Raw genomic sequence first — 56995 nt, 5'->3', positions numbered from 1 at the left:
GGCAGAAGTTGTTATAAGAATAATTAATAATACATCTAAAAATAAATATTTATTTTTAGATGTAAAAAATCTAGGTGTTTTTTACCAAAGTAAAATGACATTTACTAATATTAATTCTTCAAAAATGTATTTAGATTTTTTAGAATTGAATGGAAATAAATCTTTCATACCTGTATCGACATTTAATAACTATAATTCTAGTATTAAAAACGTAGAGGACTTTAAATCTGAAATAAAAAATAATACTATTCTGTTTTTACCAAATCAAGAAAGGCAATTTGTAATTAATCTTTATAAACAAGATGAGTCTGATTATTTGAAGATGTATAAAGTTTTGCCCTCAAAATATTATAAAGTTTCATTGAAAATATGTGGAAATAAAATAAAAGAAAAAATAAAAAACACAAATATCAAAAAACAAGAATTTAGAAATATCATTTCAAAGTACGATTTTAATGATTATCAGTCGAATGAATTTATGATAAAAATTAAAGCGATAAAGAGTCCATCACCTCCGCCTTTACAACCAAGCAAAAAATATAGTAAATATACTTTCAAAGAACTTATGATGATGAAGTAATTTGCGAAAATAATTGGAGTATTAACGGGCTTGATGGTTAGTGGGTTGAATCACGCGATGCATAAAATGCAGGAAAGACAGTCTTTTAAAGAACAACTAAAAGCGAAAGGAATAAATCCTAACGGAAAATTTGGGTTTACTGATCAAGAGTTCATAGATAATATAAATGCTGTAGATGAATTGCGCAGTGTGTTCAAACAAGCATTAAGTAAATTAGGAGATTTGGAAGTGGCTGAAAGTTTGTATAATGAATACGGGCAAGAGGCTTCGGGAACAACAGAAATGAATTCTAATGGTAAATACACAATATCATTATCATCAAGTAGAATAAAAACGAATTTAGATTTTGTTTATATATATGGTGCGGAATTATCACACGTAGTTTATAATTGTGATATGAATTATCAAACTTGGTCTAGCCAATCAAGACTACAAAGAAATCAAGAAGAGTATAGTGTTCATTATTCTTGGAATTTTAAATATGGTGCTCCAGATGGTGTGGGTCAAGTGAATTACTGGAGAAATCAATTAAATAAATAGAAATTATGAGAGCTATACTTTTAATATTTTTTTTAAGTTTTTTCAATTTTAATTATTGTCAGGATGTTAAAATCGAACTGCTAAATGCGAAAACAACAACTGATAATAAAGTAATTTTAACTTTAAAAATCAATAATAATTCGAATGAAAATTATGTGATTAATAAAAATTTTACTTTTGAGGATAAGGCTCCCGATTTTTCTTCCAGCTCTTACACAAAAGTTAATGTATTTGAAAATGATTCTGTTGTAACAAGAATATCAGCAGTTAAATTTGAAAAATTGACAGAGCGAAATAAGAATATTAAAAAATATGATGTTTTTTTTATCAAAAGAAATACTAGTGAAATAATTAGTTTTTGTTTAGACGATTTCTTGACAGAAGGAGAAAAGATAGGACTAAAAATGAAAATGATTTCACTTAGTAATTTAAGTATTAGTTTAGATTTATATCAATCAGGGTTTTTAAACATCAAGAAAAAGAAGATTCTTAATAGAATACGTAAAGAAAATTACATGATTTTTAGAGGACAAATAAGTACTAATAAAGTCCTCTTGCTGGCGCAAGCCTCCCGCTCGTGAATGCATATAAAGTTAGTTCCTGAAATTGAAAAAATAAATATGTATAAATATGAGGAGTTGATGATTCTAAAAGAGAATGTTGATTTTGATGTTTTGTCCGCGAATGGGACACTCGCTCCAGTGAAGGAGGCAGCGACCTTGTGGTCGCTAATTTAATAGTGGGCTTAACTCAGTATAATACCACGGTGTCCTATCCTGGAAACGGATATAATCCTTCGATTAAATCTGAGCGTACCAGTTTTACAGCCGCGATTATTGGAGGTGCGATGATTATCGCTTCCATTCCTATTAAAATTGGATATCCCAAAAAAATCAAATCCGCCATTGCGAAATACAATGACGGTTTGGTAGAAAATCATAAATCGGTTCCCAAAACGACTTTAGTAGCAAGTACTAATCAAATAGGGCTTAGAATTGAATTTTAAATTAACTGATTTTAAAAGAGTGAATAATCAGTTTCTCGTTTAGTTTCTATTAGTAAAATGGTTCAACTATATAAAATGTAAAAAGCGAGATTTTATGTCTCGCTTTTTTTAAATCATTTTTGAAGGAAATAATTGTTGTTTTGCCTTTAATTTTTATGCTTTTCGATGTTTTTTAGGAAGAGAATTTTTAGTATCATAAAGAGAATTAATTAAAATAAAAAAATTTGTATGAATAATTTATTTAAGATTGTTTGCATTTGTTTATTTGTCAGTACGAGGATAAATGCACAGGGGTCTATAAGTATCAATAGCGGTTTGTATAATGTTTTACCGAGACCTGTAATTTCGGCAGGAACTATGGAATATGGAGAAATTAGAGGTTATAGTTTACACGGTAATCTTATGGATGACGGTTTTCTAAGACTGTCTGCAGGTGCTGGAACGACTCCATGGACTAAATCATATATTGACATGTCAGGATATTCTACTGTTCCTGATATGGATCGTAATATTGTTTTTGGGACTTCTGGTACAGAACGTATGCGGATTAATCAGTATGGAAATGTTGGTATTGGAACTTTAACGCCTGGAACTAAGCTAAGTGTATTAGGGGTAATATCTAAATTGACAGAAACGGGAATTGACGGTACTTTTGATAACCTAATAAAGTATGGGCATAAATCAGATTTAGAAAGTGGTACAAGTTATGCTAATCGTTGGCATGGTATTGATGCTACAATTACTGCAGGTACAGCAGAGCAGAATAAATTAAAGTTTAAGCTATATAGTGGTGGGACTGGGAATTTAGTACCTGTTGATGTGATGACTTTGCTTGGTAATGGCAGAGTTGGAATAGGGACAGTCAACCCAGATTCAAAACTTACCGTCGCCGGAAATATTCATGCGCAAGAAGTAAAAGTAACGGCTAGGGCGGGCGAAGTTCCCGATTATGTTTTTGCGAATGATTACAAATTAAAATCATTAGAAGAAGTGGAGAGGTATATCAAACAAAATAGCCATTTACCGGAAATACCATCAGCAAAAGAAATAGAGAAGAATGGTTTGATGCTGGCAGAAATGAATTTGAGCTTATTAAAGAAGATGGAGGAAATGACGCTTTATATGATTGAAATGAAGAAAGAAAATTTAGAAATGACAGCTAAACAGAAACAGCTAGAAAATACAGTTCAGGAATTAAAAAATATAATAAAACAATGAAAATAATAAGTGTTTCTATCTGTTGTTTGCTTTTTTACATAAATGTTAGCGCGCAAGTTTCTAGCTCTTTGTCTGTTCTTGATACTAGAGATAATAATGATCTGCCAAATTTTTCATCAAGGGATTTTAGAGTTGATTTTAAAACAAGAAGCACTATAGGAGTACCTGGTTCGGGTTTTTACTCTACAAATTTAACAATATCGCCTTGGGCAAATAATGAAAATAGTGGAGATAAAAATCATCAGCTAAATTTTAATAATGGTGGTATTTTTTATCGAAATGCATATCCTTTAGATGTCCAATGGAGTGAGTGGGGGAAGATTTTAATGTCAGATCAAGATGGGAATGTAGATTTAACAGGAAGGTTAGCTGTTTTAAGAACCGCTAATCGGCCTGGTAAAGCACATATTCTTTTTGGAAATGGTTCAGCTTTGTCCGGTCAGCCTTCCGCTATGCTCAGCTTTGCTGGATATGGAATTCAACATTCAGGATTTACATGGGTTCCCAACACTTCTATGGATGAAGGTAAGCTATTTCTTTCGTTTGGAGGTGCTGAGGATGGAATTGCTAATCCAATAAAAGTGACTTTTCAATCTAATGGGAATGTAGGTATTGGTACAAAAAATCCAGATTCAAAACTTACCGTTGCCGGAAATATTCATGCTCAGGAAGTAAAAGTGACGGCTAGGGCGGGCGAAGTTCCCGATTATGTTTTTGCGAATGATTACAAATTAAAATCATTAGAAGAAGTGGAGAGTTATATCAAACAAAATAGCCATTTACCCGAGATACCATCAGCGAAAGAAATAGAGAAGAATGGTTTGATGCTGGCAGAAATGAACATGAATCTGTTGAAGAAGATGGAAGAAATGACGCTTTATATGATAGAACAAAATAAGAGAATTAAAGATTTAGAAAAACAAATCGAAGAAATAAAAAGAAAGTAGGAATAATTGTAAAATTACATTACTGTTAAAAAGCGAGATTTTTGGTCTCGCTTTTTTTGTATTGCCAGATTTTTTTTCTGCATATGGTATTTTTAGTAAATCCTCAAAATTTCCCTATAAAATAATATGTATGCATAGTAATTGAATTGTTGAAGGTTTAATATTTGATTTTAATTTAATAAAACAGATTGATGAATAGTTAAAATATTGTGTAAAAATATGGTAAATACTGATTTTTTTTAACATTTTTTTATACATATTAAAATTATTTGTATTTTGGTAGTATAAACTAAACAAAAACTAACCAAAAACTAACCAAATGAGAGTCTATTTATTAATTATGTTGTTTTTCAGCGGAATATCTTTTGCGCAGAATTCAATTACCGGTTCTGTTACAGACAGCAGCACTAAACAAGCTATTCCCGGAGCCAATGTTGTCGTAGTTGGAAGTTCAAACGGTACTTCTACGGATTTTGATGGTACATTTAAGTTAAGTACTTCGGCTAAGCTGCCTTTTTCAATTAAGGTTTCAGCTGTAGGTTTCGAGTCTAAGACGATTAATGTTACTGCTGCAAATCAAAAAATTAATGTAATTTTAAAAGATGAGGAAACTAAATTGAATGAAATTGTGGTTTCTGCTTCCAGAACTCCTGAGAGAGTGCTTGAATCTCCGGTAACTATTGAAAGAATGGGAATCGTTGATATTAAGAGAACCGCTTCTCCTTCTTTTTACGATGGTCTGGAAAATTTAAAAGAGGTACAGATGAATACCAGTAGTATGTCTTTTAAATCAATCAATACCAGAGGTTTTGCAACGGTAGCCAATACTCGTTTTATGCAGTTGGTTGACGGTATGGATAACTCTTCTCCGCTTTTGAACTTTGTACTGGGTAACATGATTGGTATTTCGGAAATAGATGTTCAGAGTGTGGAGCTTTTGCCGGGTGCATCTTCTGCTTTGTACGGAGCAAATGCTTTTAACGGAATTATGTTCATGAACAGCAAAAGTCCATTTACATATCAGGGGGCATCGGCTTATTTTAAATATGGAATGACTTCGCAGGAAGCTGCCGGTACGAATAATTACTACGATTTTGGAATGCGATTTGCGCATGCGTTTAATAAATATTTTGCGGCCAAAGCAAACTTTACTTATATGGAGGCTACCGATTGGTATGCTACAAATTATAACGACAAAACAATTCCCGGAATTGACAGAAGCAATATCAACTATGACGGTATTAATGTTTATGGTGATGAAGTTTCTACTAATTTAAAAGGTGTTGGACAGTCACTGGCGGCTTTAGGAATTATTCCAGCTTCGGCAGTAAATTTATTGCCTAGTAAAAATGTCAGCAGAACGGGTTATAATGAAGTCGATCTTACTAATAATAAAGCTGGAAATACTAAAATAGACTTCTCTTTTCATGGAAGACCTTTTGGTGATGAGCGTTTGGAAATTATCTGGCAAAGTAAATTTGGTTTCGGAAATGCCGTTTATCAGGGTGCCAACAGATATTACCTGAATGACTTTTTTATGCAACAGCACAAAATTGAATTTAAAGGGAAGAATTTCTTTGTGAGAGGATATACTACAACAGAGGATGGTGGTAATTCTTATGATATGGGCTTTACGGGTATTAATATCAACAGAAAGTGGAAAGACGATAAAACCTGGTTTGGTCAGTATGCAGGAGCTTATGTTCAGGCTACTTTAGGTGGAGCAACCCCTGAGCAGGCGCATGCAGCGGGTAGGACTACGGCAGATACAGGTCGTTTCTTACCAGGCACAGCAGCATTTAAGAACGCATTTACTCAGGTAATTGCTGATGAAAGCGTACTTACAGGTTCAAAACTGGTAGATAATTCAAAGATTTATCATTCAGATGCCAACTACAACTTTAAAGACTTGATAAAATTTGCCGAAATCCAGGTAGGTGGATCATTCAGATTGTACGAGTTGAATTCTCACGGAAGAATTTATACCGATGGAAATAGTGGTATCAATTATACAGAATATGGTGCTTATACACAATTGGTAAAGAAATTCATGGAAGACAGATTGAAATTTACAGGATCTATTCGTTATGATAAATCAAAAAATTTCGATGGTAATTTTTCGCCAAGAGTATCTTTTGTGTATTCCGGAGGGGAGAAAAAGAATCATAATTTCAGAGCCTCGTTCCAAACCGGTTTTAGAAATCCGTCTACACAGGATCAATATATAGGTTTTAATATAGGGAATGCGGTGTTAATCGGTTCTGCTCCGGATAACTTATTGCGTTATACAGAGACATTACCTGTTTCTACAACGGCAGGTCAGGCTTTTGCCGGAGGTCCGACTGTTGTAATGACGGGAGTGAATGCTTATAATAATTCTTATACGGCAAGTTCTGTAGGTGCTTTTAGTGCTTTGGCAGGAACTAATCCTGTAGCTGCAGCTGCTCTTTTAAGAAAAACAAATATAAATTATGTAAGACCGGAAGAGGTTAAGGCATTTGAGTTGGGATATCGTTCTTTTATTAATGATGTTTCGGTAGATCTTAATGCTTATTACAATATTTACAATCATTTTATTGGAAATTTAAATGTTGTGGCTCCTTTTTATGGTACGGCACAAGATGCTCCAAACCCTTTATTAGGACCTACAGATCCTGGATTCCAGACGCTTCATGCGCTTCAGAATGGAAACATCAGAGCGTACCAGTTGTATACCAATACAGATGTTGAAATTAAATCGTTCGGATTTGGAGTTGGTCTTTCTAAAAAAGTGATTGCTAATTTTGAATTGGGAGTAAATTATAATTATGCTCAGTTTGATTTTGATCAGGCAAAAGATCCAAGTTTTGAAGCCGGGTTCAATACACCAAAACACAGAGTTAAAGTGTCACTTGGAAATGACAAGTTATTTGAGAACTTCGGATTCAATGTAAGCGGAAGATGGAATAGTGAATACAAATGGGAATCGACTTTTGCAGATGGTATAATTAAGGCGGCAACTGTAATTGATGCGCAGATTAATTATGGACTTCCGAAATTAAAATCACTTTTCAAATTAGGAGCTTCAAATATTGGAGGAAAAGAATATGCTCAGGTGCTTGGTGCAGGATATATCGGTCAGCAATATTTCATTTCCTGGACGATCAATCCGTAATTTGGGATAATAGACAAAACAAAACTTTTATTCGCTTTTCCGGATACAACGTTCAGAAAAGGATAATTATAAAATATAGTAGATCATGGTAAAAAATTTAAAATGGCTGTTTTTGGTTTCAGTAACCTTTATGGCTTGTAATAGTGATGATGCGGTAACGGTGTCAGATTCGTCTGATGGACAGCCGTTAACTTCGGGACAGGCGAATTTTTCAAAATATGTTGCGTTGGGAGATTCTTTCGCGGCAGGTTTTTCAGATAATGCTTTGTTTAAGGCCGGTCAGACCAATGCATACCCTAATATTTTGGCACAGCAATTTGCATTGGTAGGTGGCGGTACTTTTACAACTCCTTTTATGACCGATAACATTGGAGGATTTTCCTCCGGTGGTGTTCAGGTGCCTAGTTTGGGAGTTAGATTGTATTTAGATGTAGCAACAAGTACTCCGGTTCCGGTAAGCGGTGTTTCGGGTACCGATATTAGTGCACGTTTAACGGGAGCTTTCAATAATATGGGGATTCCGGGAGCAAAAGCAACACATTTGGCCCTGGCTGGTTATGCGAGTGCTAATCCTTACTTTGGCAGGATTGCTTCTTCACCTTCGGCAACAGTTTTAGGAGATGCTTTGGCACAGAATCCTACTTTTTTCTCTTTGTGGATTGGGGGTAACGACGTTTTAGGTTACGCTACATCGGGAGGAGACGGATCAAACCCGATTACAGATCCGGCTACTTTTGATGCAGTTTATAAAAACCTGGCAACAGAATTGTCTAAGAATGGAAGAAAAGGTGTTGTGGCTAATTTGCCGGACATCAGTACCTTGCCACACTTTACAACAGTTCCTTACAATCCGTTAACAGTTTCGCTTTTAGGTAATGGAAGTACAGCTGTTGGAACAGCAACGATCAATGCACTTAATGCACAATTATACGGTCCGTTGAAAAGCGCCTTAAATTATCTTGGAGTTACAGACAGAATTGATTTACTATCGTTAACAGCAGCAAATCCTTTGTTGATAAAAGACGAAACGCTTACCAACTTATCTACTCAGCTTACTGCAGTGCTTACGCCATCCGTAGGAGCACAGACTGCGGCGTTTTATGGTACCGTTTTTGGTCAGGCGCGTCAGGCTAAAGCTGCCGATTTGGTGCTTTTGAGCACAAGAGCAGCTATTGGAACGGCACCTACAGCTGCAAACTCAGGAATCGGAATGGCGCCTCCTGCACCGTTGGATAAATTCGGGATTACGTATCCGTTACAAGATAAATATGTATTAATTCCGTCAGAGATAACAGAGATTAAAAATGCTACTGCGGCCTATAATTTAACCATTAAAGCAGCTCAGGAAGCAAACGGTCTGGCATTAGTAGATGCAGACGGATTGATGAAACAGTTGTCTACTGCAAACGGGATCTCTGTAAATGGCTATACTTTGACAAGCGCATTTGTTTTCGGAGGAGTGTTTTCTCTGGATGGTGTTCATCCTTCAGCCAGAGGTTATGCATTTATTGCTAATAAATTTATAGAATCGATTGATGCGAAATACGGTTCAAATCTAAAAGGAGTAGATGTGGGGAATTACCAGACACTTTATCCTAAAGTTATAAATTAAATTTAATTTTTTCATAAAAACAGCCACTTGCTTTCAGAATGCAGTGGCTTTTTTTATGCCCTTAAAAAATACTATTTTCGGTATTTGAGGGCTGACTTTTAAGAATCAAACAAAATCGTAGTATTTTTTATAAAAAAAATATTGATTTTATATTTTAAAAATTTATCTTTGCGCTCTGAAAAAAGAGGTATTTTCGATAAACCTAAATAGCTATTTAATAAATACATAAGTAATGTCAAAAGTAATAGGAAAAGTTGCTCAAATCATTGGACCAGTAGTTGACGTAGTTTTCAACGGTAAGGATGTTGAACTTCCAAAAATTTATGATTCACTAGAAGTCACAAAAAAAGACGGAACATTGTTAGTTCTGGAAGTACAATCTCACATTGGTGAAAATACGGTTCGTACCATTTCTATGGACTCTACAGACGGTTTGAGTAGAGGATATGAAGTAGTTGGAACTGGAAATCCAATCCAAATGCCAATCGGTCCGGATGTATACGGAAGATTATTTAATGTTGTTGGAGATGCGATTGATGGTTTAGGTGAATTGCCTAAAACAGGTGAAAACGGTTTGCCGATTCACAGACAAGCACCAAAATTTGAAGATTTGTCAACTTCATCAGAAGTTTTATTCACAGGTATCAAAGTAATCGATTTGATTGAGCCTTATGCAAAAGGAGGTAAAATTGGATTGTTCGGTGGAGCAGGTGTTGGTAAAACAGTATTGATCCAGGAGTTGATTAACAATATCGCAAAAGGTCACGGTGGACTTTCAGTATTCGCAGGAGTAGGAGAAAGAACACGTGAAGGAAATGACTTACTTCGTGAGATGTTAGAGTCAGGAATTATTAAATACGGTGATGATTTCATGCACTCTATGGAAAATGGAGGATGGGATTTATCTAAAGTAGATATGCCAGGAATGAGAGAGTCTAAAGCTACTTTCGTTTTCGGACAAATGAATGAGCCACCTGGAGCTCGTGCACGTGTAGCACTTTCAGGATTATCTATCGCTGAGTATTTCCGTGATGGAGCAGGAACTGATCAAGGAAAAGACGTATTGTTCTTCGTTGATAACATCTTCCGTTTTACACAAGCAGGTTCTGAGGTATCAGCACTTTTAGGACGTATGCCTTCTGCAGTAGGATACCAACCAACTTTGGCAACAGAGATGGGAGCTATGCAAGAGCGTATTACTTCTACAAACAAAGGATCTATTACATCTGTACAGGCGGTTTACGTTCCTGCGGATGACTTAACTGACCCGGCACCAGCAACAACGTTTGCTCACTTAGATGCAACAACGGTATTGTCTCGTAAAATTGCTGAGTTAGGTATTTATCCTGCGGTTGACCCGTTAGATTCTACTTCAAGAATTTTGACTCCTCAAATCTTAGGAAATGAGCATTATGACTGTGCACAAAGAGTAAAAGAAATTCTTCAAAAATACAAACAATTGCAAGATATCATCGCGATCTTAGGTATGGAAGAATTATCTGAAGAAGATAAGTTATCAGTATCCAGAGCACGTCGTGTTCAGCGTTTCTTATCTCAGCCATTCCACGTAGCGGAGCAATTTACAGGTATTCCTGGAGTATTGGTTGATATTAAAGATACTATCAAAGGATTCAACATGATTATCGACGGTGAGTTAGATCATCTTCCAGAAGCAGCTTTCAACTTGAAAGGTTCTATTCAGGATGCTATCGAAGCTGGAGAAAAAATGTTAGCTGAAGCATAATCAAGCATAGCTTGATAAACATCAAAAAATAAAAATTCCAAATTCCAAGATTGGGATTTGGAATTTTATAATTTGGAATTTAAAAAAAAGTTATGATTTTAGATATAGTATCACCAGAAGCAAAATTATTTTCAGGAGAAGTAACATCAGTAACATTGCCTGGAGTTGACGGAAGCTTCCAAATATTGAATAATCACGCTCCTATTGTCTCTATTTTAGAAAAAGGAACTGTTAAAATTGCTTCTGCAAAGTTTAATTTTTCTAAAGATGTAGCGAGTAAATTCACGAAAGTAAACGAGCAAACTTATACATTAGAGATTGCATCAGGTACTGTTGAAATGAAAGATAATAGAGTAATTGTTTTAGTTGACTAAAGCAGTTTCGGAATAAATACAAAAAGACTTCAAGTAATTGGAGTCTTTTTTTTATGCTCTAATTTTTGCTTTTTGATTGCCGGAAGATATTGTATTCAGAGAGTATCATTTAAATGATTATCTCTGATCGGGCTTATGGAAGCAAAGCAGTAGTTTATTTTACAATCAATTTTATAACTTTGCTTTTATGAAATTACCGGAGAACCTGAATCAGAAATTAGAGATACGAAAGCAAAACAATTCGCTTAGAAAATTACCGGTTTTTAGTAACCGAATAGATTTTTCGTCTAACGATTATATAGGTTTTTCAAAATCAGAATCTATTTTTAAGCATACTCATGCTTATTTGCTGGAAAACGAAATTTTTCAAAATGGCGCAACCGGATCGCGATTGATTTCAGGGAATCATTCTTTATATCAAATTACAGAAACGTTTATTGCGGAATTTCATGATGCTGAATCAGCATTAATCTTTAATTCGGGTTACGATGCCAATGTTGGTTTTTTTAGTGCTGTACCGCAACGAAATGATGTTATATTGTATGATGAATTAAGTCATGCTTCTATTCGGGACGGAATTACAATGTCTAATGCAAAATCGTATAAATTCAATCACAATGATTTTGAAGATCTGGAACGTCTTATTCAAAAATTTCCGGATACTACGGTTTATATTGTTACCGAAACGGTTTTTTCTATGGATGGGGATAGTCCGAATTTAGAAGAATTAGTAAACTTGTCTGAGAAGTACAATTGTTATCTGGTAGTTGATGAAGCGCATACTTTAGGCGTATTTGGAGAAAAAGGAGAAGGTTTGATACAATATTTAAAATTACACCATAGAATTTTTGCCCGAATTATGACTTTCGGAAAGGGTTTAGGATGTCATGGTGCTGTGGTTTTGGGAAGTACAGCTCTTAAAGAATATCTGGTCAATTTTGCCAGAAGCTTCATTTATACTACAGGTTTATCACCTCATTCTGTTGCGACAATTCTTATAGCGTACAAACAATTGGAAGCAGAGAAAGCAACCATTGAAAAGTTACGCAATAATATTGTGTTTTTCAATCAGCACAAAAACTTATTAGGGCTAAAGCCAATGTTTGTTCGCAGTAAGTCGGCAATACAATCGGCTATTGTTCCGGGAAACGAAAATGTAAAACGCCTCGCAGAACAACTTCAGGGTAAAGGATTCGATGTAAAACCGATACTTTCTCCAACCGTTCCGGAAGGTCAGGAACGTTTGCGTTTTTGTATTCATAGTTACAATTCAGAAAAAGAGATTAACGAAGTTTTAGAATTGCTGGGGAACTTCGTGTTTTAGGATACTATGTTTCACAGAGATTCACCAAGTTATCACAGAGCTTCGCAAAGTTATTTTGTGAGGCTCTTTTTTCTTTGTGAATCTCTGCGTGAAAAAAATATTTCCGTCAGCCCTTTGTTTATGGGCTTGTATAAAAAAGTTTAAAAATTTTTGTAACGTTTTGAATGTTTGATTACTTACGAGTCGTAATCAAATAAACCAAAACAATTATGAAAACAAACTCAACATCAGTTACAGAAAAAGTATTCCATTTCGTATTTGTCTTTGTTGCTTCTGCAGGACTTGGATATGCGTTAGTAAATCAATTTATTTTAGACAAACCAAATATGGGATTGCTTTCAGTTATGATTTGTCTCTTTGTAGCTTCAATGGCTTCCTGGCAAAGAAAAAAACATACTAAATCATAGTACTCATTCAATCATCAGTCAAAACAATCAATCAAATCATCATCAATCATTAAATCAATCAACAAAATGAAAAAATTAGTTACATCAACAATTGCAGTAATTGCATTAGTTTTTAGTGGAACGACACAGGCACAGAAAAAATCTCCAAAACTTGAAAATTCGCTTTTATGGGAAGTTACAGGAAACGGATTATCGAAACCGTCTTATTTGTACGGTACAATTCATGCAATTTGTTCAGGAGATTATTTTCTGTCTGATAAGACAAAAAAAGCATTTGAAGCCTCAAACGAATTAGTGTTGGAAATTGATTTAGCAGACCCGAAAGAAATGGCAGATATGCAGCAATTGGTATTGGGGAAAGAACCTTTAAGTAAGAGACTGAGTCCGGAACAATTGTCAAAATTGGATTTGATTCTGCAAAAAACAATCGGAATGACGGTTAAACAGGTAGATGCTTATAGCCTGACCGCAGTAATGAGCATGGTTTCGATTAAAAGTTTTGGCTGTAAAGATCTTAAGTTTTATGAAATGGAATTTATTGAGAACGCAAAGAAAAGAAATATTGAAATTGGTGGTCTGGAAACGGTAAAATCTCAAGAAAAAATGTTGGAAAAGGCTTATAACAATGATGAAATGTTAATGATGCTGGAGGAGCTAAATGACTCCGTAATGTCTCAATCAGTATCCTTTTATAAAAATGAAAATATCAATGGATTGTATGATGTTATAACAGATGAAAAAATGGGGAGTGAAAAGACAAATAAAGTTATCTTAGACCAGCGAAACATGAATTGGGTAAAAACGATGCCGGAAATGATGAAAAAGCGGAGCGTGTTTTTTGCTGTAGGATCGGGACATTTGGGGGGAGAGTATGGAGTGATTAGTTTATTAAAGAAAGCAGGTTATAAGGTCAAACCAGTAATGCAATAAAATATTTTGAAAGAGAAAGAACAGGAATTTTTAAATCGGATCGAAAGTCACAAAGGAATACTGTACAAAGTTTCTAAAATGTACATGGATAATTCTGACGATCAACAGGATTTGTTTCAGGAAATCGTTTGTCAGCTTTGGAAATCGTATGATTCTTTTAGAAATGAAAGTCAGTTTTCGACCTGGATGTATCGTGTAGCGGTGAATACAGCCATTGTTTTTCTGAAAAAGGAAAAGCGAAAGGTAGACAAGTACGAAATCGCTTCGGAGAATATTAAGGATGATGAAGGAGATTCACACATCAAAGAAAATCAGATCGATCATTTTTATAAGGCTGTTCAAAAACTCGAAAAAATAGATAAAGCGATCATTTTTTATCAGCTGGAAGGTTTCTCTCATAAGGAAATTGGAGAGAATTTAGGAATTTCAGAAGGAAATGCCAGGGTGAAATTAAACAGAGCAAAAGAAAAATTAAAAGAAATAATTAAAAATCAGGGATATGGATTTTAACGATATACAAAACGCATGGAACAATGATAAATCGGATAACATTGTTCTTCCGGATAATCTGGAAAAAATACAATCGGCCAATACGCCGTTAGACAGAATCAAAAAGAATTTAAAAAGTGAGCTGATTGTACAGGTAATTTCCGTTGTGTTAATAGGGCTTACTCCTTATATTTTTCATTTTGAAGAGAAATATATCATGCCTTTTTTCTTGCTTTTCAGTATGTTTACGGCTGTTTCAATTTATTATCTGACAAAGCTTTATTTTTTCTACAAACGACTAAACAATACAGCTCTAAAAACAAAGGACAATTTGTATGAAACTTATTTCGATATCCGTTTGAACATGGAATTGTATAAGACTTTCGGATTTGCTCTGACACCTTTTCTGGTAGTATTTCTAATCGTTTTTATCTACGATCAGACTTCTAAAGCGGTTGATTTTACAATGCTTGAATTTAGTAACACAGAAATGCTCAGTATTTTTTCAGTCATTCTCTTTTCAATTCTTTTTATGGGACTGAGTCTAGAATGGTGGGTTCAGTTTTATTACGGAAAATATGCTAAAGAAATAAAGAAAGTGATAGACGAATTAAAAGAAGAGTAAGTTAAATAGAACCCATCATACGTGATGGGTTTGTTTTTATTGGTATTTTTGCATCGATTATTAAGCAGGTATTCACCGAGAAAAGATTATTTGATACCAGAAGGTCTAATTGTTTTTTGTGAATATTTGCGAAACAAAAGAAGCATGAAAATATTTATAACCGGAATTTCAACAGATGTTGGTAAAACCGTTGCTTCGGCAATCGTTGTTGAAGCTTTAGAGGCCGATTACTGGAAACCTGTTCAGGCCGGAGATTTGGATTTTAGTGATACGCACAAGGTAAAATCTCAAATTTCAAATTCGAAATCTCAATTTTTCCCGAATGCATACGAGTTAAATACACCCGCAAGTCCGCATCTGGCTGCAGAAATTGATGGGCTTACAATCGATTTGAAGAAGATTGTGGAACCTCGAACCAATAATCATTTGGTTGTAGAAGGGGCAGGAGGAATTTTTGTTCCGCTGAATGAAACAGATTCTATTATTGATCTAATTCAAACCGATTATAAAGTAATTGTGGTTTCAAGACATTATCTGGGGAGTATCAATCACACCTTGTTAACTGTAGAAGCGATTCAGAATCGTGGTTTTAAAGTTGCAGGAATTATTTTCAGCGGAAGCGAAAACAAATCGACTGAAAGTTTAATTCTCAACAAAACCGGAATAAAATGTATCGGAAGAATTGATGAAGAACCTTATTTTGATCAGAATGTAATCCGGGAATACGCCGATTTGTTTAGAGAGAACTTACTTAATTTATAGAGAAAAGAAGACAGAATAAAGAAAATAGACTTTCTTATCTTTGTCAAAATTGTAGAGTTTAGTCTATTTTCTATACTCTAATATCCATATTCTAAACAAGATGACATTAACAGAAAAAGACAGCCAATACCTTTGGCATCCTTATACACAGCATAAAACAGCACAGGCGCCAATTGCAATTTCCAGAGGTGAAGGAGCTTTACTTTGGGATGAGAACGGCAAGGAATATATTGACGCTATTGCCTCATGGTGGGTGAATCCGTTCGGACACAGTAACCGATTTATTGCCGATGCGATTTACAAACAGTTAACTACTTTAGAACATGTATTGTTTGGCGGTTTTACACACGAACCGGCAGTAAAAGTAGCTGAAAAACTGATTGAGATTCTGCCTAAAAATCAACAGAAGATTTTCTTTTCTGATAATGGTTCAACAGCGGTTGAAGTGGCTATAAAAGTGGCTTTACAGTATTTTTTCAATAAGGGTGAAAAACGTACTACAATAATTGCTTTTGAAAATGCTTTTCACGGAGACACTTTTGCGGCGATGGCAGCAAGTGGTATCTCTTTTTATACACAGGCTTTTCAGGGAATGTTTATTGATGTAGTCAGAATTCCGGTCCCGGTAAAAGGACAAGAGCAGGAAAGCTTTGATGCCTTGAGAAATGTGATTCAAAATCATAGTTGTGCCGGTTTTATTTTTGAACCTTTGGTACAGGGTGCAGCTGGAATGGTAATGTATGAACCGGGGGCTTTGGCTAAACTGATTCAAATCTGCAAAGAGAACAATGTTCTTACCATCGCCGATGAAGTAATGACAGGTTTCGGTAAGACGGGAAAAACCTTTGCAATGGATTATGTGACAGAAGTTCCGGATATGATGTGTTTGTCTAAAGCATTAACCGGAGGAACAATACCAATGGCAATCACCACTTTTACACAAGAGGTTTTTGATGCTTTTTATGATGACGATATCAACAAGGCTTTGTTTCATGGACATACGTTTACTGCAAATCCGACGGGTTGTGCTGCGGCTTTGGCTAGTATTGATTTGCTGCATACAGATGAAATGCAGGCTAATATTGAAAGAATTCATAAGAGTCATTTGGATTTTCAGAAGAAAATGGAAAAGCATTCAAAAGTAATTACTGCCAGAACATTGGGGGTTATTTTTGCAGTTGAAATCAAATCAGATTCAGAAGAGAGTTATTACGGTTCAATGCGAACTAAACTTTATAATTTCTTTATTGATAAAGGTGTTGTTTTGCGCCCTGTCGGAAATATTGTTTACATTTTACCTCCGTATATCATGAGTGATGAGCAGCTTCAAAAAGTATATAAAACCATTGAAGAAGCCATTGAAATGGTGTAATTTTGCGATTAAATAAAATATTTTGAATACACAAAAAATCTCTATAACAGCTTTTTCTTCTATTTCACCTTTAGGAAATACTACGGAATCAGTGTGGGAAAAGTATCTTGATCGTCAACATTGTTTTTCGAAACAGTTTTTAGACCAACAGGAAACTTCTGTTGCTGCTCTGGATGCTGAATCTAAACAAATTGTTTCGGAAATAAGAGAGTCCGATCCTAAGTACAAATTTCTGGATGATTCGGTTTTGTTTGCTTTGGCGGCTTCTCGACAAGCGGTTAAGCAGGCAGGATGGAGTTCGGATGATATCTTCGGAATTAATATTGGTTCGTCCCGAGGGGCAACAGATTTATTCGAAAAGCATTATAAAGAATACATCGATACAGGAAAAGCCCAAACTTTAGCTTCTCCAACAACAACTCTAGGAAATATATCTTCCTGGATTGCTCACGATCTACAGAGTGTTGGACCGGAAATATCGCATTCTATAACGTGTTCAACTGCACTTCATGCCTTGCTGAATGGTGTAGCATGGTTGAAATCAGATATGGCTGATAAATTTTTGGTAGGAGGAAGCGAAGCCCCATTGACGGATTTTACGATTGCTCAAATGAGAGCACTTAAAATATATTCGAGAATCGATCAGGAAACGGAATCATGGCCCAATTTGGCTTTCGATTTTGAGAAAACCCAAAATACTATGATTTTAGGGGAAGGTGCGGCAGTTTGTTGTTTGGAAACCGGCGAGAAAGAGAATGCAATAGCATACATAACAGGCGTGGGTTATGCAACCGAGATTTTAGAACACAATATTTCTATTTCTGCAGAAGCAACCTGTTTTCAGAAATCAATGAAAATGGCTTTAAAGAATGTAGCTCCTGAATCGGTTGATGCAATTGTGATGCACGCTCCCGGAACGATCAAAGGTGACTTAACCGAGTTGAGGGCTATTGAAAAAGTTTTTGGATCTCAGCTGCCTTTGCTTACTACCAACAAATGGAAGATCGGACATACTTTTGGAGCGTCGGGTATATTGAGTTTAGAGTTGGCACTTTTGATGTTTCAGCACGATACTTTTATTGGAGTACCTTTCGGAGAAGAACAAAAACAGACAAAATCGATTAAAAGAATATTGATTAATGCGGTAGGTTTCGGAGGAAATGCGGTTAGCGTTTTAATCGAAAAGCCCTAGTTTAATTTTTCGAATACCAAGTGAGATATAAAAAAATCCATTCTGTTTCTCAGAATGGATTTTTTTATAGAACGAATTAACGAATTAACGAATTAACGAATTAACGAATTAACGAATTAACGAATTAACGAATTACGAATTAACGAATTAACGATTACTGAAACAATACTTTTCGGGTAACAGTAAAATCATTTGCTAAAGTCACCTTCACCAGTAAAACCTGATTGGCAGACGGTAAATTTTCAATTTGAAAGGCTGCACTGTTTAATTTGTTTTTACTGTATAATTGTTTACCGGTAATATCAAAAACAACAACTTGTTTAATGTTTTCTTTTGATGAAGATATTTGAATGGTTTTATTTCCAGTCGAAATAAGAATGCCGTTTTCGATGTTTTCAAAATCCCCTGTACCTAAAGTTTTGCCTGGTTTATAGCGCAGAGTCAAACGTTCGGTAAAGGTACCGGCTTCGGTTTTAAAAGTATAATTGCTTTGTGTTAAATCATGAACAGTTCCTGTAGTTTTGTCTTCAATGTAAATGGCCTGATTGCTCATGTTTCCGTCTACTTCGTCAATTGCAACAGTAAAATCACCTGCAACTGTTGTTCGGTATCCTAATGGAACTAGATCGGCATCTGTAAATGGCAGAGCACGTCCCTGAATTACATATTTGTTTTTTTGATCCGTAGTGTAAAAATCCAAATATTGATTGCCGTCAAAAGTTAACCCATCGTAATTAGTTTCAAAGTCATTGGTTGCCCCTTCAATGTAGCTTACTAGCAATTGTTTAAAAGCTCCCGTCGCATTGGTCATGTTTAGCCAAATGCGGTGTTTTTCTAAAGCTAATACTTTTGACGTGTTTCCGGGTCTGAAAAACTGACCGTTATTCGATCCGCCCAATCGCATTGAATTATTAAACTTGACTTTTCCTGCAGCATTCGTTGTTACAAAGAAGGCTTGTCCGGCTGCTATGTTACCCGTCGGTTTAGTGCCTTTGTCTTTTGCAGGATCATTATTGTGCTGTTTATCTGATTTTGCAGAAACTCCTCCACTAAGGTTGTAGGAAGCATAATCATCAGCACTGTACTGATTACTTGCTACAGGTTTTGCCGGAGTGTTGTGCGTCCAGAAATAGAGCGTTCCGTTTAACATTGGATTCTCTTTTAAAAGCATATCAGCACTTAAGGCAGACGGATACGGATTTCCAATCAGGTGACTTTTCATTGCGGTTAATGATTCTCCTTCCAGATCTCCATTGTTTGGAATTCCTTTGAAAGTTGCGGTAAATTCTTGTTTATTGGTATTGGTGTAATTCGATGGTCCTCGAATAATGTATCCTTTTCCAACAATCATATTGCTTTCTCTATTGGTTCGTACCCATTGTGTGCCATCATTGCCATAATAAAAATTGGCAGGCGTAGAAGGCGAAACGTCTACTAATTTTTGTGGAGTTACCGGAGTAGACCAATACAAATAATCTTTTTGGAATATAGGCGGACTGGTACGGATATAGGAAATACTCCCCGTATTCTTAGCATTGCTTTTTTGTATCAAACTGGAACTGTTTTCAAAAACTAAAGATCCGGAGTTTACGTCTATACTATTGGCAATAGTTAAGGTGACTCCTGATTTTATAGTTACCGTTGCTCCATTATCGATTGTACAGGAACATCCGTTAAGATCTGTTTCTGCAGTATAATTTCCTGTAAATTGAATTGGATCGTTTAGTGATGGCGTTCCACCTGACCATTTAGTGCCATTCCAGACATTTCCGGGTAGGATTATAATGTTTGACGAATATACTCTTGTGCAATTATCATCGATGGCAAATTTATAAGTTCCGGGAGCTAATCCTGAAATTTCGTATGTGGTTCCGGAAGTTGTATAATTGTATACAGTTCCTCGTGACTCCACCAGTTTTCCTGATGAAGGTATATTTTGTAAAACAACACTTCCGCTTGGGGTAGTACAAGTAGGCTGTGTGATAGTTCCTACTGTTGGGGCAATATTTGCCTGTTTGGTGATCATAGCTTCTGAAATTGCAGTGGTTGCTGTTCCGCAGCTTGATGTTACTACCGCATAGTAATATAATGTTCCTGATGTTGTGGATTGTGGAGTGTAACTACTGGTTCTGGCGCCATTTGAAGTTCCTAATGCTGTTCCGTTTGTGGTACTTGCAGCAGTATTGCTGAACCATTGATAGGTTAAGGTTCCTGATGCTGCTGTGGCGGTAACCGTCAAAGGTGTAAAGGCATCGTTGAGGCATTTGGTTTGAGTAGCGGTCGACTGTGAGGTGATTTTTAATGATGGGTTAACCGTTAGTTTAGCAGTATTTGAGTTTGTGTTAGTATTGGCAGGACAAGAGGTGGAGCTTCTTGCGACACAACGAACATAGTAGTCACTATAGGACAAAGGAAGGTTGGTCAAATTTAAGGTTGCTGTGTTATGACCTGATACACCCTGAACCCCATTGGTATTAGTCCAGTTCGTTGACCCATTGGCAGAATATTGCCATTGGTAGGTTGCATTCGAGGCTGATGCGGTTACGCTAAAGGTTCCGGACTGACCTTCGCAGGCAACTAAATCCTGTGGTTGATTGCTAAACGTTAATCCTGATTGTACATTTACGGCTATACTGTTTGAGGCATCGCTTGGGCATACATAATCATTCTTTTTTGTAATTACCGAGTAGGTTCCTGAAGTTGTAACCGTTATGCTTCTGGTAGTTTCTCCGTTTGACCAAAGGTAATTGTCTTCAATGCTTGAAGTCAATACCACACTGCCTCCCTGGCAAAAAGTCGTTGGTCCGCTTGCAGTAATAGTAGGTTTTGCTGTTTTTCCGTTGGTGATATTAACATATAGGTATTTGGCTTCATTTGTTCTGCAATCATTAGATACTTCGACTTTAAGATTTCCTGCAGTTGAGCTGGTGGTTACTGTAATGGAGTTGGTATTAGCTCCCGCGGTAATAACCCAACCAGATGGTAGTTTCCAGTCGTATTTGGTTGCATTTGGTACAGGAGGTATGGAATAAACTTGTCCTGTGTTTCCAGGGCACTGTGGTGTAAATCCTGTAATTTCTCCAGTAGTTCCTAAAGCTTCATAAACAGTGATTTGCTTTTGGGAAGTTTTAACGGTGGAGCAATTTGGTTGCGTTAAGGTGTAGATTACATTTGCAACTCCAGGTGCTAACGCTTTGATAGTAGCGTTTCCTTTGCTTGAGCTTATAACTTCTAAAACTGAAGGGTTTGATGAAGACCAGGTGCCAGAGTCCCATCCTCCAGCCGACCAAAATCCCTCTGTAACTCCTACACATAATTTGTTATTATTACTGCTTACTGTGCCTGCTGTTGCACCAGAGTTACATTGTGCATTTAAATTATTAATGCTGATCAGGAAAATGAAAGTAAAAAATGCTTTAAAGTAAAGTTTTGAAGATCCGAAGACGTTTTTTATTTCTAATAGAAAATTAAAGGGAAAAAATAGGATTTTGGAAAGTAGAGTTCTCTTCATATTGAAATGTTTCTATACAATTTAGTGGTGCTGGTACAGGATAAATTTTGCCCGAGCAAAGATAGATACACATACGTGATTGGAAATATGAAGGTTTTTGGAACGGTCGTTTAATCGACAAAATGTCAAAATAGTCGACAAAATGCATCTTTAGAAATGAGATTTTATGTTATTTCTTATAAATAACATTCTCGAAGTATGAGGAAAATCGCAGAATAACGCTCAAAACGATCCTATTTTTAGAACTATAAGTAGTAAAAACGTCTTTTAAGTGAAAAATTTGCAAGAAAATTGAATGTGCGAGTATGGTGATTTTGACGAGAAAAATCAAGAAGTAGTGAGGTTAAGCCCGTGTTTTTTTTGGACTAGAATTCTTTTTCAAGTAAAGTAACTTTATCGTAAACAAGAAAACTCTCGTAGCCACGACGAAGCATATAGTCGCAAAACTTTTTTCGTTTTTTTAGGGTGTTTTTTTCGTGTATGCTGTTCCAGCATCGCTCAGAAAGCTGGTCGAAAGTGGCTTCGTATTCCTCGACAGTGATTTCTTTTAAAGCAAGCGTAATATTAGCCGACGAAATTTGTTTTGCTTTCAGTTCATTGGTAATTCGAATTCTGCCCCAATATTTCATGCGATGTTTACCTCTGGCAAAGCTGCAGGCAAATCGGGTTTCATTTAGAAAGTTAGTTTCAATCAATTGAACCACAATAGTATCGATTTCATCGGCAGTCATTTTTAGGCTGTACAGTTTGGATACCACTTCGGCATGACAACGTTCCTGATAAGCACAGTAGTGTTCTAACTTCAGTAAAGCCTCTTTGGGAGTGCAGATTGAATTCATGGCTTTTTTCTTTCTTTTTAACGATTACGGCTAAAAATAGTCATTTAAATGTTAAAAACACAACTATTTTTTTTGTTTTTCTCAGAAAAGTCTTTTGTTAAAATGTTGTATATGTGGGGAATTATAATATTTTTGTACACAAAATTAACAGTTTTTTATGACCTTGTAAAACAGGGTTTTAGCTTTTAGTTTTAAAACAAAGTATAAAAACAACTCCTGAATTTAATAGGGAATATTTTTTGTGTTTTGTTGCCCCAAAAACAAATTTAATCATAAATACCACTTTCATATGATTCAAAAATTACTTTTGAGCGTCTGCTCTGTATTTTTAAAATTTTCTGATCCCCAAACCAGAAAAACTTCTAATCCAGTTATCAAATTAGCCTGTTTGGGAATGTTCTTGGTCATGAATTTGGGTTATGGGCAAATAACTTGGGATGGTTCAAGTGGAGATAGAAACTGGAGTAACCCAGCAAATTGGAGCAGCAATACTGTTCCAACAATTTTAGAAGATGTGATTATTCCTAATGGCACTAGTGCAAATCTTAGAACTATTAATATTAATATAGCGGCGGTTTGTAAAACATTGACAATTAATGGAGGAGGTAGTTCGAATTCAACTACAGCCGTAACAATTACGGGATCCAATTCATTAACGGTTTCAGGAGATGTAACTATTAATGCTGTTACAACAAATGGAATTACTAAATATATAGATGTTGCCGCCGGTTCAATGTCTTGCGCAAGTGTCACAATGCAATCTTCGGGAGGTACAAATAGAAGAAGTAGTTTAAGATTGTCATCGGGAACGGTAGAAGTATTCGGTAACATTGCAATGAATAGTACTAATAATGATATAACTTTTAGTGGATCAGGATTATTGAAAGTGGGAGGTTCGATGACTTCGGGAACTTTAAACCCTGCAACAGGAACGGTTGAATATAATAGTACAGGTGCTCAAACTATAGGATATAACACTTATTACAATTTAGTTTTATCCGGGAATACGGGTGCCGTTAAAACTTTTTCAGTTGGTGCGTCAACTAATAGTTTAGCTATTAAATCGGGTGTTGTTGCAAATTTGGGAACTTCTACACATAATGCCAATACACTTACATTTGCGGGAGTAAATCAGGACATTGGTTTATGGGGGAGCAGCAGTTCTGTTGCAACCTACAAAAACGATACTTATTTTGCTTCCACTTCAGGTGTTGTGACTGTTGGAAGAACCTATCCTTCATTTAATTTTAGCAATGTCAGGCCGATTACCAATGTGGTTTTTAATGCTCTTTCAAATGCCAGTTCCGCTTTATTAACGTCGCCAGCATATGAGAATTATACGAATTATAAAACCAGTGTCACTGTTGGTCAAAGTTATAACTTAGCGGTTCAGGGTAATACCGATGGAGATTATACCTATTATTACCAAGCCTTTTTTGATTGGAATCAGGATGGGGATTTTTTAGATGCCGGTGAATCGTTTAATATATCAACTATTAGAAATTCTAACGGAATCGATGGTAAAACAGCATCTAAATTAATTGCTGTACCTTTAAGTGCTGCTCAAGGTACTACCCGAATGCGTTTAATCAGTCATTACAATTCCTACAATACTACCCCCAATGCTTCTGTTGATGGTTATAGCTATGGCCAGGTAGAAGATTATAGTATTAATATTGAAGGAGCTTGTTCTACTCCCGCTCCCGGGGCTACTTTGTCAACGAATAATCCTGTTTGCTCTAATGTGCCTTTCACTTTATCTGTTGAGAATCCAAGTACGGGAGGAACAGGATATCAATGGGAAACTTCGACAGATAATGTAACTTGGAACAATGCTACACCGGGACCTGTTACTATTATAGATACAGATTTTAGTACGACTCCAACTAATGCAATTACCTTAGGTAATACAAATATTAGCGGGGGTGAATTAATTTTAACTCCGGCTGCCGCAAGTCGTGCAGGGGGATATTTTATTAACACTTCTCCGGGATCGAATATAACTCCTTTTACAGCAAGTTTTGATTTTAGAATGTTTGATGGTGATGCTGCAGATGGAATGAGTTTAAGTTATGGACCGGCTGGCAGTATTTCTAACGCTACTGCTGGTGGAGGAGAAGAGGGAGAAGGCACAGGTTTTATTTTAAAATTTGATACTTATGATAATGTCACAGGAGTAGGGAGTGGCAGTATGATTAGAATTCTTTATGCAGGAGCGCAGATTTTTGCGAATAGCCTTAATCCGTTTAATCTTAGGAATGCTTCATACAGAACTGCAAATTTAACGGTGGATGCTAATGGACTGTTATCTTTAAAAATTGGAGCTACGACAATTGTTTCCGGACTTTCGGTGCCTGGTTACGTTGCTGCTGACAAAACGAACTGGAAATTCAAGTTCTCAGGACGTACAGGGCAACAATTTGATAGACAGAGTATTGATAGAATGACTATTGTGTGTGGAGATGTCTTGTCAAGTAATTTAAGCTATACTACAACTCAGGTAGTTCCTACTCGTTATCGTGCTAAATTAACCTGTGGCGGTACGTCTGTGTATTCAACTCCTGTATTAGTTAATATGATCTCAGCCGTAATTCAGCCAAAAACAGCATCAGTTTGTAGTAATACTGGTTTTACGATAACTCCAACTAGTGGGGCAAATGAGAGTGTGCCGTCAGGTACTACGTATAGTTGGCCATCTCCGGTCGTTACCGGTGGATTAACTGGGGGAGCTGCAAGTTCAGGTTCACCAAATTCTATAACAGGAACATTAACGAATTCAACTGCCACAGATCAAACAGCAACTTATACCGTAACTCCTACTTCGTCAGGTTGTACAGGAAATCCGTTTACGGTCACAGTAACTGTTAGTCCACTTCCAGCTACACCAACTTTAGGTACTGTCACGCAGCCAACCTGTACCGTTACTTTCGGTAGCATTGCTTTAAGCGGATTACCTTCCGGTGGAACTTTAACAAGATCACCAGGAGCAGTAGCTATACCTTATACAGGAACGGCAGTAACAGATACTAATCTTGCGGCAGGTACCTATTCGTACGCCGTTGCAAATGGTCCTTGTTCCTCAATTTCGACTACAGGAATTGTAATTAATCCAGTTCCGACAGCGACCTATAATGGTACCTGGAGTAGTCCTGCAACTATAGATAAGAAACTTATTTTTAACTCCAATTTTATCTCTACAGGAGATGTGAGTGGATGTACCTGTGAAGTTAATTCAGGGGCAAATGTTACAATAGGAGCTGGACATACCTTGAAGATTGCAAATGATGTTAAGGTATATAGCGGAGGTACAATGACTTTCAAAAATACAGCGGCTTTAGTTCAAATAAATAATGTAGTAAATACAGGTGATATCACTTACGAGCGTACCACTCCTCCTATATTGCTAAAAGATTATGTGTATTGGTCAACTCCGGTAAGTCCACAAACCTTAATTAATCTTTCGCCTTCAACCCCTAGTACTATGTATTATGGTTTCGATGGTACACAGTGGGTACGAACGAATAGAAATGATAATATGGTAGTAGGTAAAGGGTATATCATTCGTGCCCCGTCAGGTTATTCGAATAGTTCTAAGACAGTCTATCCGGCAAGTTTTAAAGGAGTTCCGAACAATGGAAATATAGAAACGGAAATGTTGGCTTCAGGCAAAAGTTATTTGATAGGGAATCCTTATCCGTCAGCTTTAAGCGCAGAGAGGTTTGTTTCAGAGGGCATAGAAGGGTTTATAAAAACTAATGAAAATGTAATAAATGGTACCCTTTATTTCTGGACCCACAACACACCGGCAAAACCTGTTGCAAGTAATCAGTATACTTCGGATGATTATGCTTCATTCAATCTAACTGGAGCGACAGCAGCGGAATCGGGTGGTGATAAACCAACTGGAGAAATTGCGGCCGGACAGTCATTTTTTCTAACTGCTAAAGCTGCAGGAAAAGTTCTTTTTACCAATGCCATGCGATTAGGGGCAACAGATAATGGCCAGTTTTTCAGACCTGCAAATAGTTCGAGAAAAGCTACTATAGAAAAGAATCGTATCTGGTTAAACATGACCAGTACAACCGGGGCGTTTAAACAATTATTGTTAGGTTATATAGAAGGTGCAACCAATGATTATGAAACCTTATATGATGGTCTAACTCTTGATGGTAACCAGTATTTGGATTTTTATAGTGTAAGTAATACGAATAAATTTGTAATTCAGGGACGTGCCTTACCATTTACAGATGCTGATATTGTTCCGTTAGGTTACCGTACTGCCGTTGCAGGGGATTTTACAATTGCGATAGACGAGGTTGATGGTAAAATGTCCAATCAGAAAATTTATGTTGAAGATAAAACAACTGGTGTTATTCATGATTTAACACAGAGTAATTATACTTTTAAAACCGAGGAGGGGAACTTTACTGAACGTTTGGTATTGCGTTACACTGATAAAACTTTGGGTGTCGGAGATTTTGAAAACGTTAAAGACGGGATCTTAGTTTCTATAAAAGACAAAGTAATTGCGGTACAATCTTCGCAAGAAAATATTAAGGAGGTTACAATATATGATGTGTCAGGTAAAATGCTTTACAATAAAAAGAAAGTAGGTAATACAGAATTGCAGATTCAAAACCTAGCATCTTCAAATCAGGTTTTATTAGTGAAAGTTACTTTGGCAAATGATTTTACAACGACAAGAAAAGTTATTTTTCAGTAAATCATAAATAAAAGTTCATTTCAAAAAATCCATTCCGTTTTTCGGAGTGGATTTTTTTTGCATTTTAAGAAAATAAAGTTGTCAAAAAAATCACCAAAATTGGTGATTGTGAGTTTTATATGAGGGTTGTAGTTTTGAGCCAAATTATTATCAAAGAAAAACTTAAGCCCCTAGAGTTATGATAAAAAAAATACTTTTTCTGCTTGTTTTGGCAAACTGCTTTACTAGTCCCGTACTTTTAGCTCAACAAGAAATTACAGCACAAAACGGAAACTGTCCTGTTGCAGCCGGTGTTACCATTTGTCAGGGAGGTTCCGGCTCTTTAACCGCGTCCTCTTTCTGTGCTGGGATTGACCAAACTCCTATGACTGCCAGTGGTAATGACGGAGCATCCAATAGTGTGTCTTATGGAGGTGGCGGAAATAGGGACATAACTATAACTTTTCCTTCGTTACCGGATGGAGCGGTAGTAACGGCTACAAATGTTACGATAAGTTTTACAGCAATTGCTCCTTCCTTAAAAAGTGAGTTGTTGGTTAGGGTAACTCCCCCTGTAACAGTTGATAGAGTGCAAACTAATTTGAATCCTCTTCCTGCTACTGTTGCTGAAAATAATAACTCTGGTGGTGCAATTAATATCCCTTTAGGAACATGGGGTACTGGAAACCCGTCAGGAGATTGGCGCTTCGAATTTAGAGAATCTCTTAATAATCCTGAAGTTATGCCCGATGCAAATATTACAGATGTCACCATTACAATAAAATATACTTTACCGGCAACGATAGATTGGTATACTACGGCTTCCGGAGGAACAAAAATTGGTTCAGGAGCCTCATTTAATCCTGTAGGGGTCAGTGGTTCCGGTCTTATTGATACTAATACTGGGGGCACGACTCCTTATTATGTGGCTTGTTCCGGTGACCCCACCTGTAGAACAAAGGTAGATTTTGTGATTCATGATGATCCTCCAGCTGTAGCCGATGTTGTAATTTGTCAGGGAGGTTCCGGCTCTTTAACCGCTTTATCTATCTGTCCTGCGACTGCTCAAACCCCTATGACTGCAAGAGGTAGTAACGGAAGATCAAATAGCATATCTTATGGGGGTGCCGGAAATAGAGATATTACGATCAATTTTCCTTTGTTACCGGCCGGAGCGATAGTAACAGGTACTGATATTAAGATAAGTTTTATGGCAGTTGCTCCTTCCTTTAAAAGTGAGTTGTTGGTTCAGGTAACTCCGCCAGTAACAGTTGGTGCAAAGCAAAGTAATTTGAATCCTCTTCCTGCTGATATTGCGGAAAATAATAGTGCCGGTGATGCAAGTAATATTTCTTTGGGAACATGGGGCACTGGAAACCCATCAGGAGATTGGCTTTTCGAATTTAAAGAAGCTCTTAATAATCCTGAAGTTATGCCCGATGCAAATATCACAGATATTACCATTACAGTAAATTATACTTTACCGGCAACGATAGACTGGTACACAACGGCTTCCGGAGAAGATAAAATTGGTTCAGGAACATCGTTTAATCCTGTAGGAGTCAGTGGTTCCGGTCTTATTGATACTAATACTCCGGGTACTACGTCATATTATGAGGCTTGTTCCAGTGATCCTGCTTGTAGAAGAAAGGTAAATTTTGTAATCAATAAATCTCCTCTTGTTGCAACCGGTGTTACCATTTGTAAGGGAGGTTCCGGCTTTTTAACCGCTTCATCTGCATGTGCTGCACTTGCCCAAACCGCTACGACTGCCAGTGGTAGCGGCGGAAGATCAAATAGCAGACTTTATGGGGGTGCTGGAAATACAAACATTACTATAACTTTTCCTTCGTTACCGGACGGAGCTGTAGTAACGGCTACAAATGTTAAGATAAGTTTTACGGCAATTGCTCCTTCTCTTAAAAGTGAGTTGATGGTTAAGGTAACTCCGCCTTTAGCAGTTGGTGCAGTGCAAACTGATTTGAATCCTCTTCCTGCTATTGTTGCTGAAAATAATAGTGCCGGTGATGCAAGTAATATTCCTTTTGGAACATGGGGTACTGGAAACCCATCAGGTGATTGGGTCTTCGACTTTAGAGAAGTTTTTAATAATCCAGAAGTTAATCCTGATGCAAATATCACAGATGTTACGATTACAGTAAATTATACTTTACCGGCAACAATAGATTGGTATACGGTAGCCTCGGGAGGAACAAAAATTGGCTCGGGAGCATCATTTAACCCTGTAGGGGTCAGTGGTTCCGGTCTTATTGATACTAATACTGCTGGGACAACTTCTTATTATGCAGGTTGTTCCGGTGATTCCGCTTGTAGAACAAAGGCTAATTTTGTTGTAGATCTGGCAACACCTGTATTAGGAACAGTTACCCAGCCAACCTGTAGTGTTACTTCCGGTAGTATTGCTTTAAGCGGACTGCCATCTGGTGGAACGTTAACAAGATCACCTGGAGCAGTAGCGGTGTCTTATACAGGAACTAAGGTTACAGACGCTAATCTGGCAGGCGGGACATATTCGTACACAGTTGGAAACGGCAACTGTACATCAGCTGCTACTACGGAAGTTGTTATCAATTCACCACCGGCAATAGCGACCTATAGACTAGGTGGATGGGATGATACTCCAACCATAGATAAGAAACTCATTTTTAGCTCTGATTTTATGTCCACAGGGGATGTAAGCGGATGTTCTTGCGAAGTTAATTCAGGAACAAATGTCGTAATAGGAGAGGGACATACCCTAACCATTGCCAATGATGTTAAAGTATTTACAGGAGGTAAAATGACCTTTAAAAATACGGCAAGTTTAATACAAAAAAATAATGTAGTAAATAAGGGTGATATTACGTATGAACGTACTACCTCACCTATATTTTTAAAAGATTATGTGTATTGGTCAACTCCGGTAAGCCCGCAAACATTAGTGAATCTTTCGCCTTTAACGCCCAGCACTATGTATTATGGTTTCGATGGCACACAATGGGTGCGAACGAATAAGACTGATAACATGATAGCGGGCAAAGGTTATAGTATTCGTGCCCCGTCAAATTATTCGAATGTCTCTAAGACAGCCTATTCGGCAAGTTTTAAAGGAGTCCCGAATAATGGAAATATAGAAACAGAGCTGTTAGCTTCAGGAAAAAGTTATTTGATCGGGAATCCATATCCGTCTGCAGTAAGTGCGGATGATCTTATTATTAATGCCACAAATAATGCGGTAATAAATGGAACGCTTTATTTCTGGACTCACAATACGGCTGCGGTGCCTACACTGACGAATCAGTATACTGCCGATGATTATGCTTCTTATAATATTAGCGGCGGAGTATCGGCAAAATCAGATCCTGGTTACAATAATAATCCAACACTTGACAAAGGTGTTAAACCAACTGGTAAAATTGCAGCCGGTCAAGCCTTTTTTGTGACTACTAAAGCTGCAGGAAAAGTACTTTTTACCAATGCAATGCGATTGGGGGCATTAGATAATGGCCAGTTTTTTAGATCAGCGAATCCGAAGAAAGGAACCGCGATTGAAAAGAATCGCATTTGGTTAAATATGACCAGTACAACCGGAGCTTTTAAACAATTGTTAGTGGGGTATATTGAAGGAGCGACCAATGACTATGATAGTAATTACGACGGATTAACTTTTGATAGTAATCCGTATTTAGATTTTTACAGTATAAGTAATGGGAATAAATATGTCATTCAGGGACGTGCCTTACCGTTTACAGATTCTGATATTGTTCCGCTAGGTTATCGAACTGCTGTTGCTGGCGATTTTACCATTGCAATAGACGAAGTAGATGGTAAGATGTTGAATCAGAAAATTTATGTTGAAGATAAAGCAATTGGAGTTATTCACGATTTAACACAAAGCAATTATACATTTAAAACCGAGGTGGGGAATTTTACTGATCGTTTGGTATTGCGTTACACCAGTAAAACTTTAGGTGTCGGAAATTTTGAAAACCTTAAAGACAGGATTTTAGTTTTTATAAAAGACAAAGTGATTGTGATACAATCTTCGCAAGAAAATATTAAAGAAGTTACGGTATATGATATGTTAGGAAAAATGCTTTACAATAAAAAGAAAGTAGGTAATACAGAAGTACAAATTCAAAACCTACCATCTTCAAATCAGGTTTTATTAGTGAAAGTTACTTTGGCAAATGATTTTACAACGACAAGAAAAGTTATTTTTCAGTAAATTTTAAATAAGAGTTCATTCAAAAAGAATCCATTCCGTTCTTCGGATTGGATTTTTTTTAAGAAAATAATGTGTTTGAAAAATCACTAAAAGTTGGTATTGTAGATTTCATAAAGAGTATTTATTTTTGAGTTAATTCTTACAAATAAATAAACACCTGAATTTCTTATTTTGATAAAAAATGTAATTTTTTCCCTGTTTTTGGTGGTCTATCTTTATGGTCCGGCACTTTGCGCTCAACAAGGCAAGGTGGATATTTCTTTTAATACAGATGATAATGGGAAAAAGGGAGATGGTTTTGACAATGTAGTACGAACGGTATCTTTACAGTCCGATCATAAGCTTTTGGTCGGAGGTGATTATTTAAACCTCAATGGAACTAAGTGCCAATATTTAACCCGTTTAAATCTAGATGGTAGTATCGATGAAACCTGGGACACAGGGACAGGTTTCAATGGAAAAATTTATACGAGCTGTATTCAGCCAGATGGAAAAATAATTGTAGGCGGTAGTTTTACCTCTTTTAATGGAATCAGTTGTGGAAGACTGATCAGATTAAATATTGACGGTTCTTATGACGCAGCATTCGATACTACGATAGCTGTTAATACGGGTATTATTTATAACATTTGTCTGTATCGTGATGGAAGAATAATTATAACCGGAAGTTTTACTAAATATAATAATATTACCGTAAACAGGGTTGCCTGTATTTTGTCCGATGGCAGTTTAGATTCTTCTTTTAATACAGGTTCCGGGTCTTCTGCAAATATTATAAATGCAAATGTTATGTCCGATGGTAGAATTTTACTAACGGGTAATTTTTTAAATTTTAATACAATTACGGCCAATAGAATGGTTTGTTTATTACCAAATGGTAAAGTTGATACTGGTTTTAATACAGGTTCCGGTTTTAATGAAGATGTGAATGCAGTTGTTGTCCAATCTGATGGGAAAATTATTGTGGGAGGGAAATTTACAAGTTATAACGGATCGATTGCAAATAGAATAGTAAGATTGAATCAGGACGGCACTATAGATAATAGCTTTGTAACCGGAACCGGTTTTAGTGGGGATGCAGTCCAGATTATTAAAAACGATTTGTCCGGTAATATTATGGTCGGAGGTTCATTTACAGGTTTTTATAATGGGGTGGCAGTCAACCGAATTTGTTTGTTGAATTCAAATGGAAGTCTTCAAACAAATTTTGATGTTGATTCAGGTCCGGGATCGGGATCAATTTTGACATTAGCGAATGACAGTGAAAACTTCTGGTATGTTGGTGGCTCATTTTCCGTTTTTGATAATCAGAATCAGGGAAGATTAGTAAAAATTAGCAAGGACGGAGAACGCGAAGAAGCATATTTATCAACGGGAGTTGGTTTTGATGATTCAGTTTTAAAAGTACTGTCCTTATTAGATAAAAGTACAGTCGTACTGGGAAATTTTCAAAAGTTTAATGGAAACTTTAGTTCAAGAATAGTTCGGGTCCTGGCAGACGGATCCTATGATACAACTTTTAATTCCGGACAATTAGGGGCAAATAATGTGATAAAATCAGGTGTCTTACAATTGGACGGAAGGATTATTCTTGGTGGAAATTTTACAAAGTATAATGGAACTGCTTTCAATAGAATCATTAGGGTTTTGCCGGATGGAGCAATAGATAATACATTTAATGTAGGCTCAGGATTTAACGGTCAGGTTTACAGCATTGCAATTCAACCCGATGAGAAAATAATTGTAGCAGGAAATTTTACAAGTTATAATGGGGTACCCGTTGGAAGAATAATTAGGTTGTCACAAAGCGGTTTACGAGATCTTAGTTTTGATACTGGCGGTGGTGCTGATGGAATTATTGAAACAATAATAGTTCAGTCTGATGGAAAAATCTTGGTAGGAGGGCGATTTGATAGTTTTAATGGAAAGTCATCCCATAGATTAATTCGTCTTAATTCTACAGGAAGTATTGATTCTGATTTTAGTGCAGGGACAGGTTTTGATAAAAATGTCTATGCAATTGGACTCCAGGCCGATCAGAAGATAATTGTGGGAGGGTCATTTTTAAGTTATAATGGAATTCCGCAAAAAAGGATTGCTCGTTTGAACACAGATGGGAGTCTGGATTCTTTTTTTGATAGTGGAGTAGGCTTTGATAAAGGCGAAGTTCGCAGTATTTTAATTCAGCCGGACGATTGTATTTTGGTGGGAGGAACTTTTTCCGGGACTTATAAAACCAATACTGCTTTACGGTTAATACGTTTGCAAAAATCGGGAGAATATGATATTTCATTTAAAAGTGAGCTTAATAACAGTCTCTTTACAATGGGTTTTACTGTAGATCATAAGTTGATTATTGGAGGAAGCTTCAACTCCATATCGGGGATTTCAAAACACAGGATTGCCAGAATCAAACTTTGTTTAGACGGGACAGTTTGGGATGGTAAAAGTTGGTCAAATGGTTTTCCGTCAGTGGCAAAAGCAGTAGAGTTTAGAGGAAATTATGAAAACCTCACTTCTGTAAATATATGTAGTTGTTTTATTGATGAAGGAAAACAGGTTATACTTTTGAGCGGTAACACTTTGGGAGTAGAATTTTCATATACAGGTAAAGGGATATTAGTACTGGAAGATTCGGCTAGTTTCTATCAGTCTGATGATGATGTAGTGAATACTGGTATCGTTTATTTAAAAAGAAATTCAACGCCTATACGAAAATCGGATTATACGTATTGGTCTTCGCCGATAGACCTGCAAAAATTAATAGATCTATCTCCTAAATCACATTTGGAAAAATTTTATTCATACAATTATGATGACAGAAATTGGAAAAAAGAAAATCCTGTAAATTATATGTCTGTCGGAAAAGGATATATCATTCAGGGGCCGCAAGATTATTCTGAAACCGTGCCTTTAAAATTCGAAGCAGTTTTTAAAGGAATTCCTAACAATGGTAAAATTGAGATTAAGTCTGGCGTAGCTGATACTTTTAATTTAATAGGTAATCCGTATCCCTCTGCCCTTGATGGAGATGCTTTTTTATTGGCAAACAAATCAAAAATCAAAGGCACACTTTATTTCTGGACGCATAATACACCAATTACCAAGTACAAATATACTTCAGATGATTATGCAGTTTATAATTTACTCGGCGGTGTAGGAACAAGAAAATCCGAAACATCCGGAATTAATGAAACAGTTCCCGACGGGACGATCGCCACGGGACAGGCATTCTTTACCAATAGTAAAGGTTCAGAGACAATAGAGTTTATGAATAGTATGCGGGTTGTAGGTAGAAATGCAAGATTCTTCAAACAGCCAGATAGAAATACTATGACAGTATTTAAGAACACAATTGAAAGACATCGTATTTGGCTAAATTTTGATAATAGTGAAGGAAGTTTTAAACAAATCCTGATTGGTTATAGCGATGGAGCTACAAATCAATACGATACAGATTATGATGCAGAATCACTGAATGGTAACCCGTTTGTTAATTTTTATAGTAGGATTGAAAATAAAAAATTGGTAATTCAGGGAAGAGCATTGCCTTTTATTGAAAACGATTCGATAACACTTGGTTATGAAACTGCTATTGCAGGAAAATTTAATCTTAGTATCGATCATGAGGATGAGTATTTAAAAAAAGAGAATGTTTTTTTAGTAGATAAAAAAATAAAAAAGATACACAATTTGAAGCAGGGTGCTTATTTGTTTTCGAGTGATGCAGGAACTTTTAATGAGCGATTTGTATTGCTCTTTACTAATGAAACTTTAACGATTAAAGATTTTCCGGAGAAAAATCCGGAGGTACTCATTTCAGTAGAGGATAGAATTATTAAAGTAATCTCAACTCAGGAATTAATCAGTCAAATAACCGTTTTTGATATTTTAGGAAAACAAATGTATCGAAAAGAAAATCTTGAAATCTTAGAATTTCAACTTCCAAAATTCAATTTAAGCCATCAGATTTTAATTGTAAAAGTTATACTTGGAAACAGGAAAATAGTGACAAGGAAAATTTTACTTTAAATGTCTGTCTTAAAGGAATAATCTTTTTTATCATTCTAAAAATATTCAGAGTATAAACCGCCATGTTTACTGGTAAAATGCTGTTTTTAATCCTGTTGAAAAAGTTATAAGTGTTAAATTCTCACAATTAAATCAAAAATATTTAGTTTGAATGTAAATAAAATCGTACCTTGTTGCTGCTTTACGATTCAAAAACTTAAAAGCCTGTTAAGTTAATTTTTATCATTTCTTATTGAAGCTTATAAAATAGAGTGTCTATACTCTTTACCTGCCTAAAATACTGATTGCTAATTTAAATGCCCCGATTAAATGAAACAAAAAGTACTCTTCACTTCAACATTTCACTTGTACTATCAGGATTAGTCTATCCTGTTTCGGCGTTTTATTTTTTGAGGTATTTAGAAATTACTTCAATCAGATTTTTGTCTGATTGAGAAGTTCTGTTTTTAAATATTAAAAAATACCACGATGAGAAAATATTTACTTACACTTCAGTTATTTGCATTGCCTTTATTTTTTTATGCACAGACTAAAACAGTCTCTTTTTCAAGTGTTGGAACAAGCAGTTTTTATGTTCCTGCAGGTGTATCATCAGTAACTATGAGTGCCTGGGGAGGCGGTGGAGCCGGTGGTGGCTCAACTGTTCCGGGTCTGACTTTACAAAGAGCCGCTGGCGGAGGAGGAGGAGGTGCTTTTGCAGGGGGTACCTATTCTATGAATATGTCTATTCAAACGACCTTATCGATTACTGTTGGTAAAGGTGGTGCAGGAGCTTTGTCAGGTAATGGAGGTGCTGGTGATAATTCATCGATTACCGGTTATTTAATTGCATTGGCAGGAAATGGTGGAGCTGTCAATAATGGTACAGTTACCAATCCGGCGGGAGGTGCTGGAGGATTAGCTTCCGGATCTACAGGAGCTACTAAAGTCGACGGAGTAACCGGTGGAGCCGGTGAGACACTTTTACCCGCTGTAACCGGAGCCGGAGGAGCCGGAGGTACCAGTGGCGCTGATGTTGGAGGGGCAGGAGGTGCGAGTATTACAGGTTTATTAGCTAATAGTAATGGTAATCCCGGAACTCAGCCCGGAGGTGGTGGGAGCGGTGGAAAATCGGCACTTTTAGGTTCCGCTTCAACAGGGGGAGCCGGAGGAACCGGAAAAGTTGTGATTGTTTATACCTGTCCAACTTATAGCCTAACAAGTATATCAGCCTCGACCGTAAATATTTGTACCGGAACATCATCAACAATAACCCTAAATGGTAGTTTACCAGTAGGAGCATATAGCGTTGCTTATCAGGTAGACGGAGTAACTCAGACACCGGTAAGTATGACTGTAAGTACAAGTGGAACCGGTACTTTTACAGCTCCCGGATTTTCAGCTTTAGGAAGTAAAAGTTTAACAGTTACATCTTTAACTTCCGGAACAAGTGGCAATGCTGCCGATAATTGTGCTTCAACCATCAGTGCAAATAATACTGCTTCAGTAAATGTAACATCATCCGGGACAGCCCCTGTTGCTCTAGCAGGAACCGGAGCAACCTGTACCCAGATTACAGCAAATTGGCAATCTGTTTCGGGATCAACTTATTACACATTGGATCTTTCGACAGATATTAATTTCGGAAGTTTTGTTGGAACCTATAATGGTTTGAATGTTGGAAATGTTTTAACGGTAAATATTACAGGTTTAAGCAATGTGACTACGTATTATTACAGAGTTCGAGCATTTAGTGGTACCTGTTTGAGTGCTTATTCGAATACAATAACTTACAAACCTGCTGTTTCTCCTGGGAATGTTGTATTGCAGGCCGCCACTAATACTTTGTGTACTTCATTTACGGCAAATTGGAGTGCGGAGGTTAATGCCGTGAGTTACTTATTAGATGTATCACTTGTCAGTAATTTTGCAAGTACTGTCTCAGGTTATAATGCTCTTGATATAGGAAATGTAACGACCTATTCAGTGACCGGACTGACTGCAAGTACAACCTATTATTACAGACTCAGATCAAAGAATGGTTGTGGAACCAGTGCTACTGGTACCGCAACAGTACAAAATATAACGACGACTACTCAGCCAGGCACACCACTTAATGATCCGGTGGTTCAGCCTACCTGTGATGTTCTGACCGGAACGGTGGTTTTAAAGAATTTGCCAAACAGAAACGATTATACGATTACTCAAACCGGTACGTTCTTCAATACTTATTCGGGAGGAATAGGTGCCGATTGGACTAAATATACAGTTGCAGGACTGGCTCCTGGTACTTACAATTTTACGGTACAATATCCGGGCAGCTGTGCTTCTGCGTCATTGTCGGGTATTGTCGTAAATGCTTTAGCAACGAATACCTATACAATTGCAGGAGGATGGTCGCTAGGAACGCCAACAACAAGCCAGAATGTTGTTTTTGCAGATGATTTTTCTTCGTCCGGAGATGTGAATAGTTGTGGCTGTACGATAAATGCCGGAAAAAAAGTAACCATAAATAGTTCAAATACTTTAACAGTTAAGAATGCACTAATTGTGGATTCGGGAGCGGGAACGGCTTTGACTTTTAAAACCAGTTCAAGTCTGGTTCAGGTGAATAGTGCAGTTAATTCTGGAAATATTTCGTACGAGAGAACAAGCCCGGGAATTCTAAAAAAGGATTATTTATATTGGTCCACTCCGGTAAATCCACAAAGATTAATCGATCTTTCGTCCGGAACAGCAGTAACAAAGTATTTTGGTTTTGATGGGACACAATGGGTCGTTACCGATAGAACAACTAATATGGTAGTGGGCAAAGGTTATATTATTCGTGGCCCGGAGTCCTATTCCAATACGGTTAAAGTAGCTTTTACCGGAATTTTTTCAGGGGTTCCGAACAATGGAAATCTGGAAGGAGAATCGTTGAGTTCGGGAAAAAGTTATTTAGTAGGGAATCCTTATCCATCTGCTTTAAATGCCGATGCCCTTTTAAGTGCTAATAGTCTACTGGGCGGAACAATCTATTTTTGGACGCATAATACGCCTGTACAACTAACCTATACAAATCAGTACACAACCGATGATTATGCTTCTTATAATTTAAGTGGAGGGGTTTCAGCAAAATCAGATCCGCTACATAGTGACATTCCGGCAAATGATAACGGAATTAAACCAACAGGTAAAATAGCAGCCGGACAATCCTTTTTTGTGACTACCGTAGCAGCAGGAAAAGTACAGTTTAACAATTCAATGCGATTAGGTGGTGCCAATAACAATCAGTTTTTTAAAGCTGAAAGCACATCAAAGGAAACTACTTTGGTCAAAAAACGTATCTGGTTAAACATGACCAATACGTCAGGAGCTTTTAAACAATTGCTGGTAGGATATATAGAGGGGGCGACTAATGAGTATGATAGTAATTATGACGGAATTAGTTTTAATGCGAATCCTTATCTTGATTTTTACAGTGTAGCAAACGGAAACAATTATGTCATTCAGGGTAGAGCTTTACCTTTTGCAGATACTGACATTGTTCCCTTAGGATATCGTACGACAATCGCGGGTGATTTTACTATTTCAATTGATGAGGTAGATGATAGTATGAGTGAACAGGCTATTTATATCGAAGATAAAACAACTGGAGAAGTTCATAATTTAAAACAGAGCAATTATACTTTTACAACCGCAGTTGGAACCTTCTCAGACCGATTAGTGTTGCGTTATACCGGAAAAACATTAGGGACCGACGATTTTGAAAACAGAAATAACGCTGTTGATGTTTCTGTTAAAAATAGAATAATAAATGTGTCATCAAAAAAAGAACAGCTTAAAGACGTTTTTGTATATGATGTGTCGGGGAAACTGCTTTTCAGCAAAAGTAAAATTGGGAATAACGAGTTTCAAATACAAAATTTAGCATCAGGTAATCAGATGGTACTGGTAAAAGTGATTTTGGAAAATGATGTTACAGGAACTAAAAAAGTAGTGTTTTAGGAAAAAAAGAACGTTGCTAAGGGCTTTTTTGCAGATTTTCATTGGTATTCCGGATTGCTTTTTCATTCTTATAATCAATCCATTTTTGACCTTTGAATTTACGCATCATGATATCAAAATAACGCATAATAAAAACATTGTAAAAGGCTTTTGAGAGGTTTGTAATGTTTTTAGGAAAAGCTCTCAGACTCATCGAAAACCCCGGGGTTAAATATTTCATGTAATGCCAGTATCCTTCGGGCATGTACAGCATTTCGCCATGTTTTAAATTGGTGATAAATCCCTGTGTATTTTTTAGGGCAGGAAATTTTTCATAGTCAGGGTTATCAAAATCAATGTCTTCTCTTGAAATTAAGGCATGTGGTATCTTGTACATGTATTTGGACTGATCGGGGGCAAAAAGCATGCACTGTTTTTCTCCATGAAAATGAAAATGTAAAATATTGGAGTAGTCAATGTCGTAATGCATGAACACCCGCGCATTTTCTCCGCCAAAAAACAGCATTGGCATTTGTTTGACCAAATTCAAACCAATATCCGGCCATAAAAAGTCCTCTTTTAATAGCGGAACTTCTTTCATCAGATTATAAAGAAAAATGCGGTAGTTAGTTGGTTTTGATTCCAGAAGATGAATGTAATCACTCATTTTCATAGTCGTATGAGCTTCGTTAAAACCATCTTCATGATTTACAGGTCTGTCATCGTATAGAGGAACGATAATGTTTCCGGCAATTTCGTTGATATAGGATAATTTCCATTTGTGATAAGCTGGCCAGTCTTCGGTCAATTCTTCGACAACTACAGGAATTTGATTTTTCACATACTGGGAAATAAAATCAGCCTTTGAGATTTTTTTTACCCTTTCGATTTGTTTTAATTTCATCTCTATTAAATAAAAAAATTGCTTATAACACATGTTATAAGCAATTTAGAAATATTTATCGAGATTTATGAACTCTTTTTCTTAAATTTTTGATTTGGCCGTAGCTTCAAGATTTCTTTCAATAGTGTGTCCCGGTCTTGACCATTTTGGTTTTTCTCCTAGAGGAACAAACTGAGAATCAGCTGCCTCAACTGTTTTAGGTTGTGAAACTTTTGTAAATGGTTTTTGCGGATTCAATCCTAACATTTCAAACATTTTCATGTCTTCATGAACATCAGGGTTTGGTGTCGTAAGCAGTTTATCACCTGCAAAAATAGAATTGGCACCTGCAAAAAAGCACATTGCCTGTCCTTCACGGCTCATGTTAGTCCTTCCTGCTGATAAACGAACCTGTGTATCGGGCATTACAATTCTTGTTGTCGCAACCATACGGATCATTTCCCAGATTTCAACCGGCTTTTCTTCTTCCATCGGGGTTCCTTCAACAGCTACCAGCGCATTAATTGGCACAGATTCCGGTTGAGGGTTTAAAGTAGAAAGCGCTACAAGCATTCCGGCTCTGTCTTCGATACTTTCTCCCATTCCAATGATTCCTCCACTGCAAACCGTAACATTCGTTTTACGAACATTTTCGATAGTTTGCAAACGGTCTTCGAAACCACGGGTTGAAATAACATCTTTATAATATTCTTCAGAAGTATCTAAATTGTGGTTGTAAGCATATAAACCTGCCTCAGCCAAACGCTGCGCCTGATTTTCGGTAATCATACCTAAGGTACAGCAAACCTCCATGTCAAGTTTGTTAATGGTACGAACCATCTCTAAAACCTGGTCGAATTCTTCACCATCTTTTACATTTCTCCAGGCAGCTCCCATACATACACGTGATGATCCACTGGATTTTGCGCGTAAAGCCTGTGCTTTAACCTGGCTAACACTCATTAAGTCGTTTCCTTCAACACCCGTGTTATAACGTGCAGCTTGTGGGCAATACCCGCAGTCTTCCGGACAACCTCCGGTTTTGATTGAAAGTAAAGTAGACACCTGAACTACGTTAGGATCATGTTTTTGCCTGTGAATTGTTGCTGCTTCATACAGCAAGTCCATCATAGGTTTATTATATATGGCAATTATTTCGTCTTTTGTCCAATTGTGTTTTGTAATGCTCATTGATGCAGTTTTTTGATGCTCCAAAAGTAGTTAAATAGTTCCAATCAACCAATGCCCAATCCTGTAAATGAATATTTGACAGCTATTTTCAAAAAAGAAACACTCTAAAATCATATAATTTTAATATTTTATGATTTTAGAGTGCTATTTAGTTTGATTTATTTTGAAAAATTAATCGGCTGCATATTTGTTATTCCAGTACAGCATCATCATCAATGTAACGATTACTGACGAGGCAATTCCTTCAAAGAGTAAGCAGATGCAATAAGTTGGTACCGAAGGATTTCCGCCAAACATAAAAGTTTCCGAAAGTGTTTTTACATAAGCATCTCCGCCTCGCGCATAACTGTAAACTAACAGTCCAAATACACTTAGCGCCACACCCACTACAGAGGTAGCCATTGCCGAGACTGCATTGGATACAAAATTAGTTTCACCTTCATGAAGATTCATTCTCATGGTTTTATTTACACCGTAAAATATAAAAAAGACATTTAGGGTTCGCAGATAGAATAAATGAGCCAAACCTAATACGTTCATCAATAAAAAGTAAATTCCAATTCCAAGGAAAATCAGAAAACCGTTGGTAATTTCTTTAGGTAATTTCATAATGGTTATTTTTAAAGAAGTTAATAGCAAATATTTGATAAACAGAGTTCTATATCAAATTTACTAAAAAAATAACTACGATGATTTAAAAAGGGTAAAAAGTATGTCCGATCATACCATCGTAAAAAGAAACGATGAGTTTTTATAGTAACACATAGAAACATTAGGTATTAATGCTTAGAAATGGTAGGATGAGAAGAAAAGACTTTCTTTTACATTTTTTATTATGTGTTTTTTAACCAGTGAAACACCTTTTTAAGTTTATAAAAGGCTGTTTTCTATGTCTTAGAATGATTTAATGCTATCCTAAATTTTATTTAAAAATGCGAGAGCATTTTTTCTGTCCAGATGCAATTGTTCTTTTAACAAATCGACGGAGCCGAATTTTTGTTCGTCCCTCAGGTATTGTAATAACGAAACCTGAATCTTTTTACCATAAATATCTGCATCAAAATCAAAAAGATTCACTTCGATGGTTTGTTTTTGCCCGTTAACAGTTGGATTAAAACCAATGTTCATCATTCCGGAAACTTCTTTTTGGTCGATCAAAACTTTTACAACGTATACGCCGGCTTTAGGAATCAGTTTATATTCATCATTGATTTCGATGTTAGCCGTTGGAAAACCAATAGTCCTTCCCAATTGTTTTCCCTGAACAACTTCACCGGATAAAAAGTAGTTATAGCCCAGATAATCATTTGCCAAAGACATATTTCCTTCGTTGAGTGCTTTTCTTATTTTGGTTGAGCTTACAGAAACGTCCTGAATTTCCTGAGCGGAGATTTGCTCAACTTCAAAACCGTATTCATGACCGAAAGCGATTAAATCATCAATATTAGCCGTTCTGTTTCTGCCAAAGCGATGATCATGACCAATAATTATTTTCTGAATATGAAACTGATCTACCAGAATAGAATGTACAAACTCTTCTGCAGTTAGTCTGGAGAAACTTTCGTTAAAAGGATGAATGACCAGATTTTCGATTCCGGTTGCTTCCAGGAGCTTTGACTTTTCAGTGATGGTATTTAAAAGTTTTATTTCCGATTTTTCCTGCAGTACCATTCTTGGATGAGGAAAAAAGGTAAGCACTAAACTTTCATACTTTCCGTTTTCAGTGTTTTGGGTAATGCGTTCCAGAATTTTTTTATGTCCAATATGTACACCGTCAAAAGTTCCAAGAGTTAAAATTGTTTTCTTGGTTGACTGAAAATCGTTTATAGAATGAAAGAGCTTCAAAACAAATAATTTAAGATGGTGCAAATTTATACTATTCTATTTTAAATTTAATGCTTAGCGTAATTGATTTTTTACCCTCAAACCGTTAGTTTTTGTGAAAATGGAGTAGTCTATAAATTTAAAACTGTATAATTGTCTCTAATAAGTGTAAGATTTTGATTTAATTCGCGTAATTTTGATATACTTTTATATTTAGAATATGAAAAAAAACCTACTTTTTTTATTTTTTATTTTTTGTAGCGCAAGTATGTATGCCCAAAACGATGGCTTGTGGCAGAAAGTTGATGCTGTTTCGCTAAGCAAGAGAGGGATTACTTCTGAGCCGGGGCGATTGTATTATAAGCTGAATTCGGATTTTCTGAAAGCAAAACTAATTGCTACTACAGCTAAAACAGCGAAAAATACTTCGACAGAAATTACATTCCCCAATTCGGGAGGTGTACTGGAACGTTTTTCTGTTTGGGAATCTTCCAATTTTGAGCCTGAGTTACAGGCAAAATATCCGGAAATCAGAGCCTATGAAGGACGCGGTTTAGACGACAAGACGGCGAAGATTTATTTTAGTGTAGCACCAATTGGGGTTCAGACTATGGTGCTTCGTACAGATAAACCATCAGAATACATCGAGCAAAATCAGGAAGATAAATCGTCCTATGTTTTGTTTACTAAAAATGATACAGCTTCAAAATCGCGTTTGACTTGTAAAACAACAGATGTACCAGAAAATAAAAGTACTTCTTCTACGGCAAAATCGGCAGCAAACAATAAAGTTTTCAAAACCTTTAGGCTGGCATTGTCTTGTACAGGTGAGTACACCGCTTATTTTGGAGGTACAAAAGCAGGTGCATTGGCAGGGATGAATGCTACTCTAGCACGAGTAAATGCTGTTTTTAATAAAGATCTTGCTGTAAGAGTGGTTTTAATTGCCAATAATGATGCTGTAATTTATACAAATGGATTAACAGATCCTTATTCTAACCCAGACAGAGGAACCTCTAAAGATCCTTCAGATGGTAATGATTATTGGAGTAAAGAAGTTCAAAGCACTTTAACAAGTGTAATTGGAGAAGCTAATTATGATATAGGACATTTGTTTGGGGCGTCCGGAGGAGGAGGAAATGCGGGCTGTATTGGCTGCGTATGCGATAGTCCGACACCGTCTGATGCAATGGGGAAGGGAAGTGCCTATACATCACCGGCAGATCAGAAACCGGAGGGAGACAACTTTGATATTGATTTTGTTGCTCATGAAATGGGACATCAGTTTGGAGGATATCATACTTTTTCTTTTGATGCATCAGAAAGAACAGGCCTAAATGTTGAACCGGGAAGCGGATCAACTATAATGGGCTACGCAGGAGTGTCTAAGGGGTATGATGTTCAAAATCATTCAGACGATTATTTTGCTTACGCCAGTATTCTGCAAATCCAGAATAGGTTGTCCGGAAAGAACTGTCCCGTTAGTACATCCATAGCAAATAATCCTCCGGTAGTTGATGCTGGTGCGGATTATACAATTCCTATTAGTACACCGTTTATTTTAACTGGTATTGGCTCAGCCGTTGCTGGTGTGACCTATACCTGGGAGCAATTTGATAGTGCGTCAGATTCATCAACTGGAAACAGTAATAGTACGGCTTATCCTGAAAAACCCAATGGGCCTCTATTTAGGTCTGTACGTCCGGGGAGTTCACTTGTTCGTTATATGCCCGAGTTGAATACAGTACTTTTGAACAAGTTGACCACAACTTGGGAGTCGGTTTCTTCTGTTGCAAGAACATTGCATTTTACCCTGACAGCAAGAGATAATGGAGCATCGGCAGTTGCACAGACGAACACTGATACAATGATTGCAACGGTCGTAACTAATGCCGGACCATTTACCGTTACTTCGCAAAATACAGATGACGTTAGCTGGCCAATAGGTTCAAACCAAACGATAACATGGGCAGTGAATAATACCAATACATTACAGGGATCTTCGGCAGTAAATATCAAGCTATCAACAGATGGAGGTTTGACATTTCCAATAATTTTAGCCTCAAACACACCGAATGACGGTTCGCAAACCGTTCAGATTCCGACCAGTGTAACTGCTTCAACAAATTGCAGACTTAAGATTGAGCCAACAGCAAATATTTATTATGCTTTAAATAGTAAGTCGTTTGCAGTGGGGTATACTTCGACGACAACTTGTGATTCTTATAGTTTCGGGAATGCTTTTGCTATTCCTCCCGGAAATTCTTTCACTTCTAAAACGGTAAATGTTCCGGCATCAACCGGAACGATTTCCGATGTAAATGTTTTGGTTAATGTAACACATGATAAGCTTTCAGATTTCGAATTGCAAATAGTAAATCCGCAGGGTACAGTGGTTAATTTATATGATCGTAACAGTTGTGGCGGAATAAATTCTACTTTGGCTCTTCAGTTTGACGATGCCGGAGTTGCTTTAGATTGTTCTAAAACTACAAGTCAGATTGTTGTTCCAATTGATTTATTGAGTGTGTTTAACGGTCAGGATCCTAAAGGAACCTGGAGTTTTAGAGTTCGCGATGCAGTTACGGGTAATTTTGGAACTATAAATTCAGCTTCATTGAATATTTGCAATAAAACGTTTGTTTTAGGAGAGATTGATATTGAAAATGTAGCGTTTACTTTATACCCAAATCCGAACAGAGGAAATTTTACCATTCAGTTTAGTAGTGATTCCATCAATAGAGTTCAGATTTATGTACATGATATTCTTGGCAGGCAGGTGTATTTTAACTCTTTTGATAAAACGCCTTATTTTAATCAAAATATTCAATTAGCAGGAGCTACAGCAGGGATGTATCTGGTGACTGTAATAGAGGGGGAGCGCAGAACGGTTAAGAAAATAGTTCTATACTAGAGAAAAGATAAGTTTTAAAATAAAATCCAAATTTCAATAACTGCAGTTGTTGGAATTTGGATTTTTTTTGATTGGAATCTTATCTTATGAATTTGCCATTGCCATACAGACAATGCTGATTTTGGCTCCGGGAATTTTTTGTAAAGCTCTGGAACAAGCCTCAAGTGTAGCGCCCGTAGTCAATACATCGTCAACGATTAAAAAATGTTTGTTGTGATTTTCATTCGAAAATTTAACGTCAAAGATGTTTTCGATGTTTTCAGATCTTCCTAAAAGATTTTTTTTAGATTGGGTTTTTGAATATTTTTTTCGGTACAATAAGCCCGGATCAAAAGGAATTGCCAGGTTTTTAGATAAAGTGGTGCCAAAAGTAGTAACCTGATTGTAACCTCGTTTTTTTAGTTTTTTGGGATGCAGTGGTACTGGAATGATTACATCAAAAGGAATTTTTAAACTTAATTCTTTTAAATCTTCGGCATACCAATTACCCAGAAAAGTCCCGATTTCTTCATGACCTTTGTATTTGAGATTATGGATCAGTTCCTGAACAACTCCTTTTTTATTGAAATGTAAAAATGCAGATGCATGCTGGATGTCGATTCTTCCATAAAATTTCTTCACAGCCTCGTTTTTTTGGGTTAAATGATATTGAGTAAGAGGTAATTCGTGGCGACAACGAGTGCACAAAATAGTTTCACCACTAAGTAAAAGGGTGTGACATCCGACACAAACTTTAGGGAAAAAGAGGTTGATGAGATAATTAAACACAAATAGAAAGAATTTAGTTACAAAAATAACCAAATCATTGTTTCAAACTTTATTATTTTTCTTTTTTTTAAAAGTACTTTTTATATTTTTGCATCACTATGGCAAAACAAGAAGATTTATTTAAGAATGTGGTTTCGCACGCAAAAGAGTACGGATTTATTTTTCCGTCAAGCGAAGTATACGATGGATTAAGTGCAGTGTATGATTATGCACAAAATGGCGTCGAGTTAAAAAAGAATATTCGTGAATATTGGTGGAAATCAATGGTTCAGATGAATGAGAATATTGTCGGCTTAGATGCTGCAATATTAATGCACCCGACAACCTGGAAAGCTTCAGGCCACGTTGATGCATTTAATGACCCATTAATTGACAATAAAGATTCAAAGAAAAGATACAGAGCCGATGTTTTGGTAGAAGATTATGCAGAAAAACTTAATCTGAAAGCTAAAAAAGAAATTGAAAAAGCGAGTGCTCGTTTTGGAGATGCTTTTAATGAGCAGGAATTTGTTACGACAAATGCCCGTGTAATTGAATATCTGGCTAAAGAAAAAGAAATTAGAGAGCGCTTAGGACGTTCTTTAGGAAATGGAGATTTAGAAGACGTAAAAGCACTAATCGAAGAATTAGAAATTGCTGATCCTGAAACAGGTTCCAGAAACTGGACGGATGTGAAACAGTTTAATTTAATGTTCGGAACGAAGTTAGGAGCTTCTGCAGAGTCTGCAATGGATTTATATTTACGTCCCGAAACGGCTCAGGGTATTTTTGTAAATTTCCTTAACGTACAAAAATCGGGTCGTATGAAAGTTCCTTTTGGAATTGCTCAAACGGGTAAAGCGTTTAGAAATGAAATTGTAGCAAGACAGTTTATTTTCCGTATGCGTGAATTTGAACAAATGGAAATGCAGTTTTTTGTACGTCCGGGTGAAGAAATGAAATGGTACGAACACTGGAAAACTACTCGTTTAAATTGGCATCTGTCTTTAGGCTTAGGAGAGCAAAACTATCGTTTTCATGATCATGAAAAGTTAGCACACTATGCTAATGCTGCTGCAGATATCGAGTTTAACTTCCCATTCGGATTTAAAGAATTAGAGGGAATTCACTCTCGTACAGATTTTGATTTAAAAGCGCACGAAGAATATTCAGGTAGAAAATTGCAATATTTTGATCCTGAGTTGAATGAAAACTATGTGCCATATGTAGTTGAAACTTCTGTAGGTTTAGATCGTATGTTCCTGGCTGTTTTTGCAACTTCATTGCAAGAAGAAGTTTTAGAAGACGGATCAACAAGAACCGTATTGAAATTGCCGGCTGTTTTAGCTCCAACAAAAGCAGCTGTATTGCCTTTGGTTAAAAAAGACGGACTACCTGAAATTTCTAAAAAAATCATCGAAGATTTAAAATGGGATTTCAACGTAGCGTACGATGAAAAAGATGCAGTAGGTCGTCGATACAGAAGACAGGATGCACTTGGAACACCATTTTGTATTACTGTAGATCATCAAACGATCGAAGACGAAACCGTAACTATCCGTCACAGAGATACTATGAAACAAGATCGCGTTAAAATCTCTGAATTAAAAGACATAATCGAGAACGAGGTTTCAATGAAAAACTGGTTGATGAAAATGTAATATTTATGACATTTATATATAAAAGCCCAAATTCCTTTAAGGAGTTTGGGTTTTTTTAATACCAAAAAGTGTATTTTGGCGATTATTTTTGCATTTCATCCTTTTGTGTTAACATTTGTTTGTAATATATCAACAATGAAATAGCAGAATAATTGAAATTTGTATTTTTAATTGCGAATAAATGGCGAAACAGGAGCCTTTCAAAAGGATCGATGAAATAAAAGTTTGTCGGGGGTTCATGAAAAATCAATAAAAATAAGATTGAAAAAGTATTCGTATATTATTATTGACGATGATGTGGAAAGTATTTTGAAAACCAGAACAATTGCAGAAGGTTTTTCAGAACTTACTTTTGCGGGATCGGCTGCGAATTATCAATCGGGATTGAATTTGGTTTTAGAGCACCGTCCACATCTCATTTTGTTAGAAATAGATCCGAAAGACGGATCGAGTAATTTGTCACTTGCTTTTATAAATGAACTTTATCGGTTCTTGTCGCTTATTCCTAAGATTATCATCACCACAACAAAAAAAGAGCTTGCTTTTGAGGCCATTCAGCATGGTGTTTTTGATTATATCTTAAAACCAGTTCTACGGATTGACTTGATGAAGACTATTCTGAAACTCGAAAAAGCTTTTCCTGCAGATGATTCTGAAACCATTGAGGAAGACAGTACGCCATTGAGTGAACTGTTTGCTGAACCGGCAAAAAGTGCTGAGCAGCCCCTTGTATTATGTGTGAAATCCTATGGAGATTATCGCTACATCAATTCCAATGATATTAGTTACTTTCAGGCAGATAATAATTCGACCGATATTTATTTGAATTCAGGTGAAATGATAACTGCTTTTAAAACCTTAAAGCATTTTGAAGGCGTATTGTCGCATCCTTTTATTAGGATTCATAACAGTTACATCATCAATCAAAATTATATTGCAAGAATCCATAACGGGAACTCGACTTGTTATATCAGGAATTCCTCTAAAAAGATTCCCTTTTCAAAAACATATAAATCAAATGTTGACTTAATTATTGCTGATTTCGCTATAGGAAATTATTTAGAAGTGTAAAAATTATACAACTACATTGATTTGCCCCTCATTGACTATCAATTGGATACGATTTACCATAAACCTTTTTTTTCGTATTATTTTTTTTAAATGTGTCCTTAGTTTTACACCATGATTCGCGCATAGCGATGATTTTTAAAACTAAAAAAAACAAACATTTAATACCCTCAGATCATGAAAAAGACAGCTTTAAAAATCGTATTATTTTCTACAGTAATGATAGCAACTTCGTTTGCAACTCCACAAAGAATTTCTCCATCAGATTCAATCGCTAAATTCTCTACGAATACTATTGATGACCAGTTTACAGGTCGTGGAAAAAGAAAACAGGATAACGTAAATACACTACATAATTTAAACCAATCTGAAGGATTTCGTCAGGACAGACAAGCTATAGGTGTTGTTAAGAAAATGGATTAAATTCATTCAAAATAAAATTGAAAGGCTGTCAAATTCTGACAGCCTTTTTTTATGTCTTTAGTTTTAGTATTTTTGATAAAATTCAAAAAAGACATTGAAAAAAACTTTATCTATATTACTTTTTTTATCTCTTATTCTATTGGGATGCACCGGCAAAACTCATGAAGATGAAGATGAATCTTCTCCAATTGATAGTCTCCCTACGTTTTTATCTTTGGCAAATGATGTTGATTTAACGTATGATCTGAAACAAAAGTATAATAAGAAAGCATTTGCAATAATCATAAAGCAAAAAGACGATTCTGTCAATAAAGTCAATTTGTTTAAAATAGCCAATCGTTATTATAATATGAGCGATTGGAAATCGTACCTTCAAACGACTGAACTAATTCTGAAGAGATCAAAAGAGACTAAGGATTCTGCCAATATTGCCAAGGCTTATACTTACTTAGGCGACTATTATGTTTCAAAATCGGTTTCTGACAGTGCCTTTATGAATTTTTATCATGCCGAAAAATTATATTTAGCAATTAATGATCACTATAATCTGGCTAAAACTTATTTAAGTAAAGCTAGTCTGCAATACAACGAAGGAGATTTTTTTGAAAGCGAAATTGCTGTTTTTAAGGCATTGCGCAGTTTAAAAGGTCAGAAGAATGCTAACGATCAGTTTTATGAATGTTATAACTTATTAGGGATCTTGTACAATGATAAAGAAGAATATGGTAAGGCATTAAGTTTTCATAATAAGGCATTACTAAATCTTAATGATAAATCTATTCCCCTGGAGCTTCAGTTAAAAGCGGCATCATTAAATAATATTGGTTTTGTTTACATCAATATGCGTAATTACCGGGATGCCAAAAGATTTTTTGAAAAAGGTCTGAAAGAGGAAAATTTATTTAAAGAAAATACCATTTTGTACGCAATGCTGCTGGATAATCTGGCATACTCTAAATTTAAATTAGAAGAGTTAGACGGTCTTTCGGATGATTTCTTCAGATCACTGAAAATTAGAGATAGTCTAGGATTAAAATCAGCGATTGTGTCCAGCAAGATTCATTTATCTGAATATTTTGCCTTTAAAAAGGATACTTTTAAAGCAATTCAGTTCTCGAGGCAGGCTTTGCTTTTATCACGATCGACTAATAAAATTAATAATACACTCCAGGTATTAAAGCAAATTGCGATTGTTGATCCGAAAAATGCCTCAGCTTACTCTAGGGAATATATTAAGTTGAATGATGAAATGTTGAGAGCCGAACGTAATATGGGGGAAAAATTCTCCAGAATCGAATATGAAACTAATGAAATAAAAGATCAGAACTCCAGTTTGCAGGAGAAAAACAAAACCTTAATATACATCTTTAGTATTTGTACGCTGATAGGCTTGTTTTTCTATGTGTATAAAACACAACAGGCAAGAAACAGAGAGCTGCTTTTTAAACAGCAGCAGCAGGTTGCTAATGAAGATATCTATAATTTGATGATATCGCAGCAAAATGATATTGAGCAGACTCGTATTAAAGAAAAGAAAAAAGTAGCTCAGGATTTGCATGACGGGGTGTTGGGCAGAATGTTTGGTGTGAGAATCAGTTTGGATAGTTTAGATAAAGTAGATGAGGCTGAAGCAGCTCCCAAAAGAAAAAAATACCTGACGGAACTTAAACATATTGAAGAAGATATTCGTGAGATTTCGCATGATTTAAACCGTGAGAAATCAGAATTAATTAATAATTTTATCGCGATTTTAAACAAATTGTTTGAGGATCAGAGAAACACCTATGATTCCGCGTTAATCACTTCTTTTGATTCTAATATTAAATGGGAACTGGTTACAAATGCAGTAAAAATTAATTTATACAGAATTGTTCAGGAAGCCCTTCAGAATTGTAATAAGTATGCGAAGGCAAATATAATTTCGATAGATTTTAAAAGTGAAATAAACCATTTGATTTTGTCAATTTCTGATGACGGAATCGGGTTTAATACCAAAACAACAAGAAAAGGTATCGGTTTGCATAATATTCAATACAGAGCGACAGAATGTAAAGGTTTTGTTTTCTTAAAATCGGCCAAAGGAGAAGGAACTCTTCTGATAGTCAAAATCCCAATAGATCAAAAAATAAACCTACAGCATACATGACAATTGACCCCAATCCCCAGGCTCCTCAATTAATTAGAAAAAACATTTTAATTGTTGACGATCACCCCTTTATTATTGAAGGATATAAGAATGCGATAACACGTTATAATCCTAATAAGTATGAGTTTTTTATTTTGCAGGCCCACGACTGTAAATCAGGGTATGATTTAATTGAAGATGCTCAGACTCCTGAATTTGACGTTGCTTTTTTAGATATCAGCATGCCTCCATACGAAGAAAAGAATATTTTTTCGGGTGAAGATCTGGCGAAATTACTTCTGAAGAAAATGCCAAAATGCAAAATAATTCTGTTAACAATGTATACTGAATTACTGAAAATTAAAACAATCATCAGAACCATTAGTCCCAATGGTTTAATTATCAAAAATGATCTCACTTTTGATGAATTGCTTTTTGCATTTGATAAAGTAATGAAAAGTGATAAATATTACAGCCAGTCCGTTCAAAAGATACTCAATCAATCTGCTCATAATTCTATTGAAATTGATGAGTTTGACAAGCAAATTTTATTTCATTTGTCAAAAGGAACTTCTTTAGCCGACATGCCGCAATACATTCCAATTTCGGTTAATGAAATCGAAAAACGCAAAGCGGGTCTTAAAGAACTGCTTAAAGTGAGAAGCGGTTTTGATGAGGACCTGGTTAAAGAAGCGAAATGTAAAGGGCTTTTTTGAGCTTTCAGTCTCAGTTTTCAGTTTTCAGTTTTCAGTTCTTAGTCAGTATTTTACTGAAAATTGCGACTGAAAACTGAAAACTGCGACTAAAAAAACTACTCCGTCAGAGCATCCCAGCCACGGGCTTTCAGTGCAATTTTTGTATTGGCACGTGTTACGAGGTGAACTCCTTCGCTTTCATCGGCCATGTGGCCAATAATCGAGAAGTTTGGGTTGCCTTTTATCTTGTCAAAATCATTAATGTCGATGGTAAAGAGCAATTCATAATCTTCACCACCATTTATAGCCACTGTTGTACTATCGATATTGAATTCTTCACAGGTCGAGATAAACTGAGGGTCCAGAGGAAGCTTGTCCTCATATAAATTACAACCCACCTTCGATTGTTTGCAGAGATGCATGATTTCAGAAGATAATCCGTCTGAAATATCAATCATCGCTGTAGGTTTAATTTCAAGTGCATGCAATAAGGTACGAACATCTTTTCGGGCCTCTGGTTTTAACTGGCGCTCGATCAAATAACTGTACATATCCAGATCCGGCTGGCTGTTAGGATTCACCTGAAAAACCTGTTTTTCACGCTCCAATACCTGCAATCCCATATAAGCAGCTCCAATATCTCCGGTAACAACAAGTAAGTCGGTTTTTTGAGCACCATTTCGGTAAACAATTTCTTCTTCGTTAGCTTCACCAATTGCGGTGATGCTAATAATTAGTCCTTTTTGCGATGAGGTAGTATCGCCACCAATAACATCTACTTTGTACTCTTTTGCAGCATGTGTAATACCTTCAAATAATTCTTCTAAGGCTTCTAATGGGAAACGGTTAGAAACTGCCACAGAAACCGTTATTTGCGTTGGTTTTGCATTCATCGCACAAATGTCGGACAGGTTAACAACAACCGATTTGTAACCTAAATGTTTTAAAGGCATATACGCCAGATCAAAATGCACTCCCTCAATTAATAAATCAGTAGAGACCACTACTTTTTTGTCCTTAAAATCAAGAACAGCGGCATCATCGCCTATACTTTTCAGGGTAGATTCCTGAGTGACATCAAAATTTTTGGTTAAATGGTCAATTAGGCCAAACTCGCCTAATTGTGCTATACTGGTACGTTGCGGATTTTTATCTTCGATCATTTTCTTTTAAGTTCCAAAGTTTGTAAGGGGCAAAGGTACAAAGGTTTTGTTTAATTTTTTGGATTGTCGTCTGCATTACTTTTTCATTATGAAGAGCTTTACCGGAAAAATCGATTCCGTTTATTTTCGATAGGATTCTTTCCTCCTTAAAATTAGATAAATTCAAAAGGGAAGAAACTACTTCATCTGTGTTTTTACTGAGCAAATTTGTTGTTTTGTTGTTTAGTGTTTGTTTGTCAGTGATTTATGTTATTGAATCTGAGTAAAATGTAATAAATTTGTACGTCCTGCTGTTAGAAAAGAAAATATTTTTAAAATTTTATTTTCCTGCTGACAAACTGTTGTCACCGACCCTCAATACTTTTGAAGTATCAAATAATTAAAACTTTAAAACTATGAAAACATTAGCAGCCCAAGTAATTACTCCTGAAGATTTATTGATACACTGGCAAGGACACCGTAAGCTTACACGTAACCTTATTGAAAAATTTCCGGAGAAAGATTTTTTTGAATTTTCAATTGGAGGAATGCGAACTTTCGCTCAGTTGACTGACGAGCTTTTGGCTATCGCAGCTCCGGCATTAAAAGGAATCGTTAATAAAGAAATCAAACCTTACACCGAAGCATCTGAAAAATTGATTTTTAAAGCGCAGTATCTGGAAAAATGGGATGAAGCGACAGCCGAAATTAACGAATATTGGAAACAATTGTCGATCGAAGATTTTAGTGAAACCTTTAATCTGTTTGGGCAATACGAATTTCCTATAATTCAGAATGTATTGTATTTTATTGATAACGAAGTGCATCACCGTGGACAAGGTTATGTGTATTTAAGAGCTTTAAATATCGAACCTCCGTTTTTCTGGGAAAGATAATTGCAATCGGAAGTATTTAATAAATTTTATTCTAATATAAATCGAACAGTATGAGTTTTAAAAAAATTATGACCAATTATGCCGCTTATAATTTATGGGTAAATCAACAATTTGTGAATTGGCTTTCGGCAAAAACCGATGAATTGCTGCATAAAGAAGTTCTTTCAAGCTATCCAAGCATTATTAAAACGCTAAATCATATTTGGGAAACCGAAGAATATTGGTTTTCAATAATAGCCGAAATTCCACAGCCGGAAAGAAGGGAAGCTGTTGATTTAAATAAGGATGAAATATTTGAAGGTTTATTGAATACCTCCACAAAATTAGCTGCATTTATCACATCATTATCAGACGAACAGTTATTGAAAACAATCAAAATTGAAAATCCATGGTTTCAGTGCGAACAGCCTGTAAGCGACTACTTGCTGCAGGTGGTGAATCACGGAACGTACCACCGAGGACAGATTGTAACTATTGGAAGAAATGTTGGTATTACTGACGCTTCTAACACCGATTATAATTTTTACAATGTGGTAAAAGAGAAACACTAGATTTGAAAAACTCCTAAAGATGAACTTCACCTTTAGGAGTTTTTTTATAGCAGTCTTTTACGGTTGATTTCCAATAATTCCAGTGTTTTGGCCTTGAGTATTTCAGGTTCCAGAATCGTAGCGTAATCTCCATACATTAGAAACCATCGCGGGAATGAGTTTTCGATATCTCGTGACATAAAAGTCATTTCTATTTTTCCGTCTACTTCTTTTTCTGAAATGAATCCGTGGTACTTTTTTTCGGTACCCAGATAACGGGCGATTTTTTTATCAACTAAAATTCGGACTTTTGTTGTTGGACAAGTTTCTGTTTTCTTGATATAAGTTTCTAAAGCATCGTGTTCGATCGTAAAATCAGCATCTGTTTTTCGAATACCCTGAATTCTGTCTGCTCTAAACTGACGATAATCTTGTCGTAAATGGCAGTATCCTAAAAAATACCAATTGTTATTATCGTGAAAAACCCCCACAGGTTCTATATTTCTTTGCGTAGCCGTATCGGTTTCGTAGGTTTTGTACGAAAGTAAAAGCTGTTTTTTCTCTGCAATACCTTCAAACAGAAGTGCCAAAGTATTTGGCGAATTATCATTAAACATCGGTTCGGCAGTGTTCATTATAACCCGCGATTCGATATTGGAGAGCCAGTCTTTATCGGTACTTCTTAAAACAGATTTTAGTTTATACATGGCCGATGCATAATGTGCTCCAAGAGAGGGATCTGTAAATTTCTGCATGAGTTTTTCGGCTGCTATAAAACTGCTTACTTCTTCGCGTGTGAACATAACGGGAGGCAATCTGTAACCATCCATCAAAGCATAACCAACTCCCGCTTCACTGTAAATAGGAACCCCCGAAGCTTCCAGCGTTCGAATGTCTCGATAGATTGTTCGTAAACTACAATCAAAACGATCAGCCAATTCCTGCGCTTTTACAATTTTTTTGGATTGTAATTGGATGAGGATGGCGATAATTCGGTCAAATCGTTTTGGAGTTTCGTCCATTTTTTCTAGGTTCAAAGGTTCAGAGGTTCAAAGTTACAAAGGTTTGATGTTTAAAGAAATAAAAAGCTGTTCCAAATTGAGACAGATTGCTTTTGTTTTGGCGTCTGCAATATAATGTTCTCGTAAGGTTATTGTTGAAATATAAAATAACAGTTTGGTGGTCTCAAAAAGGTATTTCGCTCCCTTGGAGCAGTTTGAGATAGAAACGGTAATAGTTCCTTTTAAGAAATATTTTAAATGATATAAAACAAAGGGGCTGACTCATTTTTGAGTCAGCCCCTTTGTCTATTCAGATAATTGACATCCGTTTGCTCTGTTGGAGCAAAATATTTATAGAT

At 36.2% G+C, this 56995-nt stretch carries 39 protein-coding genes; 30 read left to right on the top strand and 9 right to left on the bottom strand.

Annotation, left to right across the window (positions count from 1 at the left end; translation table 11 throughout):
- The 18 genes from B0A80_RS20865 to B0A80_RS18790 form a co-directional block, all read left to right on the top strand.
- Positions 1-580 (top strand): hypothetical protein (locus tag B0A80_RS20865; RefSeq protein ID WP_165769288.1); only part of this gene is annotated, 580 nt, incomplete at its 5' end.
- A gap of 66 nt (positions 581-646) precedes the next feature.
- Positions 647-1120: a hypothetical protein gene (locus B0A80_RS18870; protein ID WP_124020592.1), complete on the top strand. Its 474-nt coding sequence runs from the start codon at positions 647-649 to the stop codon at positions 1118-1120.
- A gap of 5 nt (positions 1121-1125) precedes the next feature.
- On the top strand, positions 1126-1701 hold the full coding sequence (locus tag B0A80_RS18865; RefSeq protein ID WP_089078308.1) for a hypothetical protein: 576 nt from the start codon (positions 1126-1128) through the stop codon (positions 1699-1701).
- Positions 1702-1859: 158 nt separating this feature from the next.
- Complete coding sequence (locus B0A80_RS18860; protein ID WP_233430783.1) at positions 1860-2126, top strand: hypothetical protein; 267 nt, start codon at positions 1860-1862, stop codon at positions 2124-2126.
- A gap of 228 nt (positions 2127-2354) precedes the next feature.
- Entirely contained in the window at positions 2355-3344 is a 990-nt protein-coding gene (locus tag B0A80_RS21055) for a DUF4200 domain-containing protein (RefSeq protein ID WP_124020591.1), read from the top strand.
- Entirely contained in the window at positions 3341-4291 is a 951-nt protein-coding gene (locus B0A80_RS18850; protein WP_124020590.1) for a tail fiber protein, read from the top strand. Before B0A80_RS21055 ends, B0A80_RS18850 begins: the two co-directional genes overlap by 4 nt.
- Positions 4292-4610: 319 nt before the next feature.
- A complete protein-coding gene (locus B0A80_RS18845) occupies positions 4611-7445 on the top strand; it encodes a TonB-dependent receptor domain-containing protein (RefSeq protein ID WP_070906358.1) in 2835 nt (944 codons plus the stop codon).
- 85 nt (positions 7446-7530) lie between these two features.
- On the top strand, positions 7531-9057 hold the full coding sequence (locus tag B0A80_RS18840; RefSeq protein WP_089078306.1) for an SGNH/GDSL hydrolase family protein: 1527 nt from the start codon (positions 7531-7533) through the stop codon (positions 9055-9057).
- Positions 9058-9289: 232 nt separating this feature from the next.
- Entirely contained in the window at positions 9290-10801 is a 1512-nt protein-coding gene (gene atpD / locus B0A80_RS18835; protein WP_017495935.1) for a F0F1 ATP synthase subunit beta, read from the top strand.
- A gap of 92 nt (positions 10802-10893) precedes the next feature.
- On the top strand, positions 10894-11175 hold the full coding sequence (locus tag B0A80_RS18830) for a F0F1 ATP synthase subunit epsilon (protein WP_089078305.1): 282 nt from the start codon (positions 10894-10896) through the stop codon (positions 11173-11175).
- 187 nt (positions 11176-11362) lie between these two features.
- Positions 11363-12499 carry an aminotransferase class I/II-fold pyridoxal phosphate-dependent enzyme gene (locus B0A80_RS18825; protein ID WP_089078304.1) on the top strand — a complete coding sequence of 379 codons (1137 nt, stop codon included), beginning with the start codon at positions 11363-11365 and terminating at the stop codon, positions 12497-12499.
- Between the two features lie 209 nt (positions 12500-12708).
- Positions 12709-12906: a hypothetical protein gene (locus B0A80_RS18820; RefSeq protein WP_089078303.1), complete on the top strand. Its 198-nt coding sequence runs from the start codon at positions 12709-12711 to the stop codon at positions 12904-12906.
- Between the two features lie 66 nt (positions 12907-12972).
- Positions 12973-13836, top strand: a complete 864-nt coding sequence (locus B0A80_RS18815; RefSeq protein ID WP_089078302.1) for a TraB/GumN family protein — start codon at positions 12973-12975, stop codon at positions 13834-13836.
- A gap of 6 nt (positions 13837-13842) precedes the next feature.
- Positions 13843-14346, top strand: coding sequence for an RNA polymerase sigma factor (locus B0A80_RS18810; protein WP_089078301.1), 504 nt, complete (start codon positions 13843-13845; stop codon positions 14344-14346).
- The gene (locus B0A80_RS18805) at positions 14336-14950 is read left to right on the top strand and encodes a hypothetical protein (protein WP_089078300.1); all 615 of its coding nucleotides are present in this window, start codon (positions 14336-14338) and stop codon (positions 14948-14950) included. Before B0A80_RS18810 ends, B0A80_RS18805 begins: the two co-directional genes overlap by 11 nt.
- A 144-nt stretch (positions 14951-15094) precedes the next feature.
- A complete protein-coding gene (gene bioD, locus B0A80_RS18800; RefSeq protein WP_089078299.1) occupies positions 15095-15712 on the top strand; it encodes a dethiobiotin synthase in 618 nt (205 codons plus the stop codon).
- Between the two features lie 100 nt (positions 15713-15812).
- Positions 15813-17084: an adenosylmethionine--8-amino-7-oxononanoate transaminase gene (gene bioA, locus B0A80_RS18795; protein ID WP_089078298.1), complete on the top strand. Its 1272-nt coding sequence runs from the start codon at positions 15813-15815 to the stop codon at positions 17082-17084.
- A gap of 22 nt (positions 17085-17106) precedes the next feature.
- A complete protein-coding gene (locus B0A80_RS18790; RefSeq protein ID WP_089078297.1) occupies positions 17107-18276 on the top strand; it encodes a beta-ketoacyl synthase N-terminal-like domain-containing protein in 1170 nt (389 codons plus the stop codon).
- Positions 18277-18430: 154 nt separating this feature from the next.
- Here B0A80_RS18790 and B0A80_RS18785 read toward each other — a convergent pair whose 3' ends face one another.
- Positions 18431-21787 carry a T9SS sorting signal type C domain-containing protein gene (locus tag B0A80_RS18785; protein ID WP_089078296.1) on the bottom strand — a complete coding sequence of 1119 codons (3357 nt, stop codon included), beginning with the start codon at positions 21785-21787 and terminating at the stop codon, positions 18431-18433.
- A 365-nt stretch (positions 21788-22152) separates the two neighbouring features.
- The gene (locus B0A80_RS18780) at positions 22153-22626 is read right to left on the bottom strand and encodes a regulatory protein RecX (RefSeq protein WP_070906369.1); all 474 of its coding nucleotides are present in this window, start codon (positions 22624-22626) and stop codon (positions 22153-22155) included.
- Between the two features lie 289 nt (positions 22627-22915).
- On the opposite strand from B0A80_RS18780, the gene B0A80_RS18775 reads away from it, so the two are divergent.
- The 4 genes from B0A80_RS18775 (at position 22916) to B0A80_RS18760 (ending at position 39557) form a co-directional block, all read left to right on the top strand.
- Complete coding sequence (locus B0A80_RS18775) at positions 22916-27349, top strand: T9SS sorting signal type C domain-containing protein (RefSeq protein ID WP_124020589.1); 4434 nt, start codon at positions 22916-22918, stop codon at positions 27347-27349.
- A 178-nt stretch (positions 27350-27527) separates the two neighbouring features.
- Positions 27528-31556, top strand: a complete 4029-nt coding sequence (locus tag B0A80_RS18770) for a T9SS sorting signal type C domain-containing protein (protein WP_089078294.1) — start codon at positions 27528-27530, stop codon at positions 31554-31556.
- A gap of 249 nt (positions 31557-31805) precedes the next feature.
- Positions 31806-35588: a T9SS sorting signal type C domain-containing protein gene (locus B0A80_RS18765; protein ID WP_089078293.1), complete on the top strand. Its 3783-nt coding sequence runs from the start codon at positions 31806-31808 to the stop codon at positions 35586-35588.
- Positions 35589-36056: 468 nt separating this feature from the next.
- A complete protein-coding gene (locus B0A80_RS18760; RefSeq protein WP_089078292.1) occupies positions 36057-39557 on the top strand; it encodes a T9SS sorting signal type C domain-containing protein in 3501 nt (1166 codons plus the stop codon).
- A 16-nt stretch (positions 39558-39573) separates the two neighbouring features.
- Here B0A80_RS18760 and B0A80_RS18755 read toward each other — a convergent pair whose 3' ends face one another.
- The 4 genes from B0A80_RS18755 to B0A80_RS18740 form a co-directional block, all read right to left on the bottom strand.
- A complete protein-coding gene (locus tag B0A80_RS18755) occupies positions 39574-40440 on the bottom strand; it encodes a cupin-like domain-containing protein (protein ID WP_089078291.1) in 867 nt (288 codons plus the stop codon).
- An 81-nt stretch (positions 40441-40521) separates the two neighbouring features.
- Positions 40522-41610, bottom strand: a complete 1089-nt coding sequence (bioB, locus tag B0A80_RS18750) for a biotin synthase BioB (protein WP_017497387.1) — start codon at positions 41608-41610, stop codon at positions 40522-40524.
- 171 nt (positions 41611-41781) lie between these two features.
- Positions 41782-42219, bottom strand: coding sequence for a hypothetical protein (locus B0A80_RS18745; RefSeq protein WP_017497388.1), 438 nt, complete (start codon positions 42217-42219; stop codon positions 41782-41784).
- A gap of 306 nt (positions 42220-42525) precedes the next feature.
- Positions 42526-43455 (bottom strand): bifunctional riboflavin kinase/FAD synthetase, encoded by a 930-nt coding sequence (locus B0A80_RS18740; RefSeq protein WP_089078290.1) that lies wholly within the window; start codon positions 43453-43455, stop codon positions 42526-42528.
- A 199-nt stretch (positions 43456-43654) separates the two neighbouring features.
- Here B0A80_RS18740 and B0A80_RS18735 point away from each other — a divergent pair, with 199 nt between their 5' ends.
- A complete protein-coding gene (locus B0A80_RS18735; RefSeq protein ID WP_165769286.1) occupies positions 43655-46348 on the top strand; it encodes a zinc-dependent metalloprotease in 2694 nt (897 codons plus the stop codon).
- An 84-nt stretch (positions 46349-46432) separates the two neighbouring features.
- On the opposite strand, the gene B0A80_RS18730 is transcribed toward B0A80_RS18735, so the two are convergent.
- On the bottom strand, positions 46433-46969 hold the full coding sequence (locus B0A80_RS18730; RefSeq protein WP_083342475.1) for a ComF family protein: 537 nt from the start codon (positions 46967-46969) through the stop codon (positions 46433-46435).
- A 245-nt stretch (positions 46970-47214) separates the two neighbouring features.
- Here B0A80_RS18730 and B0A80_RS18725 point away from each other — a divergent pair, with 245 nt between their 5' ends.
- From B0A80_RS18725 to B0A80_RS18705, 5 genes are all read left to right on the top strand, one after another.
- Positions 47215-48756, top strand: a complete 1542-nt coding sequence (locus B0A80_RS18725; RefSeq protein ID WP_070906375.1) for a glycine--tRNA ligase — start codon at positions 47215-47217, stop codon at positions 48754-48756.
- A gap of 261 nt (positions 48757-49017) precedes the next feature.
- On the top strand, positions 49018-49827 hold the full coding sequence (locus B0A80_RS18720; protein ID WP_089078289.1) for a LytR/AlgR family response regulator transcription factor: 810 nt from the start codon (positions 49018-49020) through the stop codon (positions 49825-49827).
- A 174-nt stretch (positions 49828-50001) separates the two neighbouring features.
- Entirely contained in the window at positions 50002-50247 is a 246-nt protein-coding gene (locus tag B0A80_RS18715; protein ID WP_070906377.1) for a hypothetical protein, read from the top strand.
- 94 nt (positions 50248-50341) lie between these two features.
- Positions 50342-52393 (top strand): tetratricopeptide repeat-containing sensor histidine kinase, encoded by a 2052-nt coding sequence (locus B0A80_RS18710; RefSeq protein ID WP_089078288.1) that lies wholly within the window; start codon positions 50342-50344, stop codon positions 52391-52393.
- Complete coding sequence (locus B0A80_RS18705) at positions 52390-53088, top strand: response regulator (RefSeq protein ID WP_089078287.1); 699 nt, start codon at positions 52390-52392, stop codon at positions 53086-53088. Before B0A80_RS18710 ends, B0A80_RS18705 begins: the two co-directional genes overlap by 4 nt.
- Positions 53089-53183: 95 nt before the next feature.
- Here B0A80_RS18705 and thiL read toward each other — a convergent pair whose 3' ends face one another.
- Positions 53184-54230, bottom strand: a complete 1047-nt coding sequence (thiL, locus tag B0A80_RS18700) for a thiamine-phosphate kinase (RefSeq protein WP_017497397.1) — start codon at positions 54228-54230, stop codon at positions 53184-53186.
- A gap of 395 nt (positions 54231-54625) precedes the next feature.
- Here thiL and B0A80_RS18690 point away from each other — a divergent pair, with 395 nt between their 5' ends.
- Both B0A80_RS18690 and B0A80_RS18685 read left to right on the top strand, forming a co-directional pair.
- Entirely contained in the window at positions 54626-55105 is a 480-nt protein-coding gene (locus tag B0A80_RS18690; protein WP_017497400.1) for a DinB family protein, read from the top strand.
- A 50-nt stretch (positions 55106-55155) separates the two neighbouring features.
- Positions 55156-55656, top strand: coding sequence for a DinB family protein (locus B0A80_RS18685; protein ID WP_070906382.1), 501 nt, complete (start codon positions 55156-55158; stop codon positions 55654-55656).
- Between the two features lie 44 nt (positions 55657-55700).
- Here B0A80_RS18685 and B0A80_RS18680 read toward each other — a convergent pair whose 3' ends face one another.
- On the bottom strand, positions 55701-56657 hold the full coding sequence (locus B0A80_RS18680; protein WP_089078286.1) for a helix-turn-helix transcriptional regulator: 957 nt from the start codon (positions 56655-56657) through the stop codon (positions 55701-55703).
- Positions 56658-56995 lie beyond the last annotated feature (338 nt).

Source organism: Flavobacterium tructae, from assembly GCF_002217475.1.
Taxonomy (GTDB): Bacteria; Bacteroidota; Bacteroidia; order Flavobacteriales; family Flavobacteriaceae; genus Flavobacterium; species Flavobacterium tructae.
Note: the sequence above shows the minus strand (reverse complement) of the source record. Positions and strands in the feature narration are given on the sequence as shown.

What these genes read in the sequence shown, in the direction of transcription:
- bioA (WP_089078298.1), top strand. Translation starts at nt 15,813, where the DNA reads ATGACATTAACAGAAAAAGACAGCCAATACCTTTGGCATCCTTATACA.
- B0A80_RS18680 (WP_089078286.1), bottom strand. Translation starts at nt 56,657, where the DNA reads ATGGACGAAACTCCAAAACGATTTGACCGAATTATCGCCATCCTCATC.
- B0A80_RS21055 (WP_124020591.1), top strand. Translation starts at nt 2,355, where the DNA reads ATGAATAATTTATTTAAGATTGTTTGCATTTGTTTATTTGTCAGTACG.
- B0A80_RS18735 (WP_165769286.1), top strand. Translation starts at nt 43,655, where the DNA reads ATGAAAAAAAACCTACTTTTTTTATTTTTTATTTTTTGTAGCGCAAGT.
- B0A80_RS18805 (WP_089078300.1), top strand. Translation starts at nt 14,336, where the DNA reads ATGGATTTTAACGATATACAAAACGCATGGAACAATGATAAATCGGAT.
- atpD (WP_017495935.1), top strand. Translation starts at nt 9,290, where the DNA reads ATGTCAAAAGTAATAGGAAAAGTTGCTCAAATCATTGGACCAGTAGTT.
- thiL (WP_017497397.1), bottom strand. Translation starts at nt 54,230, where the DNA reads ATGATCGAAGATAAAAATCCGCAACGTACCAGTATAGCACAATTAGGC.
- B0A80_RS18755 (WP_089078291.1), bottom strand. Translation starts at nt 40,440, where the DNA reads ATGAAATTAAAACAAATCGAAAGGGTAAAAAAAATCTCAAAGGCTGAT.
- bioD (WP_089078299.1), top strand. Translation starts at nt 15,095, where the DNA reads ATGAAAATATTTATAACCGGAATTTCAACAGATGTTGGTAAAACCGTT.
- B0A80_RS18870 (WP_124020592.1), top strand. Translation starts at nt 647, where the DNA reads ATGCAGGAAAGACAGTCTTTTAAAGAACAACTAAAAGCGAAAGGAATA.
- B0A80_RS18850 (WP_124020590.1), top strand. Translation starts at nt 3,341, where the DNA reads ATGAAAATAATAAGTGTTTCTATCTGTTGTTTGCTTTTTTACATAAAT.
- B0A80_RS18745 (WP_017497388.1), bottom strand. Translation starts at nt 42,219, where the DNA reads ATGAAATTACCTAAAGAAATTACCAACGGTTTTCTGATTTTCCTTGGA.
- bioB (WP_017497387.1), bottom strand. Translation starts at nt 41,610, where the DNA reads ATGAGCATTACAAAACACAATTGGACAAAAGACGAAATAATTGCCATA.
- B0A80_RS18725 (WP_070906375.1), top strand. Translation starts at nt 47,215, where the DNA reads ATGGCAAAACAAGAAGATTTATTTAAGAATGTGGTTTCGCACGCAAAA.
- B0A80_RS18775 (WP_124020589.1), top strand. Translation starts at nt 22,916, where the DNA reads ATGATTCAAAAATTACTTTTGAGCGTCTGCTCTGTATTTTTAAAATTT.
- B0A80_RS18830 (WP_089078305.1), top strand. Translation starts at nt 10,894, where the DNA reads ATGATTTTAGATATAGTATCACCAGAAGCAAAATTATTTTCAGGAGAA.
- B0A80_RS18865 (WP_089078308.1), top strand. Translation starts at nt 1,126, where the DNA reads ATGAGAGCTATACTTTTAATATTTTTTTTAAGTTTTTTCAATTTTAAT.
- B0A80_RS18770 (WP_089078294.1), top strand. Translation starts at nt 27,528, where the DNA reads ATGATAAAAAAAATACTTTTTCTGCTTGTTTTGGCAAACTGCTTTACT.
- B0A80_RS18685 (WP_070906382.1), top strand. Translation starts at nt 55,156, where the DNA reads ATGAGTTTTAAAAAAATTATGACCAATTATGCCGCTTATAATTTATGG.
- B0A80_RS18715 (WP_070906377.1), top strand. Translation starts at nt 50,002, where the DNA reads ATGAAAAAGACAGCTTTAAAAATCGTATTATTTTCTACAGTAATGATA.
- B0A80_RS18815 (WP_089078302.1), top strand. Translation starts at nt 12,973, where the DNA reads ATGAAAAAATTAGTTACATCAACAATTGCAGTAATTGCATTAGTTTTT.
- B0A80_RS18840 (WP_089078306.1), top strand. Translation starts at nt 7,531, where the DNA reads ATGGTAAAAAATTTAAAATGGCTGTTTTTGGTTTCAGTAACCTTTATG.
- B0A80_RS18690 (WP_017497400.1), top strand. Translation starts at nt 54,626, where the DNA reads ATGAAAACATTAGCAGCCCAAGTAATTACTCCTGAAGATTTATTGATA.
- B0A80_RS18705 (WP_089078287.1), top strand. Translation starts at nt 52,390, where the DNA reads ATGACAATTGACCCCAATCCCCAGGCTCCTCAATTAATTAGAAAAAAC.
- B0A80_RS18760 (WP_089078292.1), top strand. Translation starts at nt 36,057, where the DNA reads ATGAGAAAATATTTACTTACACTTCAGTTATTTGCATTGCCTTTATTT.
- B0A80_RS18820 (WP_089078303.1), top strand. Translation starts at nt 12,709, where the DNA reads ATGAAAACAAACTCAACATCAGTTACAGAAAAAGTATTCCATTTCGTA.
- B0A80_RS18845 (WP_070906358.1), top strand. Translation starts at nt 4,611, where the DNA reads ATGAGAGTCTATTTATTAATTATGTTGTTTTTCAGCGGAATATCTTTT.
- B0A80_RS18780 (WP_070906369.1), bottom strand. Translation starts at nt 22,626, where the DNA reads ATGAATTCAATCTGCACTCCCAAAGAGGCTTTACTGAAGTTAGAACAC.
- B0A80_RS18825 (WP_089078304.1), top strand. Translation starts at nt 11,363, where the DNA reads ATGAAATTACCGGAGAACCTGAATCAGAAATTAGAGATACGAAAGCAA.
- B0A80_RS18785 (WP_089078296.1), bottom strand. Translation starts at nt 21,787, where the DNA reads ATGAAGAGAACTCTACTTTCCAAAATCCTATTTTTTCCCTTTAATTTT.